Source organism: Pseudomonas sp. F220, from assembly GCF_057813935.1.
This window is the reverse complement of the sequence record NZ_JBVASJ010000003.1, coordinates 57,672-113,782: the sequence shown is the minus strand read 5'-3', so window position 1 is coordinate 113,782 and position 56,111 is coordinate 57,672. Positions and strand designations below refer to the sequence as shown.

53 protein-coding genes and 1 riboswitch (2 of these 54 cut by a window edge) are annotated in these 56,111 nt (G+C 59.6%); of the genes, 34 read left to right on the top strand and 19 right to left on the bottom strand.

The features are described from left to right. Both ACZYSM_RS04040 and gshB read right to left on the bottom strand, forming a co-directional pair. A protein-coding gene (locus ACZYSM_RS04040; RefSeq protein ID WP_489069101.1) for an energy transducer TonB crosses the window boundary here: on the bottom strand, positions 1–157 show its 5' portion. It extends 743 nt beyond the left edge of the window; the window shows 157 of its 900 coding nt (coding positions 1–157); the start codon lies at positions 155–157; its stop codon lies off the left edge, out of view. A 101-nt stretch (positions 158–258) separates the two neighbouring features. Continuing rightward, entirely contained in the window at positions 259–1,212 is a 954-nt protein-coding gene (gene gshB / locus ACZYSM_RS04035) for a glutathione synthase (RefSeq protein WP_489069099.1), read from the bottom strand. Between the two features lie 236 nt (positions 1,213–1,448). Here gshB and pilG point away from each other — a divergent pair, with 236 nt between their 5' ends. From pilG to madM, 15 genes are all read left to right on the top strand, one after another. Next, entirely contained in the window at positions 1,449–1,856 is a 408-nt protein-coding gene (gene pilG / locus ACZYSM_RS04030; protein ID WP_419117578.1) for a twitching motility response regulator PilG, read from the top strand. A gap of 43 nt (positions 1,857–1,899) precedes the next feature. Further along, positions 1,900–2,277 (top strand): twitching motility response regulator PilH, encoded by a 378-nt coding sequence (gene pilH, locus ACZYSM_RS04025; RefSeq protein WP_489069097.1) that lies wholly within the window; start codon positions 1,900–1,902, stop codon positions 2,275–2,277. A gap of 10 nt (positions 2,278–2,287) precedes the next feature. After that, positions 2,288–2,827 (top strand): chemotaxis protein CheW, encoded by a 540-nt coding sequence (locus tag ACZYSM_RS04020; RefSeq protein WP_489069095.1) that lies wholly within the window; start codon positions 2,288–2,290, stop codon positions 2,825–2,827. Between the two features lie 147 nt (positions 2,828–2,974). Then, on the top strand, positions 2,975–5,035 hold the full coding sequence (locus ACZYSM_RS04015; protein WP_489069093.1) for a methyl-accepting chemotaxis protein: 2,061 nt from the start codon (positions 2,975–2,977) through the stop codon (positions 5,033–5,035). A gap of 38 nt (positions 5,036–5,073) precedes the next feature. After that, the gene (locus ACZYSM_RS04010) at positions 5,074–11,031 is read left to right on the top strand and encodes a hybrid sensor histidine kinase/response regulator (protein ID WP_489069090.1); all 5,958 of its coding nucleotides are present in this window, start codon (positions 5,074–5,076) and stop codon (positions 11,029–11,031) included. Further along, positions 11,024–11,485, top strand: coding sequence for a chemotaxis protein CheW (locus ACZYSM_RS04005; RefSeq protein WP_489069088.1), 462 nt, complete (start codon positions 11,024–11,026; stop codon positions 11,483–11,485). Before ACZYSM_RS04010 ends, ACZYSM_RS04005 begins: the two co-directional genes overlap by 8 nt. Positions 11,486–11,722: 237 nt before the next feature. Further along, a complete protein-coding gene (gene mdcA, locus ACZYSM_RS04000) occupies positions 11,723–13,393 on the top strand; it encodes a malonate decarboxylase subunit alpha (protein WP_489069086.1) in 1,671 nt (556 codons plus the stop codon). Next, a complete protein-coding gene (locus ACZYSM_RS03995) occupies positions 13,393–14,268 on the top strand; it encodes a triphosphoribosyl-dephospho-CoA synthase (RefSeq protein WP_489069084.1) in 876 nt (291 codons plus the stop codon). Before mdcA ends, ACZYSM_RS03995 begins: the two co-directional genes overlap by 1 nt. After that, positions 14,268–14,567 (top strand): malonate decarboxylase subunit delta, encoded by a 300-nt coding sequence (locus ACZYSM_RS03990; protein WP_489069082.1) that lies wholly within the window; start codon positions 14,268–14,270, stop codon positions 14,565–14,567. The genes ACZYSM_RS03995 and ACZYSM_RS03990 overlap by 1 nt, the downstream gene beginning before the upstream one ends. Then, entirely contained in the window at positions 14,560–15,423 is an 864-nt protein-coding gene (locus tag ACZYSM_RS03985) for a biotin-independent malonate decarboxylase subunit beta (protein WP_489069080.1), read from the top strand. Before ACZYSM_RS03990 ends, ACZYSM_RS03985 begins: the two co-directional genes overlap by 8 nt. Then, positions 15,420–16,223 (top strand): biotin-independent malonate decarboxylase subunit gamma, encoded by an 804-nt coding sequence (mdcE, locus tag ACZYSM_RS03980; protein WP_489069078.1) that lies wholly within the window; start codon positions 15,420–15,422, stop codon positions 16,221–16,223. The genes ACZYSM_RS03985 and mdcE overlap by 4 nt, the downstream gene beginning before the upstream one ends. Further along, a complete protein-coding gene (locus tag ACZYSM_RS03975; RefSeq protein WP_489069076.1) occupies positions 16,220–16,837 on the top strand; it encodes a malonate decarboxylase holo-ACP synthase in 618 nt (205 codons plus the stop codon). Before mdcE ends, ACZYSM_RS03975 begins: the two co-directional genes overlap by 4 nt. Further along, positions 16,834–17,769 carry a malonate decarboxylase subunit epsilon gene (mdcH, locus tag ACZYSM_RS03970; protein WP_489069074.1) on the top strand — a complete coding sequence of 312 codons (936 nt, stop codon included), beginning with the start codon at positions 16,834–16,836 and terminating at the stop codon, positions 17,767–17,769. Before ACZYSM_RS03975 ends, mdcH begins: the two co-directional genes overlap by 4 nt. 58 nt (positions 17,770–17,827) lie before the next feature. Further along, positions 17,828–18,244: a malonate transporter subunit MadL gene (gene madL / locus ACZYSM_RS03965; RefSeq protein WP_489069072.1), complete on the top strand. Its 417-nt coding sequence runs from the start codon at positions 17,828–17,830 to the stop codon at positions 18,242–18,244. A 1-nt stretch (position 18,245) separates the two neighbouring features. Continuing rightward, positions 18,246–19,010 carry a malonate transporter subunit MadM gene (gene madM, locus ACZYSM_RS03960; RefSeq protein WP_489069070.1) on the top strand — a complete coding sequence of 255 codons (765 nt, stop codon included), beginning with the start codon at positions 18,246–18,248 and terminating at the stop codon, positions 19,008–19,010. Positions 19,011–19,121: 111 nt separating this feature from the next. On the opposite strand, the gene ACZYSM_RS03955 is transcribed toward madM, so the two are convergent. After that, positions 19,122–20,036 (bottom strand): LysR family transcriptional regulator, encoded by a 915-nt coding sequence (locus tag ACZYSM_RS03955; protein ID WP_489069068.1) that lies wholly within the window; start codon positions 20,034–20,036, stop codon positions 19,122–19,124. Positions 20,037–20,287: 251 nt separating this feature from the next. On the opposite strand from ACZYSM_RS03955, the gene trhA reads away from it, so the two are divergent. Beyond that, complete coding sequence (gene trhA, locus ACZYSM_RS03950; protein ID WP_489069066.1) at positions 20,288–20,905, top strand: PAQR family membrane homeostasis protein TrhA; 618 nt, start codon at positions 20,288–20,290, stop codon at positions 20,903–20,905. Positions 20,906–20,913: 8 nt separating this feature from the next. Here trhA and ACZYSM_RS03945 read toward each other — a convergent pair whose 3' ends face one another. Then, positions 20,914–21,828 (bottom strand): LysR family transcriptional regulator, encoded by a 915-nt coding sequence (locus ACZYSM_RS03945; protein WP_489069064.1) that lies wholly within the window; start codon positions 21,826–21,828, stop codon positions 20,914–20,916. 107 nt (positions 21,829–21,935) lie between these two features. Here ACZYSM_RS03945 and ACZYSM_RS03940 point away from each other — a divergent pair, with 107 nt between their 5' ends. Next, complete coding sequence (locus tag ACZYSM_RS03940) at positions 21,936–23,192, top strand: D-amino acid dehydrogenase (protein WP_489069062.1); 1,257 nt, start codon at positions 21,936–21,938, stop codon at positions 23,190–23,192. A 22-nt stretch (positions 23,193–23,214) separates the two neighbouring features. Next, positions 23,215–23,565: a RidA family protein gene (locus ACZYSM_RS03935; protein WP_489069060.1), complete on the top strand. Its 351-nt coding sequence runs from the start codon at positions 23,215–23,217 to the stop codon at positions 23,563–23,565. Positions 23,566–23,731: 166 nt separating this feature from the next. Here the strand turns inward: ACZYSM_RS03935 and ACZYSM_RS03930 are convergent, their stop codons facing one another. Both ACZYSM_RS03930 and ACZYSM_RS03925 read right to left on the bottom strand, forming a co-directional pair. Next, positions 23,732–24,451 (bottom strand): 16S rRNA (uracil(1498)-N(3))-methyltransferase, encoded by a 720-nt coding sequence (locus tag ACZYSM_RS03930; protein ID WP_489069058.1) that lies wholly within the window; start codon positions 24,449–24,451, stop codon positions 23,732–23,734. Positions 24,452–24,522: 71 nt separating this feature from the next. After that, the gene (locus ACZYSM_RS03925) at positions 24,523–25,929 is read right to left on the bottom strand and encodes an adenosylmethionine--8-amino-7-oxononanoate transaminase (RefSeq protein WP_489069056.1); all 1,407 of its coding nucleotides are present in this window, start codon (positions 25,927–25,929) and stop codon (positions 24,523–24,525) included. A 321-nt stretch (positions 25,930–26,250) separates the two neighbouring features. On the opposite strand from ACZYSM_RS03925, the gene ACZYSM_RS03920 reads away from it, so the two are divergent. Together ACZYSM_RS03920 and ACZYSM_RS03915 are read left to right on the top strand one after the other, a co-directional pair. Beyond that, positions 26,251–26,799: a cytochrome b gene (locus tag ACZYSM_RS03920; RefSeq protein ID WP_489069054.1), complete on the top strand. Its 549-nt coding sequence runs from the start codon at positions 26,251–26,253 to the stop codon at positions 26,797–26,799. A gap of 31 nt (positions 26,800–26,830) precedes the next feature. Beyond that, complete coding sequence (locus ACZYSM_RS03915; protein WP_489069052.1) at positions 26,831–27,409, top strand: YceI family protein; 579 nt, start codon at positions 26,831–26,833, stop codon at positions 27,407–27,409. 209 nt (positions 27,410–27,618) lie between these two features. Here the strand turns inward: ACZYSM_RS03915 and rhlE2 are convergent, their stop codons facing one another. The 4 genes from rhlE2 to ahcY form a co-directional block, all read right to left on the bottom strand. Next, positions 27,619–29,499, bottom strand: coding sequence for an RNA helicase RhlE2 (gene rhlE2, locus ACZYSM_RS03910; RefSeq protein ID WP_489069050.1), 1,881 nt, complete (start codon positions 29,497–29,499; stop codon positions 27,619–27,621). 225 nt (positions 29,500–29,724) lie between these two features. Continuing rightward, positions 29,725–30,540, bottom strand: a complete 816-nt coding sequence (locus tag ACZYSM_RS03905; protein WP_489069048.1) for a substrate-binding periplasmic protein — start codon at positions 30,538–30,540, stop codon at positions 29,725–29,727. Between the two features lie 138 nt (positions 30,541–30,678). Beyond that, positions 30,679–31,524, bottom strand: coding sequence for a methylenetetrahydrofolate reductase [NAD(P)H] (gene metF, locus ACZYSM_RS03900; protein WP_489069046.1), 846 nt, complete (start codon positions 31,522–31,524; stop codon positions 30,679–30,681). Positions 31,525–31,713: 189 nt separating this feature from the next. Then, positions 31,714–33,123, bottom strand: a complete 1,410-nt coding sequence (gene ahcY, locus ACZYSM_RS03895) for an adenosylhomocysteinase (protein WP_489069044.1) — start codon at positions 33,121–33,123, stop codon at positions 31,714–31,716. Between the two features lie 22 nt (positions 33,124–33,145). Next, a riboswitch (S-adenosyl-L-homocysteine riboswitch) is annotated at positions 33,146–33,253 on the bottom strand. 198 nt (positions 33,254–33,451) lie between these two features. On the opposite strand from ahcY, the gene ACZYSM_RS03890 reads away from it, so the two are divergent. Next, positions 33,452–33,856 (top strand): acyl-CoA thioesterase, encoded by a 405-nt coding sequence (locus ACZYSM_RS03890; protein ID WP_489069042.1) that lies wholly within the window; start codon positions 33,452–33,454, stop codon positions 33,854–33,856. Positions 33,857–33,977: 121 nt separating this feature from the next. Here ACZYSM_RS03890 and ACZYSM_RS03885 read toward each other — a convergent pair whose 3' ends face one another. Beyond that, a complete protein-coding gene (locus tag ACZYSM_RS03885; protein ID WP_489069041.1) occupies positions 33,978–35,147 on the bottom strand; it encodes an MFS transporter in 1,170 nt (389 codons plus the stop codon). A 196-nt stretch (positions 35,148–35,343) separates the two neighbouring features. On the opposite strand from ACZYSM_RS03885, the gene ACZYSM_RS03880 reads away from it, so the two are divergent. Next, positions 35,344–36,177 (top strand): EamA family transporter, encoded by an 834-nt coding sequence (locus tag ACZYSM_RS03880; RefSeq protein WP_489069040.1) that lies wholly within the window; start codon positions 35,344–35,346, stop codon positions 36,175–36,177. A gap of 37 nt (positions 36,178–36,214) precedes the next feature. Beyond that, complete coding sequence (locus ACZYSM_RS03875) at positions 36,215–36,598, top strand: MAPEG family protein (RefSeq protein ID WP_489069038.1); 384 nt, start codon at positions 36,215–36,217, stop codon at positions 36,596–36,598. Between the two features lie 104 nt (positions 36,599–36,702). Here ACZYSM_RS03875 and mltA read toward each other — a convergent pair whose 3' ends face one another. Beyond that, positions 36,703–37,875, bottom strand: coding sequence for a murein transglycosylase A (gene mltA, locus ACZYSM_RS03870; RefSeq protein WP_489069036.1), 1,173 nt, complete (start codon positions 37,873–37,875; stop codon positions 36,703–36,705). Positions 37,876–38,003: 128 nt separating this feature from the next. Between mltA and ACZYSM_RS03865 the strand changes: the two genes are divergently transcribed. After that, positions 38,004–38,453, top strand: a complete 450-nt coding sequence (locus ACZYSM_RS03865; protein ID WP_489069034.1) for a c-type cytochrome — start codon at positions 38,004–38,006, stop codon at positions 38,451–38,453. A gap of 111 nt (positions 38,454–38,564) precedes the next feature. Here ACZYSM_RS03865 and ACZYSM_RS03860 read toward each other — a convergent pair whose 3' ends face one another. From ACZYSM_RS03860 to ACZYSM_RS03845, 4 genes are all read right to left on the bottom strand, one after another. Continuing rightward, on the bottom strand, positions 38,565–38,960 hold the full coding sequence (locus ACZYSM_RS03860; protein ID WP_489069032.1) for a DUF1090 domain-containing protein: 396 nt from the start codon (positions 38,958–38,960) through the stop codon (positions 38,565–38,567). A 91-nt stretch (positions 38,961–39,051) separates the two neighbouring features. Further along, positions 39,052–40,737 carry an NAD-dependent DNA ligase LigB gene (gene ligB, locus ACZYSM_RS03855; protein WP_489069030.1) on the bottom strand — a complete coding sequence of 562 codons (1,686 nt, stop codon included), beginning with the start codon at positions 40,735–40,737 and terminating at the stop codon, positions 39,052–39,054. 203 nt (positions 40,738–40,940) lie between these two features. Continuing rightward, entirely contained in the window at positions 40,941–42,131 is a 1,191-nt protein-coding gene (gene metK / locus ACZYSM_RS03850; protein ID WP_489069028.1) for a methionine adenosyltransferase, read from the bottom strand. Between the two features lie 17 nt (positions 42,132–42,148). Further along, positions 42,149–43,144: an ArsR/SmtB family transcription factor gene (locus ACZYSM_RS03845; RefSeq protein WP_489069026.1), complete on the bottom strand. Its 996-nt coding sequence runs from the start codon at positions 43,142–43,144 to the stop codon at positions 42,149–42,151. A 261-nt stretch (positions 43,145–43,405) separates the two neighbouring features. On the opposite strand from ACZYSM_RS03845, the gene tkt reads away from it, so the two are divergent. From tkt to fba, 6 genes are all read left to right on the top strand, one after another. Beyond that, positions 43,406–45,403, top strand: coding sequence for a transketolase (gene tkt, locus ACZYSM_RS03840; protein ID WP_489069024.1), 1,998 nt, complete (start codon positions 43,406–43,408; stop codon positions 45,401–45,403). A gap of 152 nt (positions 45,404–45,555) precedes the next feature. After that, complete coding sequence (epd, locus tag ACZYSM_RS03835; RefSeq protein ID WP_489069022.1) at positions 45,556–46,605, top strand: erythrose-4-phosphate dehydrogenase; 1,050 nt, start codon at positions 45,556–45,558, stop codon at positions 46,603–46,605. A gap of 17 nt (positions 46,606–46,622) precedes the next feature. Further along, the gene (locus tag ACZYSM_RS03830; protein ID WP_489069020.1) at positions 46,623–47,786 is read left to right on the top strand and encodes a phosphoglycerate kinase; all 1,164 of its coding nucleotides are present in this window, start codon (positions 46,623–46,625) and stop codon (positions 47,784–47,786) included. A 32-nt stretch (positions 47,787–47,818) separates the two neighbouring features. Next, positions 47,819–48,040, top strand: coding sequence for a hypothetical protein (locus tag ACZYSM_RS03825; RefSeq protein WP_489069018.1), 222 nt, complete (start codon positions 47,819–47,821; stop codon positions 48,038–48,040). A 59-nt stretch (positions 48,041–48,099) separates the two neighbouring features. Next, positions 48,100–48,429, top strand: coding sequence for an MliC family protein (locus tag ACZYSM_RS03820; protein ID WP_489069016.1), 330 nt, complete (start codon positions 48,100–48,102; stop codon positions 48,427–48,429). A gap of 254 nt (positions 48,430–48,683) precedes the next feature. Beyond that, positions 48,684–49,748, top strand: coding sequence for a class II fructose-bisphosphate aldolase (fba, locus tag ACZYSM_RS03815; RefSeq protein WP_150644440.1), 1,065 nt, complete (start codon positions 48,684–48,686; stop codon positions 49,746–49,748). Between the two features lie 107 nt (positions 49,749–49,855). On the opposite strand, the gene ACZYSM_RS03810 is transcribed toward fba, so the two are convergent. After that, complete coding sequence (locus ACZYSM_RS03810) at positions 49,856–50,527, bottom strand: polysaccharide lyase family 7 protein (RefSeq protein ID WP_489069013.1); 672 nt, start codon at positions 50,525–50,527, stop codon at positions 49,856–49,858. 322 nt (positions 50,528–50,849) lie between these two features. On the opposite strand from ACZYSM_RS03810, the gene ACZYSM_RS03805 reads away from it, so the two are divergent. The 3 genes from ACZYSM_RS03805 to ACZYSM_RS03795 are packed head-to-tail and all read left to right on the top strand — an operon-like array spanning position 50,850 to position 53,849. Then, entirely contained in the window at positions 50,850–52,973 is a 2,124-nt protein-coding gene (locus ACZYSM_RS03805; protein WP_489069011.1) for a putative bifunctional diguanylate cyclase/phosphodiesterase, read from the top strand. A gap of 42 nt (positions 52,974–53,015) precedes the next feature. Further along, a complete protein-coding gene (locus tag ACZYSM_RS03800) occupies positions 53,016–53,528 on the top strand; it encodes a M48 metallopeptidase family protein (protein WP_489069009.1) in 513 nt (170 codons plus the stop codon). 24 nt (positions 53,529–53,552) lie between these two features. After that, positions 53,553–53,849, top strand: a complete 297-nt coding sequence (locus ACZYSM_RS03795; protein WP_489069007.1) for a winged helix-turn-helix domain-containing protein — start codon at positions 53,553–53,555, stop codon at positions 53,847–53,849. A 248-nt stretch (positions 53,850–54,097) separates the two neighbouring features. On the opposite strand, the gene ACZYSM_RS03790 is transcribed toward ACZYSM_RS03795, so the two are convergent. Further along, a complete protein-coding gene (locus ACZYSM_RS03790) occupies positions 54,098–54,550 on the bottom strand; it encodes a GNAT family N-acetyltransferase (RefSeq protein WP_489069005.1) in 453 nt (150 codons plus the stop codon). A gap of 271 nt (positions 54,551–54,821) precedes the next feature. Between ACZYSM_RS03790 and ACZYSM_RS03785 the strand changes: the two genes are divergently transcribed. After that, positions 54,822–55,559, top strand: coding sequence for a substrate-binding periplasmic protein (locus ACZYSM_RS03785; protein WP_489069003.1), 738 nt, complete (start codon positions 54,822–54,824; stop codon positions 55,557–55,559). Between the two features lie 165 nt (positions 55,560–55,724). On the opposite strand, the gene yccS is transcribed toward ACZYSM_RS03785, so the two are convergent. Then, a protein-coding gene (gene yccS, locus ACZYSM_RS03780) for a YccS family putative transporter (RefSeq protein ID WP_489069001.1) crosses the window boundary here: on the bottom strand, positions 55,725–56,111 show its end. 1,797 nt of this gene lie beyond the right edge of the window; only the last 387 of its 2,184 coding nucleotides appear in the window; the start codon falls outside the window, past its right edge; the stop codon is at positions 55,725–55,727.

Sequence of the window (56,111 nt, the reverse complement as noted above, 5' to 3'; positions counted from 1 at the left end):
TTTTGCTGATCTGCTTGGGTTCGACGAAGGTAAAACCCACACCCAGGATCAGCGCCAGGTGAATCAGCGCCGCGAGAAACAGGGTAAATCCGAGACGATCGGCCGGGCGCACGCCACTGTGGGAGAGTTCGGGGGGCAGATCGGACAGAAGCGTCATCAGCGATTCAACATCACAAAAGGCATCACAAAAACCAACATCGCGTATTTCACAGGCGGCGCATGATAACGCAATGTTGGTTCTTGCTTGTTTGTTCTACATCACTTGGCTTTGAGCTTCAGATCGATGGCGTCCATCAGCATTTCGCCGATTTTCGTGCCATAGGCGTTGTCGATCTCGCGGATACAGGTCGGGCTGGTGACGTTGATTTCCGTCAGGTGCTCGCCAATCACGTCGAGGCCGACGAACAGCAGACCTTTTTCACGCAGGGTCGGGCCGACTTGAGCGGCGATCCAGCGATCCCTCTCCGTCAACGGTCGTGCTTCACCACGACCACCGGCCGCGAGGTTGCCACGGGTTTCGCCAGCTGCGGGGATTCGCGCCAGGCAATACGGCACCGGCTCGCCATCGATCATCAGGATGCGTTTGTCGCCGTCCTTGATCGCTGGCAGGTAGCCCTGAGCCATGATTTGCTGCTTGCCGTGCTGGGTCAGGGTTTCCAGAATGACCGAGAGATTCGGGTGGCCGGCGGTGTGACGGAAGATCGATGCGCCGCCCATGCCGTCCAGCGGCTTGAGAATCACGTCACCGTGGTGGTCAGCAAACTCACGCAAGATATCCGGGCGACGGCTGACCACGGTCGGCGGTGTGCACTGAGGGAACAGCGTGGCGAACAGCTTTTCATTGCAGTCGCGCAGGCTCTGCGGCTTGTTTACCACCAGCACGCCGGCGCGCTCGGCTTGCTCCAGCAGGTAGGTGGAATAGACGAACTCCATGTCGAACGGAGGATCCTTGCGCATCAGGATCACGTTCAGATCGCTCAGGGCGCTGTCGGTTTCCGCTTCCAGTTCGAACCATTTTTCCGGGTTGGCGAAGACTTTCAGAGGGCGCATCCGCGCCCGCGCTTCACCGGCATCCTGATACAGGTCGCGCTGCTCCATATAGAACAGCGTCCAGCCGCGCTCCTGGGCGGCAAGCAGCATGGCCAGCGAGCTATCCTTTTTATAGGAGATGCTGGCAATGGGGTCCATGACAATCCCGACGCGAACGCTCATGGGCAATATCCTCGATTCGGCAAGGCCGATATGACTTGAAAAAGTGGCGTCAGAGTGGCGCCCGGCTTGTTCCCGGTCAAGGAAAAACCACCTCCCCGGTCGGCCGATAGATTGAAGCTTGCGACTGTGCTAAAAAGGCTCCCATGCCGTGTAGAGCCCATGAACATCAAGGGTTTCAAGCGCTGGTAACCCGTACACGGACAAAATCGATTCGCTGTGGCGATGGTAGAGCAGATATGGAACAGCATTCCAGCGCCTTGAAGGTCATGGTGATCGACGATTCGAAGACGATTCGCCGTACCGCCGAAACACTGTTGAGAAACGTGGGTTGTGAAGTGATCACGGCGGTCGATGGTTTCGATGCACTGGCCAAGATTGCCGATAATCATCCCGGGATCATCTTCGTCGACATCATGATGCCGCGTCTGGATGGTTATCAGACCTGCGCCCTGATCAAGAACAACAGCGCGTTCAAGTCCACGCCAGTGATTATGCTGTCCTCCAAGGATGGTCTGTTCGACAAAGCCAAGGGTCGGATCGTCGGCTCTGACCAGTTTTTGACCAAGCCCTTTAGCAAGGAAGAACTGCTGAGCGCGATCAAGGCCCATGTGCCGGGTTTCGCCGCAGTAGAACAAGCACATTGACGTCCGGCCAGCGGGCCGCACGCCTCTACCAATGGGGAAGACCATGGCACGTATTCTGATCGTCGATGACTCGCCGACCGAAATGTACAAACTGACTGGCATGCTGGAAAAGCACGGCCATGAAGTGTTGAAGGCTGAAAACGGCGCCGACGGTGTGGCCCTGGCCCGCCAGGAAAAGCCCGATGCGGTTTTGATGGACATCGTCATGCCCGGTCTCAACGGCTTTCAGGCGACTCGCCAGCTGACCAAAGACCCGGAAACCGGGCACATTCCGGTGATCATCATCACCACCAAGGATCAGGAAACCGACAAGGTCTGGGGCACCCGTCAGGGCGCCAAGGACTACCTGACAAAACCAGTGGATGAAGAAACCCTGATCAAGACCTTGAACGCGGTTCTTGATAACACGTCGGCCGGCTGACGGCGGTCGTATGACCGACTCGCAAACTGCTTTTGAGCTACTGCTGGAGATCGACCAGCGCTGTCGCCTGCTGGCGGCGGATTTACCGTCCCAGGAAACCCGCCAGCAGAGCTGGAGCGGCATCGGCTTTCGTATCGGCGAATGCTGGTACGTCGCACCCATGGGCGAAGTCAGCGAGGTCCTGCATGAGCCGCGTTATACCGTGTTACCCGGGGTGAAACCCTGGGTCAAAGGTGTGGCCAATCTGCGTGGGCGGTTGCTGCCGATCATGGACCTGTGCGGTTTTTTCGGACACGAGTTGTCGGCGTTGCGTAAACAGCGGCGAGTGTTGGTAGTGGAGCACAATGACGTGTTTGCCGGTTTGATGGTCGATGAAGTATTTGGCATGCAGCACTTTGCGCAGGACAGTCTGGAGTCGGTTGCGGCGCACGCGCTGGAAGGCGCGATTGCACCCTTCGTGAAGGGGCAGTTCCAGCGCGAGCAAGTCTGGCAGGTCTTCAGTCCGTTCGCCTTGGCGCAGTCGCCGAGGTTTATGGATGTAGCCCTGTAGGTGTAGGAGCGAGCTTGCTCGCGATGAACTCAAGGGCGACGCGTTTATTCAGAAAACACGCGTTATCGTTAACCTCCATCGCGAGCAATCGAGCGTCGACCGGCTTCTCCTACAGGGATTTTGGTAGTACAGGCGGGGGCCTGATCGATGATGAAAGCAAAAGCAGGCAAACCAATGGAAGGGTCGCGCAGCCGTTCGCAGATCATCGTGCTGTTCATCGCCCTGATCGTGTTCATCATGCTGCTGTTCGCCAACTTCGCTTATCTCAACACCCAAGCCACTTACGACAAGCAGTACATTGGTCACGCCGGTGAACTGCGGGTGCTGTCCCAGCGTATCGCCAAGAATGCCACTGAAGCTGCGGCCGGCAAGGCTGCCGCGTTCAAGCTTCTGAGTGAGGCGCGCAATGATTTCGAACGACGCTGGGGTTACCTCAAGAAAGGTGATCCGGCCACCGGTCTGCCGGGCGCGCCACCCGACGTGCGCCCGGAAATGCGTGCGGTGCAGCTGGATTGGGAGCGCTTGCTGAAAAATACCGACGCGATTCTTTCCAGCGAGCAAACCGTATTGTCCCTGCACCAAGTCGCGGCGACGTTGGCCGAGACCGTGCCGCAATTGCAGGTCGAGTACGAAAAAGTCGTGGAGATTCTGCTGCAGCGCGGTGCTCCCGCCAGCCAGGTGGCCATGGCCCAGCGTCAGTCGCTGTTGGCCGAACGCATTCTCGGTGCGGTGAACACCGTGCTTGCCGGTGATGACACCGCGGTACAGGCCGCCGATGCCTTTGGTCGTGATGCGGCACGTTTTGGACAGGTGCTTAACGGCATGCTCCAGGGCAATCCGGCGCTGAAAATCAGCCAGGTCGAGGACCTCGATGCCCGCGCACGTCTGACCGAGATCGCCGAGCTGTTCCAGTTCGTCTCAGGCTCGGTGGATGAAATTCTCGAAACTTCACCCGAGCTGTTCAAGGTTCGTGAGTCGGCCAGCAACATTTTCAGCCTGTCGCAAACCCTGCTCGATGAGGCCTCGCTGCTGGCCACCGGCTTTGAAAACCTGGCTGGCGGGCGCTCTATTCATTCTATTGGCGGTTACGTGCTGGGCTTGCTGGCGCTGACCTCAATCATCCTGATCGGTCTGGTGATGGTCCGAGAAACCAATCGCCAGTTACGCGAGACCGCCGAAAAGAACGAACGCAACCAGGGCGCGATCATGCGACTGCTGGACGAAATCGAAGATCTGGCCGATGGCGACCTGACGGTGACCGCCTCGGTGACCGAAGATTTTACCGGCACCATCGCCGACTCGATCAACTACTCGGTCGACCAGCTGCGCGATCTGGTGGCAACCATTAACCTCACCGCCGGCCAGGTCGCCGCCGCCGTGCAGGAAACCCAGGCCACGGCGATGCACCTGGCGCAAGCGTCCGAGCATCAGGCGCAGCAAATCTCTGAGGCATCGACGGCTATTAATGAAATGGCCCAGTCCATTGACCAAGTGTCGGCCAACGCAGCGGAGTCCTCAGCGGTGGCCGAGCGTTCGGTGGAGATCGCCAACAAAGGCAACGAGGTGGTGCATAACACCATCCATGGCATGGACAACATCCGCGAGCAGATTCAGGACACCGCAAAGCGCATCAAGCGCCTGGGCGAGTCTTCTCAGGAAATTGGCGACATTGTCAGCCTGATCGACGACATCGCCGATCAAACCAATATTCTCGCGCTCAACGCGGCAATCCAGGCTTCCATGGCCGGTGACGCCGGGCGTGGCTTTGCCGTGGTGGCCGACGAAGTGCAGCGTCTGGCCGAGCGCTCGTCGGCAGCGACCCGGCAGATCGAAACCCTGGTACGGGCGATCCAGACCGACACCAACGAAGCCGTGATTTCCATGGAGCAGACCACCACCGAAGTGGTGCGCGGCGCCCGACTGGCTCAAGATGCCGGAGTTGCTCTGGAAGAAATCGAAGGCGTGTCGAAAACCCTCGCGGCCTTGATCCAGAGTATCTCCAACGCGGCGCAGCAGCAGACGTCCTCGGCGGGTCAGATTTCCTTGACGATGAACGTGATCCAGCAGATCACCACTCAAACGTCGTCCGGTTCGACCGCCACCGCCGAGAGCATCGGCAACCTGGCAAAAATGGCCAGCCAGCTGCGGCGCTCGGTGTCCGGGTTCACCTTGCCGGCAGCACCGGAGCGCGACGTGGATAAAGCTTGAGCAGTGCACGCTGCGTATGAATTTTGACTGGAGTGGTTATGGTTGATCGGCACGACTATGTGGCCCTCGAATGGGTCAAAGGCGAGATTGCCGAAACGCTGAAGCAGGCTTTTCTTGCCCTTGACGGCATGGCACTCGACGCCCTGGTCGACGACCCGCAGGCGGCGGACGCGATCAGCCAGTGTCTGGCGTGTATCCATCAGGTTCATGGCAGTCTGCAGATGGTCGAGTTCTACGGCGCGGCCTTGCTTGCCGAAGAAATGGAAAAGCTGGCGTTGGCTCTGCAGCAGAACCGCGTCAATCATCGCGATGAAGCCATCCGGCTGTTGCAGCAGGCGCTTGGTCAACTGCCCATCTACCTCGACCGTGTTCACAGCGCCCGCCGCGATTTGCCTCTGGTGGTGTTGCCATTGCTCAATGATCTACGCAGCGCCCGAGGCGAAAGCCTGTTATCGGAAACCAGCCTGTTCAGCCCGCAATTATTGGACTTTCCGGCGCTGGACAAAGAAACCCTGGCGTTACTCGAACCGGCGGATTTGCCGAGTGTACTGCGCAAGATGCGGCACATGCTGCAAACAGCGTTGGTCGGGTTGCTGCGCGAACAAGATGATCAAACCAACCTGGGTTCTCTGGCCACGGTCTTCGCCCGCCTTGAAGGGCTCTGCCCAAACGCACCCCTGAGCCCGTTGTGGCAGGTCGCTTCGGCGCTGGTGGAAGGCATGCTCGTTGGCAGCATCGCCAACAGCCCGGCGCTGCGCAGTTTACTCAAAGACACCGACAAGGAACTCAAGCGCCTGCTCGAGCAAGGGATGGCCGGGATCAATCAGCCGGCCCCGCAAGAGCTGCTCAAAAGTCTATTGTTCTATATAGCCAAAGCCGAACACCCCACCGGGCAGATGCAGACCATGAAAGAAAGTTACGGACTCGATGACGCGCTGCCCGACAGTGCCGTGGTCGATGAAGAACGCGCACGCCTGGCAGGCCCTGACCGGGATGCCATGCGTTCGGTACTGGCCGCGTTGTGCGAAGAGCTGGTGCGGGTCAAGGAGCGCCTGGACCTGTTCGTGCGCAGTGACCGCCAGCATGCCTCCGACCTCGACAGCCTGCTCGCACCACTGCGGCAAATCGCTGACACCCTGGCTGTGCTCGGTTTTGGCCAGCCGCGCAAGGTGATCATCGATCAACTGGCGATGGTCCTGAGCCTGGCCCAAGGGCAGCGTGAACCCAATGACGCGATCCTCATGGATGTGGCCGGGGCCTTGTTGTATGTCGAGGCGACTCTGGCCGGGATGGTCGGTACCGTTGAGCCGGAGAGTCGTGAGGACAGCCGGCTGCCAACCACTGACCTGACCCAGATTCACCAGTTAGTGATCAAGGAAGCGCGGATCTGTTTGCAGCAAGCCAAGGACATGATCGTCGACTACATCGACGCCGGTTGGGATCGTCAGCAGCTGCACGCGTTGCCAGCGTTGTTGACCCAGGTTCGCGGTGCGTTGGCGATGATTCCGCTGAGCCGTGCGGCGAGCCTTCTGGAAGCTTGCAATGGCTTCATCCGCGAGCATTTATTGGTCGATCAGGTTCAGCCCGACTGGCAGCAACTCGACAATCTGGCCGACGTCATCACCAGCATCGAGTACTACCTGGAACGCTTGAGTGAAGACCCTCAGGCTCCCGGCGAACAGTTGCTCGATGTTGCCGAGGAAAACCTGGCCGCCTTGGGCTACTTCCCGACCCAGTTGCAAGTGCCGTTACTCGACGATGTGCTCACCCCACGTGAAGCCTTGGTGATGCAAGACCTGCAAGCGCTGGGCAGCCCTGAAGTCGTGCAGTCCCTGGCCGAGGTGCTGGCCAGCCCGGTTTCCGTCCTCAATCCGCCAGCCCTGCATACGCCGGGCAGCTTGTTGCCACCGCCAGTCGGTGAAGCGCCGGTGGACGACGAGCTGCGGGACGTCTTTCTTGAAGAAACCGACGAAGTCCTTGAGGTGCTGCGCGAATATCTGCCGCGATGGTCGGCCAATCCCGACAACAAAGCCGCACTGAGCGAATTGCGCCGCGCCTTCCATACGTTGAAAGGCAGCGGGCGTATGGTTCGTGCACTGGTGCTGGGCGAGCTGGCCTGGTCGGTGGAGAACCTGCTCAACCGCGTCCTGGAGCGCAGCGTCGAGCCAGGGTCTCAGGTGCAGCAACTGCTGAGCGAGGTGCTGGATCTGTTGCCCGAGTTGATCCGCGAGTTCGCCGCCAACGGCCAACGCCAGCGTGATGATGTTGACCGGTTGGCCGCCCGTGCCCATGCGCTGACCAAGGGCGATGAGCAGACCCCGGCCACCGTTGCGCAAGAACTGGAAGCGCTCGATCCGCAGTTGCTGGAGATTTTCCGCAACGAAGCTGAAACCCACCTCGACAGCCTCAACCGCTTTCTCGATCAAGCCGCCGAGCACATGCCGTTGCAGGCCAGCGATGAGCTGCAGCGCGCGCTGCACACCCTCAAAGGCAGTGCCTACATGGCCGGTGTGTTGCCGATCGCCGAACTGGCGAAACCGCTGGATCACTTGACCCGTGAATACAAGGCGCACCAGATTGCGTTGGACCTGGATGAGGTCGAGCTGCTGCTCGAAGCTGAAGGTTTATTGCGCCGCAGTTTGAAGCAGCTCAAGACCGATCCATTGGCCGAGATCAGCGGCGCGCAGTCGTTGATCGAGCGTACCCAATCGCTACTCGCCGAACGCCTGGAAGCTATCCTCAACTCTCCGAACACGGGCCTTAGGATCAAGCGTGATCCGCAACTGATCAGCAACTTCCTCGCCCAAGGCATGGACATTCTGCTGGATGCTGAAAACCTGTTGCGTCGCTGGCAGCAACATCCCGGAGAGCGTCAGGAACTCAGTGCGCTGCTGGATGAACTGACCACCTTGGGTGAGGGCGCGCATCTGGCCGACCTGCGTCCGGTCGATGAACTGTGCGAAGCGTTGCTCGACCTGTATGGCGCGGTGGAAGAGAGCAGCCTGGCGGTCAGCGAGCGGTTTTTCCATGAGGCCGACAGCGCCCACGAAGCCTTGATCAGCATGCTCGATCAACTGGCCGCCGGCCAGGAAGTCAGCCCGCAGCCTGCGCGAGTGAAAGCCCTGCGCGACTTGCTCGATCAAAGCCTCGACCCCTCAGCCATGGGCCTGATCAGGAGCGATGGCAGTCGCACGCTGAGCATCACCGAGCTGAGCGCCGCTACCACTGAGTTGGAGAAGGCACCGGTTGCTCTGGATCTGGATGATGAAATCGTCTCGATCTTTCTCGAAGAGGCGATGGATATCCTCGAAAACGCCGGGCAAGCCTTGCAGCGTTGGCTGGATGAGCCCGACAACGCCGCGCCGCTGTTGTCGTTGCAACGCGACCTGCACACCCTCAAGGGCGGCGCGCGGATGGCCGAAGTCGGGCCGGTCGGTGACCTTGCCCATGAGCTGGAAAGCCTCTACGAAGGTTTGGTCGATCGCCGCTACAGCCATTCCAGCGAGTTGGCGCAGCTGCTGCTACAGAGCCATGACCGTTTGGCCGTGTTACTTGATCAACTGCACCATCAACAACCGCTGAGCGATCCGAGTGCGCTGATCGAGGCGATTCGCGCGTTTCGTCAGGGCAGCGGCCCGAGCGCTGAAGTGCTCGAAGCAGCGTCCCCCTCAGACTCGGCGAGTCATGATCCCGAGCTGCTGGAAATCTTCCTCGAAGAAGGTTTCGACATCATCGACAGTTCCGGTGCGGCGTTGTCGCGCTGGCAAGCCGAGCCGCAAAACCGTCTCGAAGTGGAAACCCTACTGCGCGACCTGCACACCCTCAAGGGCGGCGCGCGGATGGTCGAGATCGCGCCGATTGGCGATCTGGCCCATGAGCTGGAGTTCCTTTACGAAGGTCTGTCGGCCGGCTTGCTGCAACCGACGGCACAATTGTTCACGCTGTTACAAGGCAGCCTAGACCTGCTTGCACACATGCTGGATGCCGCGCGGGCGGGCAAGCAGGTGCTGCCGGCCGAGACGTTGATCGAGGCGATCAGAGACTTCACTCATCCTGCTGCGGGCGATCCACAGTCGCAGACTCTAACTGCCGAGGCCTCGCTACAAGCACAGGCTAAAGCAGAGTTGCCAGCGATTCAGTCCGAAGCCGGCGCGGTTGGCGATATGGTCAAGGTTTCAGCCGAGCTGCTGGATGATCTGGTCAATCTGGCCGGGGAAACCTCGATTTTCCGTGGTCGTATCGAACAGCAGGTCAACGATGCCCGGGTGACCCTGAGCGAGATGGAAACCACCATCGAGCGCATGCGCGACCAGTTGCGTCGTCTGGACACCGAAACTCAGGGGCGGATTCTCAGCCGTCAGCAAGTCGAGGCCGAACGCCTGGGATACGAAGAGTTTGACCCGCTGGAAATGGACCGCCACTCGCAGTTGCAGCAGCTGTCGCGGGCGCTGTTCGAGTCGGCATCGGACCTGCTCGACCTCAAGGAAACCCTCGACCGCCGCAACCATGACGCGGAAAACCTGCTGCAGCAGCAAGGGCGGATCAACACCGAATTGCAGGAAGGCCTGATGCGTACGCGCATGGTGCCGTTCGAACGCATGGTGCCGCGCCTGAAGCGGATCGTCCGGCAGGTCGCCAGTGAGTTGGGCAAAGACGTCGAATTCATTGTCGGCAACGCCCAAGGCGAGATGGACCGTAACGTGCTCGAACGCATGGTCGCGCCGCTGGAACACATGCTGCGCAATGCCGTCGACCATGGCCTGGAATCCGCCGAGGCGCGCCGTGCCGCTGGCAAGCCTGCGCAGGGAAGAATCACTTTGGACCTGGCTCACGAAGGCGGCGACATCATCTTCGACATGCGCGATGACGGTGCCGGAGTGCCTCTGGACGCGGTGCGGCGCAAGGCGATCAAACGCGGGCTGCTCGATCCGAATCTTGAAATCAGCGACCGTGAAGTGCTCCAGTTCATCATGCAGCCGGGGTTTTCCACCGCCGAAAAAATCACCCAGATTTCCGGTCGTGGTGTCGGTATGGACGTGCTCCACGAAGAAGTCCGGCAACTGGGCGGCAGCATGAGCATCGACTCGACCCCGGGGCAGGGCGTGCACTTTCGCATTCGTCTGCCGTTCACCGTGTCGGTCAATCGCGCGTTGATGGTGCAGTGTATTGAGGACCAATATGCGATCCCGCTGAACACCATCGAAGGCATCGTTCGCGTGCTGCCCAACGAGCTGGACGGCTATTACCAACTCGACCCACCGGTCTACGAATATGCGGGGCAACGCTACGAACTCTGCTACCTCGGCGAGCTGCTACAGACCGCGATCAAACCGAAACTGCTTGGCCAAAGCCTGCCATTGCCGGTGCTGCTGGTGCAGTGCAATGAACGACGGATTGCGGTGCAAGTCGATGCCATGGCCGGTACCCGGGAAATCGTGGTGAAAAGCCTCGGCCCGCAGTTTGCCTCGGTGCAGGGTTTGTCCGGCGCGACCATCCTCGGCGATGGCCGGGTGGTGCTGATTCTTGACCTGCTGGCGCATATCCGTGCCACGCAGGCGCGCTTGCCGAAACTGCATCCTGGCAACGGCGACGAACCTCATGCGGTCGAGGTCGAACCGCAACGGCCGCTGCTGGTGCTGGTGGTCGATGACTCGGTCACCGTACGCAAGGTCACCAGCCGTCTGCTCGAACGCCACGGCATGAACGTGCTGACCGCCAAGGACGGCGTCGACGCCATGGCGCTGTTGGAGGAACACACGCCGGACCTGATGCTGCTGGACATCGAAATGCCGCGCATGGACGGTTTCGAAGTGGCGATACAGGTACGCAGCGATCCGCGCTTGCGGCACCTGCCGATCATCATGATCACCTCGCGCACCGGCCAGAAACACCGGGACCGAGCCATGGCAATCGGCGTCAACGACTACCTCGGCAAGCCGTATCAGGAATCGGTCCTGCTGGAGAGCATCGCCCTCTGGAGTAAAACCCATGCTTGATCACCGCACCAGCAACCTCACTGGGCTGCTGCTGCCCCTGGCGGACCGCAATCTGATCCTGCCCAACGTCGCCATCGCCGAACTGATCGACTACCAACCCGGCGCCTTCGACCTCGACTCGCCGCCCTGGTACCTGGGTCTGGTGACCTGGCGCGACCGGCAAATTCCACTGCTCAGCTTCGAATCCGCCTGCGGCAGCAAGGCCGTGATCGGCGACCGCGCACGCATCGTCGTGCTCAACGCCTTGGGCGGCCGCCCGCAACTCAAGTTCATCGCCTTGCTAGTACAAGGGATTCCGCGCTCCTACAAGCTCGACAGCCAACTGAGTTATGTCGACGTGCCGCTGTGCCCACTGGAAAAAGCCGCCGTGCAAATCGCCGAGCAAGTGGCCAAGGTGCCGGATTTGTTGGGGCTGGAAGAGTTGTTGGTGAAGGCAGGGTTGGTTCGGGGGTGATCTCAAGACTGCCATCGCGGGCAAGCCCGCTCCCACATGGGCTGTGGAGTACCCGAATCCTGAGGCAGACAACAAACCCTGTGGGAGCCGGGCTTGCCCGCGAAGAGGCCCGAGAAGTCGACATCACTCTTCACACAACCATTACCCTGACCGTAACGATCCGTCTCTGTGCTTGATTGATGCTCCCCATCATTCGCTCCTAAGGTAGCTCCACGACAGCGAACCCGTGGAGTGAGCATGACAACAATAATATCCCCCGACTCGCGCTGGACGCGGCGGCGCAGCGAGAAGCAGCGTCGCCTCGAGCTGGTGCGGGGTCTCGCCGATGGTGTGGTGTTGCCGACCGACAAGATTGTCGCGGCGCTGGAGGCGTTGATTATGCCCGGCGACCGGGTGGTGCTTGAAGGCAACAACCAGAAGCAGGCGGACTTCCTTTCCCGCTCCCTGGTCAAGGCCGATCCCGCAAAGCTGCATGACTTGCACATGATCATGCCCAGCGTAGGTCGTTCGGAGCATCTGGATCTGTTCGAACGCGGCATCGCCCGCAAGCTGGATTTCTCCTTTGCCGGCACCCAAAGCCTGCGTATCAGCCAGTTGCTCGAAGACGGTTTGCTGGAAATCGGCGCAATTCACACTTACATCGAGCTCTATGCGCGGCTGGTAGTGGACCTGATCCCCAACGTGGTGCTCTCGGCTGGTTTTATGGCCGACCGCGCAGGCAACATTTACACCGGGCCGAGCACTGAAGACACCCCTGCATTGATCGAACCGGCAGCCTTCAGCGACGGTATTGTGATCGTCCAGGTCAACCAGCTGGTGGATGATGTCAGTGAGTTGCCGCGCGTGGATATTCCTGCCTCGTGGGTAGATTTCGTGGTGGTCGCCGACAAGCCGTTCTACATCGAACCGCTGTTCACCCGTGACCCGCGGCACATCAAACCGGTGCACGTGTTGATGGCAATGATGGCGATCCGCGGCATCTACGAGAAACACAACGTTCAATCGCTCAACCATGGCATCGGCTTCAACACGGCGGCCATCGAGCTGATCCTGCCGACCTACGGCGAGTCCCTCGGGCTCAAGGGCAAGATCTGCCGCAACTGGACCCTCAATCCCCATCCAACATTGATCCCGGCCATCGAAAGTGGCTGGGTCGAGAGCGTGCATTGTTTTGGCACTGAGCTGGGGATGGAAAACTACATCGCCGCGCGGCCAGACGTGTTCTTCACCGGACGCGACGGCTCGTTGCGGTCGAACCGGATGTTCTGCCAACTGGCCGGGCAGTATGCGGTAGACCTGTTTATCGGCGCGACCTTGCAGGTCGATGGTGATGGACACTCTTCGACAGTGACTCGCGGACGACTGGCCGGTTTCGGTGGCGCGCCGAACATGGGTCATGACCCTCGCGGTCGTCGCCACGGCACACCTGCCTGGCTGGACATGCGCCATGGCGACGCGCCGGAAGCCTTGCTCGAACGCGGCAAAAAACTCGTGGTGCAGATGGTCGAGACTTTTCAGGAGGGCGGTAAACCGACGTTCGTTGAGACCCTGGACGCGGTCGAGGTGGCGAAGAACAGCGGCATGCCGCTGGCGCCGATCATGATCTACGGCGATGACGTCACTCACCTGCTCACCGAAGAAGGCATCGCCTATCTGTACAAGGCCCGCTCCCTGGAAGAGCGTCAGGCGATGATCGCCGCAGTGGCTGGGGTAACGGTCATCGGTATGCGGCATAACCCGAAAGACACTGCCCGCATGCGCCGCGAAGGTTTGATTGCGTTGCCGGAAGACCTCGGCATCCGTCGCACCGACGCCACCCGTGAATTGCTCGCGGCGAAAAGCGTCGCCGATCTGGTTGAGTGGTCGGGTGGCTTGTACAACCCGCCCGCCAAGTTCAGGAGCTGGTAATGCACGCATTCAACCTGCAACCCAAAACCCTCTCGCTGGCCGAACGGCTGGCGGATCTGGCGGTAGACGCCTTGATCGACGAAGCCGACTTGTCGCCGAAACCGGCGCTGGTGGACCGTCGTGGCAATGGCGCCCACAGCGATTTGCACCTGGGGCTGATGCACGCTTCGGCGTTGTCGTTGTGGCCAGCGTTCAAGGAAATGGCCGAAGCGGCGCTTGAGTTTGGCGAGGTCGGCCTGCCGCTACGTGAAGCCCTCGGGCGGATTGGCCGTGAAGGTGAGCAGGTCATGCTTGCCACCACTAACGGCGTGAATACCCATCGTGGGGCGATCTGGGCTTTGGGTCTGTTGGTCGCCGCTGCCGCGTTGGAACCTGAGTCCACTGCCGAAAGCGCCGTGACCTTGCGCGCAGCAAGGCTGGCATTGCTCGACGACCGTTATGCCCCGCGCGCACTCAGCCACGGGGCGCAAGTCGCCCAACGTTACGGCGCACGCGGAGCCCGAGAAGAAGCGCAACAGGGCTTCCCCGCCGTGGTGCAACGCGCTCTGCCGCAACTCAAACGCAGCCGCGCCGATGGTCATGGTGAGCAGAACGCCCGGCTCGATGCCTTGCTGGCGATCATGACCATGTTGGCCGACACCTGCGTGCTCTATCGCGCTGGCCCGACCGGCCTGCAAGTGATGCAAAACGGCGCGCAAGCGGTGCTCGACGCCGGTGGTAGTGCAAGTCTTGGCGGGCGTCGTCGCTTGCATGAGCTGGACCAACAATTATTGGCATTGAATGCCTCGCCCGGCGGCGCTGCGGATTTGCTCGCAGCGTGCCTGTTTATCGATCGTATCTCCTCCTGTAACGGCTTCATTCAGGGAGCATTTTGATGGAAACCTTATCCTTTGAATTCCCAGCCGGGCAGCCGGCCAAGGGCCGGGCACTGGTGGGCTGTGTCGGTTCCGGTGATCTGGAAGTGCTGCTGGAACCGGGTCAGGCCGGCAAGCTGACGATCCAGGTACAGACCTCGGTCAACGGCAGCGCGCAACGTTGGCAGCACCTGTTCGAGCGGATGTTCGACGAATCGATGCCACCGGCGCTGTTGATCGATATTCATGATTTCGGTGCTACGCCGGGTGTGGTGCGTTTGCGTCTGGAGCAAGGTTTCGAGGAGATCGGCCATGACTGACAGCGCAGCCTTGCTGAAACCATACCTTGAAAGACGCAGCTTCGTCGAACTCGGTGCTCGCCAGCGGGCGAAAGCCTTGCTCGACGCCGGTAGCTTTCGCGAACTAATCGACCCGTTTCAGCGCGTCATGTCGCCCTGGCTGGCGCGCCAAGGCGTGGTCCCGCAAGCCGATGATGGCGTGGTGATCGCCAAGGGCAGCATCGGTGGTTTGCCAGTGGTGATCGCGGCCATCGAAGGAGCCTTTCAGGGCGGCAGCCTGGGCGAAGTCGGCGGAGCCAAGATCGCCGGGGCGCTGGAGCTGGCGGCCGAAGACAACCGCAAAGGCATCGCCACTCGCGCCGTATTGCTGCTGGAAACCGGCGGCGTGCGCTTGCAGGAAGCCAACCTTGGGTTGGCGGCGATTGCCGACATCCACGCAGCAATTGTCGATTTACGTCAGTACCAGCCGGTGATCGGCGTGGTGGCAGGCAGCGTCGGCTGTTTCGGCGGCATGTCGATTGCCGCCGGGTTGTGCAGTTATTTGCTGGTGACCCAGGAAGCACGCCTCGGCCTCAACGGTCCGCAGGTGATCGAGCAGGAAGCCGGGCTCGAAGAATACGACTCCCGCGACCGGCCCTTCATCTGGAGCCTGACCGGCGGCGAACAGCGTTTCGCCAGTGGTCTGGCGGACCGTTATGTGGCTGACGACGTGGCGCAGATTCAGCAGCAGGTCAGTGAACTGCTGCAACAGGGTTTACCGAGCGAACAGCGCAGCGGTCAGGCCGATCTGTTCCTGCAACGCTTGGCCCGTCTGGATGCCGAGCCGCAAATCGATCCGGCGACGGTTCGCGATCTGTATCAAGGAGAGCGCTCATGAGTACGTATTCCCTGAGAGGCTTGCAGTGGTTCCAGGCCTTGAGCGTCGGCGCTTCGCCCGTGAGTGGCTTACCCGCCTCGTTGAAAGTCGCCGATGGCCTGCTGGGCGAGCAACCGGTGCGCTTTCTCGCCGTGGTGGCGGACCCGGATAACCGCTTCGTGCGTGCCCGCAACGGTGAGGTCGGTTTGCTGGAAGGCTGGGGGTTGGCCAAAGCGGTGGATGAAGTCATTGAGGCGGATCGCAACAAGTCGCACAAACGCGCCTTGATCGCCATCGTCGATGTACCGAGTCAGGCGTATGGTCGCCGCGAGGAAGCGCTGGGCATTCATCAGGCATTGGCTGGCGCGGTGGACAGTTATGCCCGGGCGCGACTGGCCGGGCATGCGGTGATTGGTCTGTTGGTGGGCAAGGCAATGTCCGGGGCGTTTCTGGCGCATGGTTATCAGGCCAATCGGCTGATCGCCCTGCGTGACCCCGGGGTAATGGTGCATGCGATGGGCAAGGCCTCGGCAGCGCGGGTGACGTTGCGCAGCGTCGAAGAGCTCGAAGCCTTGGCTGCCAGCGTACCGCCGATGGCCTACGACATCGACAGCTTCGCCAGCCTTGGCTTGCTCTGGGAGACCCTTGAGGTCAGCCAGATCGAGCAGCCGACGACGAATGATCTGACGCGCGTGAACGGTTGTCTGGTTCAGGCGATTCGTGATGTCGAGGCCCATGGGCATGATCTGAGCAGCCGCCTGGGCGCGACCAACCGGGCCGCGTCGAGCAAGGTTCGCCACCTGTTGCGTGAGCAGTGGTGAGCGAGTTCTTGGCTCATGACCTGCTCTGGGGACTGACCCCAGAGTGCTTGCCTGCCGATGCACCTGCCTGGGTGATTGAGGTGATGAGAGAAGGTCATCCAGTGGTGGTGCGGCGCGCGCTGACCGCTGCCGACCGGATCTCGGTCGGTGTACGCGGGCGTTTGCGTGAGCAGCGTTACGCCACGTTGATGGCAGTCACTGCTGTCCAGCGGCGAGTGCGACCGGAAGAGCTTTGTCATGTGCAGACGAATCGGGATTTGCCGGCGCTGCAGGCGTTGGCTCGACTGCGTCCATTGCTCGACGCTGGAGGTTTGAGCTGGGGCGTCAGCGGCAGTGCCGGGTTCGAGTTGGCCAGCGGCGTTGAGGCGTTGCATCAACACAGCGATCTCGATCTGATTCTGCGAACCCCGCAACCGCTGGGCCGTGTTCAGGCGCTGGAATTATTAACGCTCCTGGACGCGGCCGTTTGCCCCGTGGACATGCAATTGCAGACGCCCAACGGTGCTGTCGCCTTGCGCGAATGGGCCGGTTCAGCGCAGCGCGTGTTGCTCAAAAGCGCCAGCGGTGCGCGGTTGGTGATGGACCCCTGGCAGGCATTGGAGCAGGCAGCGTGAGTAGCCTGTTGGTGTTCCCGGGCCAGGGCGCGCAGCAACCGGGCATGCTTCATCGTCTGCCGCAAGATGCGGTGATCGACGCTTGTCTGAGAGAAGCGAGTGAGGCGCTGGGCGAGGACGTTCTGCAGTTGGATTCAGCCCAGTCGTTGACGTCGACCCGTGCGGTCCAGCTCTGTCTGCTGATCGCCGGGGTCGCGGGTGCGCGTGTGCTGTTGCAGCAAGCGCCGGCGCCGGATTACGTGGCCGGACTGTCCATTGGCGCCTATCCGGCGGCGGTAATTGCCGGTGCGCTGGCTTTCAGTGATGCACTGAAACTGGTGAGTCTGCGCGGTGAGTTGATGCAGCAGGCGTATCCACAGGGCTATGGCATGACCGCGATTATCGGTCTGGATCTGGCGACGGTGGAAAGTTTGCTGGCGCAGGTTCACAGCGCGCAAACGCCAGTCTATCTGGCCAATATCAATGCCGATAACCAGGTGGTGATCGCCGGTTGCGACGCAGCGATGAGTGCCGTTGCCGGGTTGGCTCGAGGTCGTGGTGCGGGGCTGGCAAAGCGGCTGGCGGTCAGCGTGCCGTCTCATTGTCCGCTGCTGGAGCAACCGGCCGAGGTCTTGGCGCAAGCCTTTGCCCAGGTACCGGTGCAGGTTCCCGCGCTGGGCTATCTGAGCGGCAGTCGCGCCCGGCCGATTCGCACGGTCGAGCAGCTGCGCGATGACCTGGCCTTCAACATGTGCCGGGTAGTGGACTGGCGCGGCACGGTGCAAAGCGCTTACGAGCGCGGCGTGCGTCTGCACATTGAAATGCCGCCGGGTGCGGTGCTCACCGGGCTGGCGCGCCGGGTGTTCGAACAAGGCACGGCCATCGCTTTTGACGGCGCGCGTCTGGACACCTTGCAAGCGCTGTTGCGTGAGGAGGGAAGCCGCCAACCCTAGTCAGGCTTTCGAAGGACAAAAACAACAACTTCGACGATGCACTTTGAGGACAACAATAATGATTATTTACGGTGTGGCGCTGTTGGCGATCTGTACGCTGGCAGGGGTGATTCTGGGTGACATGCTCGGTGTGCTGCTGGGCGTGAAGTCGAACGTTGGCGGTGTCGGCATCGCCATGATCCTGCTGATTTGTGCGCGCTTGTGGATGCAAAAGCGCGGCGGCATGACCAAGGATTGCGAGATGGGCGTCGGCTTTTGGGGCGCCATGTACATTCCGGTGGTGGTGGCCATGGCCGCACAACAGAACGTGGTGACCGCGCTGCACGGCGGCCCGGTGGCGGTGCTGGCGGCGATGGGTTCCGTAGTGGTCTGCGGCTGCACCATTGCCTTGATCAGCCGGACTCACAAAGGCGAGCCACTGCCGGACGAACCGGTCGATATCGCGCCGCCTGCTGCTACTGTTGGGGGACGCTGATATGTGGAATCTCATTGAACAGGGCCTGGAACATAACGGTCTGGTCACGGCGTTCGCTTTCGTCGGTGTGATCATGTGGGTCTCCGTGGTGCTGTCCAAGCGATTGACCTTCGGCCGGATTCACGGCTCGGCGATTGCCATTGTGATCGGGCTGGTATTGGCCTGGGTCGGCGGCACTATTACCGGCGGGCAAAAAGGTCTGGCGGATCTGGCGCTGTTTTCCGGCATTGGTCTGATGGGCGGCGCGATGCTGCGAGACTTCGCGATTGTCGCTACGGCGTTCGAAGTGCAGGCCACCGAAGCGCGCAAGGCCGGACTGGTCGGAGCGATTGCGCTGCTGCTGGGCACGGTGCTGCCGTTTATCGTCGGGGCGAGTATTGCCTGGGTGTTCGGTTATCGCGATGCGGTCAGCATGACCACCATCGGTGCCGGTGCGGTGACTTACATCGTTGGCCCGGTCACCGGGGCGGCGATTGGTGCGAGTTCCGATGTGGTGGCATTGTCCATCGCAACCGGGCTGATCAAGGCGATCATGGTGATGGTTGGCACGCCATTGGCCGCCCGCTGGATGGGCCTCGATAACCCGCGCTCGGCAATGGTCTTCGGTGGTTTGGCCGGTACCGTCAGCGGTGTGACGGCGGGGCTGGCGGCGACAGATCGGCGACTGGTGCCCTATGGCGCGCTGACGGCGACTTTCCATACCGGGCTGGGCTGTTTGCTTGGGCCTTCGTTGTTGTATTTCATTGTTCGCGGGATTGTCGGTTAAGCCTCCGGATCGTCTCTGACTGTACCGGCGCCATCGCGAGCAGGCTCGCTCCCACATTGGAATGCAATCCCCTGTGGGAGCGAGCCTGCTCGCGATGAAGGCGACGCGGTTTCAGGCCTGGCGATTCGCATACATTCGACACTCCGCCAGCAGCGCCAACAAATTTGGATCGCGCTCCTTGGCCTTGAGAAACACCACGCCAATATGCTGTTGCAGGCGATAGCGTGCCTGCAATGGAATCAGTTTCACCCGGTTTTCATACACCGCCGCAATCCTCCCCGGCAGCAAGGCATAACCGACCCCGGAACTGACCATGCTCAGCAGGGTGAAGATGTCGTTGACCTGCATCGCCACCTTCGGCTCAAAGCCTGCCTGCTTGAACACCCGATTACCGTCCTGATGGGTGGCGAAGCCCTGGGTCAGGGTGATAAACGTTGCGTCGCGCACATCACTCAGGTCGACTTCCGCTTGCTGCGCGAACGGCGAGTCGGCCGGTGTGGCAAGAAAGATATCGTCGGAGAACAGGTGGATCTGCTCGCAGTCCGGGTCGTTGACGCTGTCGTCGAGAGACACCAGGATAGCGTCGACTTCCATGTTCTTCAGCTTGTACAGCAGGTCGATATTGGAACCGAGGATCAGGTCGATGTTGAGTTCGCTGCGGCGGATTTTCAGACCCATAATCAGCTGCGGCACGGTCTTTACTGTCAGCGAATACAACGAGCCCAATTTGAAACGCTCAGCGGAGAACCCGGCGGCTTCGCGGGTCAGTCGGACGGTTTCGACCACGTCCTGGATCAGCTTCTGCGCCCGCTCCTCCAGCACATAAGCGCTTTCCAGCGGTGTCAGGTTGCGTCCTTCATGCTTGAACAGCGGGCAACGCAGCGCGCTTTCCAGCGAATGGATGGCCCTATGTACGCTAACGTTGCTGGTCTGCAACTCAGCCGCCGCCCGCGCCAGATTGCCGGTGCGCATGAAGGCCAGGAACACCTCGAGCTTTTTCAGGGTCAACTCTTCATCAATCAGCATGGGGCGGACTCTTATTCGAATGCTCCGATTGTGCCCAACTGATCGGAGACTGGCTCGTGCTTTTGTAGGAGCTGCCGCAGGTTCGGGTCGCGTTCGGACGATCTTTTAGCGAGCTCCTTGGCACCTGAAGATCAAAAGATCGCAGCCTGCGGCAGCTCCTACGCGGGATATGGTGTTTTGAAACATTGCGCTTTTAGGCTGAAGGCCTGAGCCTTGGACGATGTTGTGTCGGTAGACGAGGTAAGTAACGCATGTATCACGGGGAAAGATTCAACGCATGGACCCACCTTGTGGGGGCGGTCGCGGCGTGTGTCGGGGCAGTCTGGTTGCTGGTGATTGCCAGTCTGGACGGCAGTCCCTGGAAGATTGTCAGCGTGGCGATTTATGGCTTCACCTTGCTGGTGCTGTACAGCGCTTCGACGGTGTATCACAGCGTACGAGGGCGCAAGAAAGAGATCATGCAAAAGGTCGATCACTTTTCGATCTACCTGCTGATCGCCGGGAGTTACACGCCGTTCTGCCTGGTCACTTTGCGTGGGCCGTGGGGCTGGACCTTGTTCGGGATTGTCTGGGGCCTGGCGATCATCGGCATCCTGCAAGAGATCAAACCGCGCTCCGAGGCACGGATTCTCTCGATCGTGATCTACGCGGTGATGGGCTGGATCGTTCTGGTGGCGGTCAAACCGTTACTGGCGGCGCTGGGCACTATTGGTTTTGCCTGGCTAGCGTCGGGCGGGGTGATGTACACCGTGGGCATCATCTTCTTCGCCCTCGACAGCCGGCTGCGCCATGCCCATGGGATCTGGCATTTGTTCGTGATTGCCGGGAGCCTGCTGCACTTCGTGGCGATTCTGTTTTACGTCTTGTGACGCCGCGATCAACCCCGATCCATCAACCGGTCCAACTGCTCCTGAGCGCGGCTGCTGAAAATCTCCAGCAGGTTGCTCAGGGTATGCGCAGGCGCTTCATCGGCGCGGGTCATGGCGTACAGGGTGATCGGCAGCGCTGGCGCCAGCGGCCGAATGGCGGTGGTGGCCGGTGAGGCGCCGAGGGCGGTGAACGGGTCGATCACTGCAAGCCCCGCGCCCGACTCGACCATCGCCCGGGCCAATGAATAGGTCTGCACAGCAATGCTGACCCGGGGCGGCGGTTCGACGGCTTTCAGGTAGCTGTCGAGTTTTGCCGATAACGGATCGGCGCTGGACAGACCAATCAACGGCGCATCGGCCAACTCCATCAGTGGCAACGGTTTACCTTTGGCGTCGTCAGGCCAATAACCCAGTGGCGCCAGCACCACTAGCACACCGTGAGCCAGCGCCTGGGCAGTCAGCCCGGGATGGTCCGGCGGCTGGAGGGTGAGGGCGACATCTATCTCGCGCATCAGCAGGTTCTGTACCAGCTCGCGGCTGTGGGCGCTGGACAGTTCGCAGACAATGTCTGGGTAACGCCGGGTCCATTCGCTGATGGTCGGCGGCAACAACGACAGGGCCAGCGCCGGTGTGGCGCCGATGCGCAGGCTTTGACCCGGTTTGCGGCGCAGGCTCTGGGCCAGGCGGCGCACGCCTTGCAGGCTTTCGGTGACCTTGTCGACCTCGCGTTCCAGCTCCAGCGCCTCGGGTGTGGCGTGCAATTTGCCGCGCACTCGCAGGAACAGCGGGAAGCCCAACTGCAGTTCGGCATGCTGTAGAACCTTGGTCACCGCCGGTTGCGAAACGTGCAGCAGTTGCGCCGCGCCACTGACCGAGCCGGTCTGACGGATGGCCTGGAATATCTCTATGTGTCGCAGTCGCATGGCAAGTCCATAACCTTTGTTTATGGTCGCTGCATCTTTATTCATTGTTCCGCGCCTGTCACCTGGTCCTAATCTCAAGCTCGTTTCAATCACGGCTAAGGACTGACATGGCTCAGCGGGTTTGTATCATTGGTGGTGGCGTGATCGGGCTGGCAACCGCCTACGCGCTGGTTCGCGACGGTGTTGACGTCACCCTGGTCGAGGCTCGTGACTCGCTGGGCAGCGAAACCAGTTTCGCCAATGGCGGCCAACTCTCTTATCGCTACGTCGCACCGCTGGCGGATGCCGGCGTGCCGTTGCAGGCGATCGGCTGGATGCTGCGCAGTGATTCGCCGTTGAAGCTGCGCCCGCGTTTTGACCTGGCACAGTGGCGCTGGATGGCAGCGTTCCTGGGTGCATGCCGTACTTCAGTGAACCGCAAGAACGCCGGTCATCTGTTGCGTCTGGCGTTGTTGAGCCAGGCGACGCTGCAACGCTGGCGGGACGAGGATCGTCTCGACGGTTTCAACTGGCGGCGCAATGGCAAACTGGTGGCCTTTCGCGAGTCGGGCAGTTTTGCCCACGCACGGCAACATCTCGCTGATGCCGGTCACCAACACGTACTGTCCCTGGCCGACTGCGCACAACTTGAGCCGGCGATGAGCGGAGCACCCTTTGTCGGCGCGATTTATACCCCCGACGAAGAGGTCGGTGACTGCCATGCCTTTTGCCAGCAACTGGCCGCAAGGCTGAAAGCTTCGGGCCGCTGCGAGTTTCTGCTGGGCCGTTCGGTGACGGGCATTCGTCATGCGCACGGCGCGGTGCAGGCCATCGAGCTCGATCATGAAGTGCTGCCGGTCGAGCAACTGGTGATTGCCGCCGGTCATCGTAGCCCGGCGCTGGCGCTGCCCGGTGTGCATATGCCGCTTTATCCCCTGAAGGGTTACAGCCTCACCGTGCCGATTGGCGCGCGGCATCACGCGCCGGACGTCAGCATCACCGATTACGACCGCAAGATCGTTTACGCGCGCATCGGCCAGCAATTGCGGATAGCGGCGATGGTAGACATCGTCGGCTTCGATCCGGCCCTTGAGCCAAAACGGTTGGCGTTGATGAAACGCCAGGCCTACGGGACCTTCCCGAATGCCGGGGACTATGACGCTGCCATCGAATGGGCCGGTATGCGTCCGGCCACACCCAATGGTGTGCCGCTGATCGGTGGCAGCGGCTATCGTAATCTTTGGCTCAACCTCGGCCATGGCGCCCTGGGCTTCACACTGGCCTGTGGCAGCGGTCAGCTGCTCAGCGAGTTGATTGGCCAGCGCAGCACCTCGATCGATATGCAGGGCCTCGCGCCCCATACCGCCAGACACCTCATCCACTAGAAGCACTAGAAGGAAAAACTCCATGACCATCAGTCGAATCAACAGCAACAACCGACTCTCCGCTGTCGTGACCTTCGGGGACCTGGTATTTCTTTCCGGCCAGGTGCCGGGCGCCAGTACCGAAGTGAGCGGCCAGACCCGCGAGGTGCTGGACAAGATCGACGCCTTGCTGGCCGAGGCGGGCAGCGACAAGGACCATCTGCTCAACGCGACCATTTACCTGAAGAATATTCAGAACGATTTCACCGCTATGAATGAGGTTTGGTCGGCCTGGTTATCGCCAGGTCAGGCGCCGACTCGCACGACCCTGCAAGCCGAACTGGCGCGGCCTGAAATCCTGGTAGAAATCACCGTCATCGCAGCTCGCCGCTAATCCCCACACCTGGAGTTCCCAATGACCAGTGTGAAGTAACCTAAAAGATCGCAGCCCGCGGCAGCGCCTACGCCGACCGGATCAACCCGATGGCAAGTGGACCCAAATCCGGAGCTGCCGCAGGCTGCGATCTTTTTCCAGTCGCTGAAAATCAACAACAGTGCGGTTAAAAATCACCCCACAACTGCTGTGCAACCGCTAACGCCACCACCGGCGCGGTCTCGGTCCGCAACACTCGCGGGCCGAGGCGGGCGGAGTGGAAGCCAGCACCTTGAGCCTGATCGACCTCAGCGTCGGACAACCCACCCTCCGGGCCAATCAAGAATGCCAGCGTCGCCGGTTTGGTATGGCTGACCAGCGGTTCGGCCACCGGGTGCAGCACCAGCTTCAACTCGGCTTCAGTCTGTTTCAGCCAATCAGCCAATAGCAGCGGCGGATGAATCAACGGCACCTGCGAACGCCCGCATTGCTCGCACGCGCTGATGGCGACCTGCCGCCAGTGCATCAGGCGCTTGTCGGCGCGTTCGTCCTTGAGGCGAACTTCGCAGCGGTCGCTGAAGATCGGGGTGATCTCGGTGACGCCCAGCTCGGTGGCTTTCTGAATCGCCCAATCCATCCGCTCGCCACGGGACAGGCCCTGGCCCAGATGAATCTGCAGCGGCGATTCGATCTGCCCGGCAAAGTGCTCATCCAATTGAACCAAGACGCGCTTCTTGCCGACTTCCAGCAGCGTGCCGCGAAACTCAAACCCTGAACCGTCGAACACCTGCAGCGCATCGCCCTCGGCCATGCGCAGCACGCGGCTGATGTAATGCGCCTGGGCCTCCGGCAGTTCGTGTTCGCCGAGGCTCAAAGGGGTGTCGATAAAGAAACGGGACAGTCTCATCTTGGATCTCTGTTGAAAATCGAATGTGTGGCGAATGACTTTGATTTGGCACTGACCTGTGGCGAGGGACCCTAGCCCGGATCACGAAAATCCGGATGGAAATTCGCCGGCACTGCCACGCTGATGTCACTGCGAGTAGCGATATCAATCCCTTCACTGGCCACTTCGGCAAGGAAGTCGATCTGCTCCGGGGTGATGACATACGGCGGCAGGAAATACACCACGCTGCCCAGCGGCCGGAGCAAGGCGCCGCGCTCCAGTGCATGCTGGAACACCTTGAGCCCGCGACGTTCCTGCCACGGATAGGCCGTCTTGCTGGCTTTGTCCTGAACCATCTCGATGGCCAGCACCATGCCGGTCTGACGTACTTCCGACACATGCGGGTGATCGACCAGGTGCGCGGTCGAGCTGGCCATGCGCTGGGCGAGGGCCTTGTTGTTCTCGATCACATTGTCCTGTTCGAAGATATCCAGGGTCGCCAGTGCCGCCGCACAGGCCAGCGGATTGCCGGTGTAGCTGTGGGAATGCAGGAACGCGCGCAGGGTTGGATAGTCGTCGTAGAAGGCGCTGTAGACATCATCGGTGGTTATGCACGCGGCCAACGGCAGATAGCCGCCGGTCAGGGCTTTGGACAGGCAGAGGAAGTCTGGGCGGATGCCAGCCTGTTCACAGGCAAACATCGTCCCGGTACGGCCGAAGCCAACAGCGATTTCGTCATGGATCAGGTGCACGCCGTAGCGGTCGCAAGCTGCGCGAAGCAGTTGCAGGTACACCGGGTGATACATGCGCATGCCGCCGGCGCCCTGGATCAGTGGCTCGACGATCACCGCCGCAACGCTGTCATGGTTCTCGGCGAGGGTCTGTTCCATGGCGGCGAACATGTTGCGCGAGTGTTCTTCCCAGCTCATGCCTTCCGGGCGCAGGTAGCAGTCCGGGCTCGGCACTTTGATGGTATCGAGCAGTAACGCCTTGTAGGTCTCGGTGAACAACGGCACATCGCCGACCGACATCGCGGCCATGGTTTCGCCGTGGTAGCTATTGGTCAGAGTGACAAAGCGCTTCTTGTTCGGCTGGCCGCGGTTGAGCCAGTAGTGAAAACTCATTTTCAGCGCGACTTCGATGCAGGACGAACCGTTATCGGCGTAGAAGCACCGGGTCAGGCCTTCCGGGGTCATCTTTATCAGGCGTTCGGACAGCTCGATCACAGGCTGATGGCTGAACCCGGCCAGAATCACGTGCTCAAGCTGATCGACCTGATCCTTGATGCGCTGATTGATCCGTGGGTTGGCGTGACCGAACACGTTGACCCACCAGGAACTGACCGCATCGAGGTAGCGTTTGCCTTCGAAGTCTTCCAGCCAGACGCCTTCACCACACTTGATCGGGATCAGCGGCAGTTGTTCGTGGTCTTTCATCTGGGTGCAGGGATGCCACAAAACCGCGAGATCGCGTTGCATCCACTGATTATTCAGGCCCATTTTCACTCTCCTCGAGGCGGTCTGCGACATGCGCTGACATACAATCGCGCAAGCCTATGCAATGCATCGCTCGGGGACAACCCATTGTGTTGTTTCAACTACCATGAGCGGAGCGATAGACGTTGCTGACGGGTCCCTAACACCCCCGTCACCACAGAATCGCGCCCGATGCGCCCCATCCCATATTTGTCGTTAATCTTTCCTTAACCAACTCGTTTCAGACTCTTGATCGTATTTCTCGATATTTCAAAGCGAATTTTTGCGCTTTAATTCGATAGGTAAGTCGTTAGTCTTGGGCGCAGTTCTTACAGGATTTAGGCAATGCAGCTACGTAACTCTTCCTCCCGCTACGGCTGGGTCAGCATTTTTCTGCACTGGGGCGTGGCGCTGGCAGTCTTCGGCCTGTTTGCCTTGGGCTTGTGGATGGTCGGTCTCGACTACTACAGCGCCTGGCGTAAAGAAGCGCCGGACCTGCACAAAAGCATTGGCCTGACGCTGTTTGCGATCATGTTGCTGCGGGTGTTGTGGCGCTTTATCAGCCCGCCGCCAGCCTTGACCAGCTACAGTCGCATGACTCGCCTGGGCGCCACGCTGGGCCATGGGTTTCTGTATCTCAGCCTGTTCGCTGTAATGATTGCCGGTTACCTGATTTCCACCGCAGACGGTGTCGGGATTCCGGTGTTTGGTCTGTTTGAAATCCCTGCGCTGATTTCCGGTCTACCGGACCAGGCAGACATAGCCGGTGCGATTCATCTGTATCTGGCCTGGGCACTGGTAATTTTTTCCGGTCTCCATGCGTTGGCAGCACTGAAGCACCACTTTATCGACCGTGATGCGACCCTGACACGAATGCTGGGACGCAAAGCCTGATGTTCAACCTCGACTCCAAGGAATAGAAAGCATGTTGAAAAAGACTCTCGCCGCTCTGGCAATCGGTACTGCTCTGTTGTCGGCAGGGCAAGCGATGGCCGCGGAATACACAATCGACAAGGAAGGCAATCACGCCTTCGTTGACTTCAAGATCAGCCACCTGGGTTACAGCTTCATCCACGGTACTTTCAAGGACTGGGATGGCAAGTTCAACTTCGACGCCAAGGCTCCAGAAGCCAGCAAAATCGACGTTGTCCTGAAAACTGCCAGCGTTGATACCAACCACGCTGAACGTGACAAGCACATCCGTACGCCTGACTTCCTTGATGCTGCAAAATTCCCGGAAGCGAAATTCGTCTCCACGAGTGTTAAATCCACTGGCGAGAAAACTGCTGACGTGGCCGGCGACCTGACCCTGCACGGTGTGACCAAGCCAGTAGTGTTCAAGGCTACCTTCAATGGCGAAGGCAAGGATCCATGGGGCGGCTACCGTGCCGGCTTCAACGGTACGACTACTTTGCAGCTGAGCGAGTTCGGAATCAAAGGCCCAGGTCCTACCTCCCAGACCCTGGACCTGGACATCTCGTTTGAAGGTGTTCAAGCGAAATAACTTTCGCTGCTGACACAAAAACGCCCCCGATCTCGCGATCGGGGGCGTTTTTTTTGTGCCGGACAAAACCTTCCCTTGCGACGAAAATCGGGTGTGGGAGCGGGCTTGCTCGCGAATGCGGTTAATCATTCAACATTGATGTTGGCTGACACACCGCTTTCGCGAGCAAGCCCGCTCCCACAAAGGGGCGTTTTTGTTAGCGGGAGAAATCAGCGATTGCGGGTGAGCAAGGCTGGTTTCTCGCCACGTGGGCGGCTTGTTGGCAGTTGATCGAGTTGCTCAGGTGTCGGGAAGCGATCGCTTTTCGACTCCTTGTGCATGATCTTCGGCTGGTTTTCGCGTGGGCCTTGAACGGCTGGTTCCTGGCGTGGTTGCTGATCGTCGCGTGCCGGGCGACGGTTGCGCGGCTCTTCGCGACGGGCCTGACCGTCACGTGGAGCACCGTTACGCGGGCCGTTGCGCTTGGCTGGCGGAGTACCAGTGCTGGTACCGCTGCCATTGCGTGGGGCGCTTGGGCGACCCGGGCCACCGCTGCGTGGTGCAGATGTGCCGGCCGGAGTGCCGCTGCCCTGAGCCGGAGCGCCCGGACGGCGACCGCGGCCCTGAGGTGCTTTCTGCTGCGGGACGTAATCGGCGCGGTTACCGAAGTTATCGACGTCGTCGTCCAGAAACTCGTCCGGTGCACGATCAGCAGCGGCGCGCGGAGCAGGCTGACGCTGTTCACGGACCGGAGTGCCTTCGCGCGGTTTGTGCTCGCGAGCAGGGCGGTCGGAGCGGGCTGCGGCCGGCTTGTCTTTGCCGCCCTTGTCCTTGCCTTTGTCTTTGCGACCACCGCCACCACCGCTGCCGTCCGGGCCATCGCCACGTGGACCGCGCGGAGTATTGCGTGGGTTACGCACATCCGGACGCTCACGTACTTCTGGTTTCTCGGCTTCTACAGTGCTGGAGTCAAAACCCATCAGATTGCCATCGGCAATTTTCTGTTTGGTCATGCGCTCGATGCTTTTCAGCAGTTTTTCTTCGTCCGGAGCCACCAGCGAGATCGCCTCGCCCGAACGACCGGCACGGCCAGTACGGCCGATCCGGTGAACGTAGTCTTCGTCGACGTTTGGCAGTTCGAAGTTGACCACGTGTGGCAGTTGGTCGATATCCAGGCCGCGAGCGGCGATATCGGTGGCGACCAAAATCCGCACTTCACCGGCCTTGAAATCGGCCAGGGCTTTGGTGCGGGCGTTCTGGCTCTTGTTACCGTGGATGGCGACGGCGGTGAGACCGTGTTTGTCCAGGTACTCGGCCAGGCGGTTGGCGCCGTGCTTGGTACGGGTGAAGACCAGAACCTGTTCCCAGGCGCCGGCAGTAATCAGGTGGGCCAGCAGCGAACGCTTGTGGCTGGCAGCCAGACGGAATACCCGTTGCTCGATACGCTCGACCGTGGTGTTCGGTGGAGTGACTTCGATGCGCTCCGGGTTGTGCAACAACTTCCCGGCCAAGGCTGTGATGTCGTTGGAGAAGGTCGCGGAGAACAGCAGGTTCTGACGCTTGGCTGGCAGACGGGCCAGGACCTTTTTCACGTCATGGACGAAGCCCATGTCGAGCATCCGGTCGGCTTCGTCCAGCACGAGGATCTCCACGTGGGACAAATCGACGCTGCCTTGGCCGGCGAGGTCGAGCAAGCGGCCAGGGCAGGCCACCAGCACGTCAACACCACGGGCCATGGCCTGAACTTGCGGGTTCATGCCGACGCCGCCGAAGATGCAGGCGCTGACGAATTTCAACTCGCGGGCATAGACCTTGAAGCTCTCGTGCACTTGAGCTGCGAGTTCGCGGGTCGGGGTCAGGACCAGTACGCGCGGTTGGCGCGGGCCGTGACGCTGGGATTTGTCCGGGTGACCATTGGGGAACAACCGCTCCAGAATCGGAAGGGCGAAGCCGCCGGTTTTACCAGTACCTGTCTGTGCCGCGACCATCAAATCGCGACCTTGCAACACGGCGGGAATGGCCCGCTGTTGCACCGGAGTAGGCTCGGTATAGCCCGCTGCCTCGATGGCACGGACTAAAGCCTCGGAGAGACCGAGGGAAGCAAAGGACATGAGTAATCCTGTTTTAGTTAGGGCTTGGCCCAAAGGGATAGTCTTGCCAGGCGCGAATGGCGTTTAAGAGGACGCAATCCCGTCCGGTCCTGCTTGGGTCTTGAAGGCTCATCTGCAAGTGCTCGCGCGGGCCTGGGGCTGCGCTGTAGCGGTGTTGAGATGCCTTTTACAAGACCAAGCGTCCGGGCGTGAGCCTGGCGGGAAGGCCGGAGTATAACAGAGCAATCAGCGCGCGCTGCTTTCCTGCTGCTCAACGGTTTTTTCCGGGTTGTCTGACGGTGTCGCTTGGTGGGCTGTGGTGGTCCCGTTGCCGGCATACCGGGCGCTGAGCGCGGCGTACGTCGGTTCACGCTTGAAGCGCTTGAGTTCGGCACTGAAGCGCTGCACCAGCAAGTCCATACCAACGTTGCGCCTTAGTGCCAGATATTGGCTATTGCTGCTGATCACCGTAGGGTTTTCGCTGATCTGGTCGCGTAAATGCAATTCATCGAGCAAGTGCTGACCAACCCGGCGATCAGTGATCAACAGGTCGATGCGACCGCGCACCAGTTTGCCGAAGTTGGCTTCGTGGCTAGGCGCCGGTTCGTGCTTGAACAGCGTCGACTCGCTGAACTCCTGGCTGTACAGGTAGCCCGGCGATGTCCCGATGGTCAGGCCGCGCAGGTCGTCGAGGGTGAGAAAGGGGTGAGGGCGGTCATTGGCATAGAACAGCACGAACTCCACTTGCGACAGCGGTTCACTGGGATAAAGCAGTGTGCTGTCACGTGCGTCGCTGTGAAAAATATCCAGTGCGCCATCGGCCTGACCTTGTTCCAGCATGGCCAGACAACGCTTCCAGGGCAGGAACTGCCACTCCACTTCGATTCCCAGACGCTGGAAGACGATGGCCGTGGCTTCGTAGTCCAGACCACGATACTGACCGTTTTCCTCGTACACATAGGGAGCCCATGGCTCGGTGACAATGCGCAGCTTCTCGCCCCGGGCGGCAAAGCTCAGGCAAGTAAAAAGGAGGACTGTCAGCAATTGGGCAATGACGGGCATTGCTTGAGATTACGACGAGATTTGAGCAATAGCCAGAAACGGGTGTTGGAAGTGGGAGCTCTAGCACAAGGGATTTGGGCGTGATCCAAGAATCAAAAGATCGCAGCCTGCGATCCCTTGATCTTGCTTGCAGCTGTTTTAACGTGGCAGTTTCAGGTTGTTCCACACGGCCAGGCTAGGTTCGGCCTGATTCAGGGTATAGAAGTGCAGCCCTGGTGCGCCGCCTTGGAGTAAACGTTCGCACATTTGGGTGATGACCTGCTCACCGAATGCCTGAATGCTTTGGGTGTCATCACCGTAGGCTTCCAGTTGCTTGCGGATCCAGCGCGGGATTTCCGCACCGCAGGCGTCGGAGAACCGAGCCAGCTTGCTGTAGTTGGTGATCGGCATGATGCCCGGCACAATCGGGATGTTCACGCCCATCTGCCGCACGCGCTCGACGAAGTAGAAGTAGCTGTCGGCGTTGAAGAAGTACTGGGTGATCGCACTGTCGGCGCCAGCGTTGGCCTTGCGCACGAAGTTGGTCAGATCGTCTTCGAAATTGCGCGCTTGCGGGTGCATTTCCGGGTAAGCAGCGACTTCGATGTGGAAGTGGTTGCCGGTTTCTTCACGAATGAAGCTCACCAGGTCATTGGCGTGGCGCAGTTCACCGCTGGCCATGCCCATACCCGAAGGCAGGTCGCCGCGCAGGGCGACGATACGGGTGATGCCCGCATTCTTGTACTGGCTCAGCAGGCTGCGCAGGTCGTCCTTGCTGTCGCCGACGCACGACAAGTGCGGTGCAGCAGCGACTTTGACTTCGCTTTCGAGCTGCAGCACGGTGTTGAGCGTGCGATCACGGGTGGAGCCACCGGCACCGTAGGTGCAGGAGAAGAAGTCGGGGTTGTAACTGGCCAGCTGACGAGCAGTGGCGAGGAGCTTTTCATGCCCAGCATCGGTCTTGGTCGGGAAAAACTCGAAGCTGTAGCGACGGTCTTGGGACATGGTCGTATCCTTGGAAGCGCATAGGCCTTGCAGGTGCCGCGCTTACTGTAGGAGCTGAGCTTGCTCGCGATGCCGGCAGCGCGGTATTTCAGAAACACCGCGGTGATGCTATCGCGAGCAAGCTCGGCTCCTACAAAAGCCAGCGCCTGCATAAGTCCGCCCCCTGGAAGGGGCGGACAGCAGGTCCGATCAGTAGCGGTAAGCGTGCGGCTTGAACGGGCCTTCGACGGTAACGCCGATGTAGTCAGCCTGTTGCTTGGTCAGTTGAGTGACCACGCCGCCGAAACCGCGGACCATTTCCAGGGCCACTTCTTCGTCGAGTTTTTTCGGCAGTACTTCAACCGTCAGACGCTCGGCTTTTTGGGCTGGCGACAGGTCGGCGTACTTCTGGCCGAACAGGAAGATCTGCGCCAATACCTGGTTGGCGAACGAACCGTCCATGATCCGGCTTGGGTGGCCAGTGGCGTTGCCCAGGTTAACCAGACGGCCTTCGGCCAGCAGGATCAGATAGTCGTCGTTCTGTGGGTCGAAATCACCCGCGCCAGTACGGTGAACTTTGTGAACCTGTGGCTTCACTTCTTCCCATGCCCAGTTTTTGCGCATGAAAGCGGTGTCGATTTCGTTGTCGAAGTGGCCGATGTTGCAGACAACAGCGCGCTTCTTCAGGGCTTTGAGCATGTTCGAGTCGCAAACATTGACGTTGCCGGTTGTAGTCACGATCAGGTCGATCTTGCCCAGCAGTGCGGTGTCGATGCTGGCGGCAGTGCCGTCATTGATCCCGTCGATGAACGGCGAAACCAGTTCGAAACCGTCCATGCAGGCTTGCATGGCGCAGATCGGGTCGACTTCGGAAACCTTGACGATCATGCCTTCCTGACGCAGGGACTGCGAAGAGCCCTTGCCCACGTCACCGTAGCCGATGACCAGCGCTTGCTTGCCGGACAGCAGGTGGTCGGTGCCGCGCTTGATCGCATCGTTCAGGCTGTGACGGCAGCCGTACTTGTTGTCGTTCTTGCTCTTGGTTACCGAGTCGTTGACGTTGATGGCCGGGATTTTCAGTTCGCCCTTGGCCAGCATGTCCAGCAGGCGGTGAACGCCTGTGGTGGTTTCTTCGGTAACGCCGTGGACGCGGTCCAGGATCGCCGGGTACTTCTTGTGCAGCAGCTCGGTCAGGTCGCCGCCGTCGTCGAGGATCATGTTGGCATCCCACGGCTGGCCATCCTTGAGGATGGTCTGCTCCAGGCACCACTCGTACTCTTCTTCAGTCTCGCCTTTCCAGGCGAAAACCGGGATACCGGCAGCAGCGATTGCGGCAGCGGCCTGGTCTTGAGTCGAGAAAATGTTGCAGGACGACCAGCGTACTTCGGCACCCAGGGCAACCAGGGTTTCGATCAGCACGGCAGTCTGAATGGTCATGTGGATGCAGCCGAGGATTTTTGCGCCTTTGAGCGGCTGCTCACCAGCGTACTTGCGACGCAGACCCATCAGAGCCGGCATTTCTGATTCGGCGATGATGGTTTCGCGACGGCCCCAGGCAGCCAGGGACATGTCGGCGACTTTGTAGTCGTTAAAATCTGCAGGCGTGATTACAGCGCTCATGAAGAGCCTCCATTCGTAAATATGCGAATGGGCGCCGTTGTGCGTTAAGTGTTCGTGCAGGGAGCCCCGTACAAACAACGCCCCATCCGAGCCTGACAGGTTAAAACCTGCTGCAGCGCCCCTCGGACAGGTGGCGGGAAAACGGTATCAAGTGGATATGACCGTTTTGAAACGGTGGCGATTATAGCCGTGTGCGCGGGACTTCCCAAGGCTTTCTGTCGGCCGATGTTCGAACGGTAATCGAGACCATAGTCGTTGCTTAATAGAGGTCGGCGCTTCGGTCTGCCATGATGGTCAGCATCAATCGGCAGGACGGTCAGGAGTGAGCATGAATTTCCACACCCGCAAATGGGTAAAACCCGAAGACCTTAACCCCAACGGCACGCTGTTCGGTGGCAGCCTGTTGCGCTGGATCGACGAGGAAGCGGCGATCTACGCCATCGTCCAGCTGGGCAACCAGCGCGTGGTCACCAAGTACATTTCCGAAATCAACTTTGTCAGCGCCTCGCGTCAGGGCGACATCATCGAACTGGGTATCACCGCGACCGAGTTCGGTCGCACCTCGATCACCCTGACTTGCGAAGTGCGCAACAAAATCACCCGCAAAAGCATCCTTACGGTCGAGAAAATGGTTTTCGTGAATCTCGGTGAAGATGGTTTGCCGGCACCCCATGGCCAGACCGAGATCAAGTACGTGAAGGATCAGTTCAAGGAAGACGCGCCTGTCGAGTAACGTGAGGCTTCTGTAGGAGCAGCCGGTCGACGCTCGATTGCTCGCGATAGCGCGATTCGTCGCGCCAGAGATACCGTGTCGTATTCATCGCGGGCAAGTCGGATCGCCGCACCGCTCGCTCCTACGCGGAAACATTGACCGCAGCCGCGCTGCGACGTTGCAGATAGATGAAGAAAAGCGCTGTGAGCACGGTAAGACCGCTGACCAGTGCTCCGGTCCAGGGTAGGTCGGCGAGGTCGGTGCCGCTGGCTACCACCAAACCACCAATCCAGGCGCCGGCGGCATTGCCGAGGTTGAAGGCGCTTTGGTTCAGGGTTGAGCCGAGGTTCGGCGCTTCATGGGCCTGGTCGATGATCAGTAGTTGCAGGATCGGGCACAGGGCGAAGGCGAACACCCCCCATAGCACCAGCGTGATGGCCGCCGGGATCACTGAGTGGCTGGTCTGGCTGAACGCGGCCAGTACAACCATCACTGCTAAAGCCATACCTACCAATGACGGCAGCAAGCGGCTGTCTGCCAGGCGACCACCGAGCATACTGCCTGCGGTCAGGCCAACGCCAAATAACAGCAACATGATGGTGACGCCGTGGGGGCTGACACCCGTGATGTCCTGCAGGATCGGTGCGATGTAGGTGAAGACGCTGAACAAACTGGTGGATGCCAGCACGCTCATGCCCAGCGCCAACAGCACATTGGCCTTGCCGAGTACTTTGAACTCGCTGGCCAGATTGGCTTTGTCCATGGCGATTTCCTTTGGCAGCCAGACCCATTGGGCAATGGCCGCAATGACTCCGATCACCGAGACTGCCCAGAAGGTCGAACGCCAACCGGCGTATTGTCCGAGAGCCGTCCCCAGTGGCACGCCGAGCACATTGGCCAGGGTCAGGCCAGTGAACATCATGGCAATCGCCTGAGCCCGCTTGTTCGGCGCCACCAGTCCGGCGGCGACCACCGAGCCGATGCCGAAGAACGCGCCATGGCACAGGGCGGTGATCACCCGTGCGGCCATCAAGGTCGTGTAGTTCGGCGACAAAGCGCAGAGGATATTGCCGAGGATGAACATCAAGGTCATGCCCAGCAGTGTGGCCTTGCGCGGCATGTTGGCGGTGCCGATCGCCAGGATCGGTGCGCCGAACACCACGCCTAAGGCGTAGCCGGTGATCAGCAGGCCCGCGTCGGGAATGCTGACGCCAAGGTCTCTGGCGACATCGGGCAGCAAGCCCATGATGACGAATTCAGTGGTGCCGATGCCGAAAGCGGCAACAGCCAGTGCAAGCAAGGCGAGTGGCATGCGCAGGGTCTCTGTCTGTAGTCTTGACGCTCTGATCAGGCATACGCATGCCGACTACCGTCTCTGTTGGATTGGATAGCAGCAAAAATTATTGGAATAGGTATGTGCGCAACTGAGTGCGGCGTGGTCGGTTGCAGTATAAACAGCTGCTGACATATGGCGAATCAAATCTCTTAAACCGGACAAGGAGGGTGCCGTGCTTGCGACGGCTCTGGTGTTGGTGGCGGCGCTGTTGCACGCGGCTTGGAATACGCTGATCAAGTTCAGTGGCGAGCGGCTGTTGGTGGTGGCTTGCATGGACAGCGTGGCGATGCTCTTCGTTGCGCTGATGCTGAGTTTCGTGTCTCTTCCCCCGGTCGAAATCTGGCCGTGGATCCTCGCTTCTGCGGCGTTCGAGTTGCTCTATCGCTACCTGCTGATTCAGGCCTACCGGGTCGGCGATCTGGGGCTGGTCTACCCGTTGATGCGCGGATTGTCGCCACTGGTGGTGCTGGCCTTGACCCTGATCTTTGCCGGTGAAGTGCTGAGTAATCAGCAGATCTTCGGCATCCTGTTGATCCCGTGCGGCATGCTTTGTCTGCTTTGGCACGGTGGAGGCGGCGAACGTTTGCCGTGGTCGATGTTGCCGGTGGTCGCGTTGATCGGTTTGTGTATCGGCTGCTACACCTTCATCGATGGGCAGGCCTTGCGGCGCTGGTCGCACCCGTTGGATTACCTGGTGTGGGTGACATTGCTCAGTGCCTGGCCGTTTCCTTTGCTGGCACTGGTGCGTAAGCGTCCTGCTTTCATGTTGTTCTGGCGCAAACAATGGCGGCTGGGGTTGAGCGTCGGGTTCTGCGTATTGTTCAGCTACGCTTTGGTGCTCTGGGCCATGCAATTGGGCTCGATTGCCGAAGCGGCGGCACTGCGCGAGATCAGTGTGATTCTGGTGGTGCTGTTTGGTATGCGCTACTTGAAAGAACCTTTCGGCCGGCCGCGGCTCTTAGCCTGTGGGCTGGTGTTGGTCGGCATGCTCGTGATGAAGTTTTAAGCTGGATCTCAATAGAACGCTAATAAAGGAATCTGCAATGACTGTTGCCCTGTGGTGTGTATTGATCGCGATTTTTTTGCCATACCTGTGCACCGCCATCGCCAAAATCGGGGGTAAGTTCGGGCTTCGGGATAATCATGATCCGCGAGACTTTCTTGAATCCCTCGACGGGTTTGCCAGGCGTGCCCACTGGGCCCAGCTGAACAGTTTTGAAGTGACCCCGGCGTTTGCTGCCGCGGTGGTCATCGCGCATCTGGCCGGCAACGCTGAACTGGTCACCATCAACGTGCTGGCAGTGCTGTTCATTACCAGCCGCTTGCTCTACATCATCTGCTATCTGGCCGACTGGGCGATCTTGCGTTCGCTGGTGTGGTTTGTGGGTATGGGGCTGATTGCCAGTTTCTTTTTTGTGTCGATTTGAGGATCAAGATCAAAGGATCGTCCGAACGCGGCCCGAACCTGCGGCAGCTCCTACAGGTGTACGCAATACCGTGTAGGAGCTGCCGCAGGCTGCGATCTTTTGCTTTAAGGTTTGTCGGCCACCTGCGGGAGTTGCGGCAACGCCGTGCCTTTCGGCCACAGCATCCAGATCTGCCCCTGCTGTTTCATATCCCCAGCCAATTGCCCTGCCGCATCACCTGTGCCCCAGAACAGATCCGCACGGACTTCGCCGGTAATTGCGCCGCCGGTGTCCTGAGCCGCCACTGGACGAACCAGTCCGGTACCGTCAGGTCGTGTGGTTGATAGCCACAGCAAACTGCCCAGCGGGATCACCTTGCGGTCTACCGCAACGCTGTAGCCTGCGGTCAGCGGCACGTTGAGCGAGCCGCGCGGGCCTTCATTGCTGTCCGGGTTACGATTGAAAAACACATAGCTGGGGTTGCTGCCAAGCAGTTCAGGAATCCGCGTTGGATGCGCCTTGGCCCAGGCGCTGATGGCGCCCATGGTCACGTCTTCTTTTTTGAGTTCGCCCTGGTCTACCAGCCAGCGACCGATCGGCCGATACGGGTGACCATTCTGATCGGCATAGCCGATACGCAACTGACGACCGTCTTCCAGTTGAATGCGACCTGAGCCCTGAATCTGCAAAAATTGCAGGTTCATCGGGTCGGTCAGCCAGGCAATGACCGGCGCCTTGACGCCCTTGGCATCAATGGCTGCGGCATCGTCATAGGGCTTGAGTACGCGACCTTCGAGCCGGCCTCGCAAGCGCTTGCCTTTGAGCTCCGGGTAAATACTGTCGAGCGCTACGATGATCATGTCGTCGGGCACACCATAGACGGGCACCATTGCTTGCGTCGTCTGGGCCAGGCTGCCCGGATAGACCGGTTCGTAATAGCCGGTGATCAAGCCGTTACCACTGCCATTGGCAGAGCGCAGACCATAGACATCCAGATGTTCTTTGAGAAAACCATGGATATCGCCAGGCGTCTGCGGCACGTTTGCAGCTGCCGCGCAGGTGGTGGCCCAGATCGGGTCGGCCTTGAGTCGGGTGCAGGCACTGCGCCAGGAACCGAAACCGGCCAGCAAATCATTGTCGGAAACGGTGGGCAGTGCATCCCAGGTTGCACTGGCGTAGGTGGCGAGAGCATGTGTTTTCGGCTTTGTGTTGTCGCCACCGGAGCAACCTGCAAGCAGGGCGACCATCGGTAGAGTCCAGGTCAGGCTTCGACGCCATGCCTTGAAATTGCTGTTCATTCGGTACTTCCTTTGCCGGTTGCCCAAGCGCTTGAAGCGTTCAAACAACCCGTATTGTTAATAGGGCTATTGGTCTTTGCGGATGACGCGAGGATACTGGCCGCCGTTTCCCGTGACCTGAAGCCACCATGACTCTTAAAAGACTCTCTGTTGTATTGCTGGCCTGCATGACGCTGTCCGCCTGCGGTGGTGTCGATCCGAACTCGCCGCTGGGTCAGCGCAAGGCGATCTTCAAGCAAATGCTCAAGACCGGCGAAGACCTGGGCGGCATGTTGCGTGGGCGCATTCCCTTCGACGGACCGCGCTTTGCCGAGGGAGCTGTGAAACTGGACAGCTTGTCCCATGAGCCATGGAAGCATTTTCCGCAGGTCAAGGAAGAAGATCACACCAGCGCCAAGGACAATGTCTGGCAGCAACAGGCACGCTTTCAGGAGCTGGCCCGCACGCTGGAAGCTGCCACCGGTGAGCTGGTGATTACCAGCAAAGTTCAGCCTTACAAGGTCAGTAACCTGGGCCCTGCGGTGCAGAAAGTCGAAGACGCTTGTAGCGCGTGCCATAAACAGTTTCGTGATCATTGAGTGACTAAAAAGATCGTCCGAACGCGGCCCGAGCCATCGGCAGCTCCTACAGGTGTACGCAATACATTGTAGGAGCTGCCGCAGGCTGCAATCTTGGCGATCCAGAGTGCGCTACTTATCCAGCTCGTTCAGTGCGTCCTGCAGTTCTTTGCGGGACGTGGCGAGTTTGTCTTTGAGTTTGTTGATCTTCTCGGAGTCGCCCTTGTTCATGGCTTTCTCGAGGTCGGTCTGACGGCGGCTGACTTCGTGCTTGGCATCGAGCACTTTGTTTTCCCGTTCTTTTTTCAAAGAAGCGTCGGTGCAATGGGCAGTAACTTCACTCAGGGCTTTTTCAAGACCCGCCTGCTGATCACTGTTGCCCTGGACTTTAGCCTGTTCGATTTGGGTGCTGATGGCCTGACGTTTAGCCGCACAACCAGTGAGTTCCGGGATTTCTTCAGCGGCCAGCAGAGGGGCGGCCAGCAGACTGCAAACAGTGAACAGGGCGAGCGGTGACAAAAAACTCATAAAGGCTCCGTGAAAAAAAGATCGCTATCAGGTTGGCATGCAGATGCGCTGTTGGCGCCTATCTGCACCTTCGGGTTCAAAACTGCCGGGACTAGAAACCATCAATCCCGGCAGCGCGTAATTCTTCACTCAAGGCCAGTACCTGCGGGTCGCGGAAAAACGCGCTCAATTGCGCGGCGCGTCCCGGACCGATCCCAGCCTCGGTTTGCCATTGTTCGGTGCTTCTTGCTGCCAGCGTCTGCCATGGGCCGGCGAGGTTGGCAACAGCTGTCGGCGGCAGGCCCAAGGCTTTCAGCCAGCGTTCAAAAGGGCGTTGCCTGGCGTTGTGCAAGCTACTGAGTAGGCGGGCGCTGCTGCGCTCGCCGAAGCCGTCAATGTTAGCAAGCTCTTGCGCATCGAGGGTCAACCAATCGAGCAGGTTGTTGATGCGCCCGGCGCTGATCAGTTTTTCCCATGTGCCGGGGCCAATATGTTGCAACGCCAGCCCCTGTTTGCCACTTAGCCAGGTCAAGCGTGCCAGGAACTGGCTCTCACATCCCGCCACAGGCTGCCAGCAACTCAGGTGATGAAAGTCCTCCGCTTGCGGTGCGACTATCTCCGCGCGATTCGCGCTGCGCAAAACGACGCTGTCGAGGCGGGGAATGGTCAAGCCTGCCAGGCTGATTGCGACTTGATCGCCGGGACGGATGTCCAGCGCCTGCCAGCGTTGCAGTGAGCTGACACTCACGCGTTTGATCTGTCTGTCATCCAGCGTCAGTGGCTTGAGCTCCAGCACCGGAGTGATTCGTCCGGTGCGGCCGATCTTGAAGTTGAGCTTGCGCACCTCCGCCAACGCTTGGGCAAACGGGTATTTCCAGGCGGCACTCCAATAAGGTGTTTTGGCCTGCCAGCGTTGTGCGGGTGGGCGCTGACTCTGGCGCAGCACCACACCGTCGCTGGCAAACGGCAGGGGCGTGCGATACCAGTGCTCGCGCCATTGTTCTGCCTCGGCGAAGCTCGTAACCGGCTGGCTGTAATGTGCGACTTGCGTAAAACCCAGCGCCGTCAAACCGGCCAGCCGTTCGGGTAGAGTGGCCGGGCCTTGCGGCCAATCCCAGACAAACAGCCCGATGCCATCAGCCTCGGCAGCACTGAGTTCTTTGCGTGCCATCAACCCGGCAACGGTGCTACGGGCGTTGAGGCTGCCGGCCTTGGCTTGCACATGGTCGGTGAGGCGCCAATAGAGTTCGCCTTGAAGCAGCAGATCGACAGCGTGCGGCAGGTGCTCAGGGATGGCGTCGATCTTGCGGGCCGAGGCTGTCCAGTCTTGCCCCTGGACACCGTCTCCGCGACTGATCGCCTGATGCAGCCGGCCCAGGCGGTACACCAGCGTCACTGCCACGCCATCGACTTTCGGCTGAACCCATACATCGTTGCGGCTCTTGAGCCAGGCTTCGACGGCGCGGCTGTCGGCGAGTTTGTCCAGGCCGGTATGCGGGACGGGATGGACAATGGGACCACTTGCTGTGCGCAAAGGATTGTTCGATGGCTCGTGTGTCAGAGGGAGGCACGCACGCCATTGGGTGAGTCGGGCGCGGGACTGATCGTAAATCTCGTCGGCGACCAGAGAGCGACCTTGCCGGTGGTAGCTGTCGTCCCAGCGATCGATTTGCTGTTGCAGGGTGGTGATTTCGTCTAGATAGCGGGTGGAGGGCCGGTCTGGGCAGGTATTCGCGTTGGCGCTCAGGTAATAGAGGGTCAGCCATAAACCGATTATCAGGCGCAGAGTGGGCAGCATCGTGAGCATCCTTGCTCGGGTGGGGGGTGCTTAAGGCTAGGTCGGGATTGACGATGGCGCGGGACGGGTATTTTGCTGGGTGTGTCGACTGGCAAATCGCGGACGCGCCTCGCCACATTGATCGCTAGGCCAAAGAATCTACCGGACACAAAAAAGCCCCGCAGGGCGAACCGTGCGGGGCTTTTGGTGCAGCTGAGGAGCGATTACAAGCCGGCAGCAGCGCGCAGTGCGTCGACGCGGTCGGTTTTTTCCCAGGTGAACGTGGTGAAGGTGTCGTCGCCGACGGTCTTGACTTCTGGCGTACGACCGAAGTGGCCGTAGGCTGCGGTTTCCTGGTACATCGGGTGCAGCAGGTCGAGCATGGTGGTGATTGCGTATGGACGCAGATCGAAGCACTCACGGACCAGGTTGATGATTTTCTCGTCGCTGATCTTGCCGGTGCCGAAGGTGTTCAACGAGATCGAAGTCGGCTGAGCGACGCCGATGGCGTAGGAAACCTGAATCTCGCAACGCTCGGCCAGGCCGGCGGCGACGATGTTCTTGGCCACGTAACGACCGGCGTAGGCGGCAGAACGGTCAACCTTCGATGGATCTTTACCGGAGAACGCACCACCGCCGTGACGGGCCATGCCGCCGTAGGTGTCGACGATGATCTTGCGACCGGTCAGGCCGCAGTCGCCCACCGGGCCACCGATGATGAAGTTGCCGGTTGGGTTGATGTGGAACTGGGTGTCTTTGTGCAGCAGCTCGGCTGGCAGCACGTGCTTGACGATCAGCTCCATCACGCCTTCGCGCAGGTCTTTGTAAGACACTTCCGGGTTGTGCTGAGTCGACAGCACGATCGCGTCGATGCCCACGACCTTGCCGTTTTCGTAACGGCAAGTGACCTGGGATTTGGCGTCTGGACGCAGCCACGGCAGCAGACCTGATTTGCGGGCTTCGGCCTGGCGCTGCACCAACTGGTGAGAGAAGGTAATCGGCGCTGGCATCAGTACGTCGGTTTCGTTGCTGGCGTATCCGAACATCAGGCCCTGGTCACCGGCGCCTTGATCTTCTGGCTTGCTGCGGTCAACGCCCTGGGCGATGTCTACCGACTGCTTGCCGATGATGTTCATCACCGCGCAGGTCGCGCCGTCGAAGCCGACGTCGGAGCTGTCGTAACCGATGTCGATGATGACTTTACGGACGATGTCTTCGAGGTCAACCCAGGCCGAAGTGGTGACTTCGCCAGCGATGATCGCTACGCCGGTTTTCACCAGAGTCTCGCACGCCACACGGGCGAACTTGTCTTCAGCAATGATGGCGTCCAGCACCGCATCAGAAATCTGGTCGGCGATTTTGTCCGGATGCCCTTCAGACACGGACTCGGAGGTGAAAAGGGAGTATTCGCTCATCTCGATGTTTCCTGAGTTTACCGATGGTGAGTGTCGCCAGCCGGTCGCTGAAAGTGGCGGACCTGGATCTGGAAACCATTACGTAAGCCTACATAGAGGCTTTCCCCGGGAACGAGTCCCGCAGCGGTGGCCCAACGGGCCAAATCGTCCTGTTCAAAACCCAACCAAAGATCACCGCAGGCCTCCTTGGCCCAACTTTGGTTGTGGCTACACAACTCTGTCACTAACAGGCTACCGCCTGGTTGCAGCAATTTGGCCATGTGCTTGAGCGCCTCGGCCGGTGCCGCGAAATGGTGCAGCACCATGTTCAGCACCACGCAATCGGCTTGAAGGCTCACGCCATTCAATGCATCGGCCAATTGCAGGCTGACGTTAGTCAGTGATTCACGCTCACAGACCTGGCGCGCCAGTTCAAGCATCGCCGGGCTGTTGTCCAGCGCAGTGACCTGGCTGAAACGTTGTGCCAGCTCCGGCAGAAAACCGCCGTCGCCGGGGCCAACTTCAATGGCGGTGGCGGCGCTGTCGAAACTCAACTTGTCCAGCAGCGCCAGCACGCTTTCGCGGTACTGCGCCAAGCCGGCGATCAAGTCTTGCTGGGCGCGAAACTTTTCCGCGACCCGTGAGAAGAAGTCCTGGCTGGCCGCGGCCCGTTGTCCATGGACCTGACCGATCCGCGACTGCACGTCGGCAGGCAGGGTCAGGTTATCCACTTCATCGAGCAGGGCTGAGTGCAGTTTGCCGCCCAGCAACTCAGTATGGGGCAGGGCGCGGCGGTAGAAAATCGCGTTGCCTTCGCGACGGGTCGCCACCAGGTCAGCCTGGGCCAGCACTTTCAAGTGATGGCTCATGCCGGATTGGCCGATGGCGAAGATCTGCGCCAACTCCAGTACGCCGAACGAATCGTTGGCCAGCGCACGCAATACATTCAGTCGTAACGGATCGCCGCCGGCTTTGCACAGGGCAGCCAGCTCGTCAGATTCGTCATGGCGAATGGAAGGCACGCGTAGGTTCATAGGGGTGGCAGTCTAGTGAGGGTGCGAAATCCTCGCAAGAGCAATATCAAAAAGTTTTGATATTGCTCGATAAATGGCACTTTCCGAGGCTGGGTTCACTCTGCAAACGAATAGCAGAATGGTTTCACCAAGAGATTGGGCCTTTATCCACAGGAAAAAGTCGCCTGAGTGACTATCTGTCATTGCCCCAAGGCTGTCCGCTGGGGGAAAATGCTCGCCTTTTTTCCGTTTCGTTTTATTTAGCCCCCCAGGAGATCAGCGATGCCCAGCCGTCGTGAGCGTGCCAACGCCATTCGTGCCCTCAGCATGGATGCCGTGCAAAAAGCCAACAGCGGCCATCCCGGTGCCCCTATGGGTATGGCGGATATCGCCGAAGTACTTTGGCGTGACTTCCTCAAGCACAACCCGAGCAATCCATCGTTTGCCGACCGTGACCGGTTCATCATGTCCAACGGTCACGGCTCGATGTTGATCTACTCGCTGCTGCACCTGACCGGCTACGACCTGTCGATCGATGACCTGAAAAACTTCCGTCAACTGCACAGCCGCACCCCGGGCCACCCGGAATACGGCTACACCCCGGGCGTTGAAACCACCACTGGCCCGCTGGGTCAGGGGCTGGCTAACGCCGTCGGTTTCGCCTTGGCGGAAAAAGTTCTGGCGGCGCAGTTCAACCGCCCTGGCCACAACGTTGTCGACCACCACACCTACGTGTTCCTGGGTGATGGCTGCATGATGGAAGGCATTTCCCACGAAGTCAGCTCCCTGGCCGGTACGTTGGGCCTGGGCAAACTGATTGCCTTCTATGATGACAACGGCATCTCCATCGACGGCGAAGTCGAGGGCTGGTTCACCGACGACACCCCTAAGCGTTTCGAAGCTTATAACTGGCAAGTGATCCGCAATGTCGATGGTCACGACCCGGAAGAAATCAAAACCGCGATCGAAACTGCACGCAAAAGCGAGCAACCGACGCTGATCTGCTGCAAAACCACCATCGGCTTCGGTTCGCCGAACAAGCAGGGCAAGGAAGACTGCCACGGCGCCCCACTGGGCGACGCGGAAATCGCTCTGACCCGCACTGCGCTGAAGTGGAACTACGGCCCATTCGAAATCCCGGCTGACATCTATGCCGAGTGGGATGCCAAAGAAACTGGCGCTGCTGCCGAAGCCGAGTGGGATCAGCGTTTCGCGGCTTACTCTGCTGAATTCCCTGAGCTGGCCAACGAACTGATCCGTCGTCTGAGCGGTGAATTGCCGGCTGACTTCTCCGAGAAGGCTGCGGCCTACATCGCTGAAGTGGCGGCCAAAGGCGAAACCATCGCCAGCCGTAAAGCCAGCCAGAATGCGTTGAATGCATTTGGGCCGCTGCTGCCAGAACTGCTGGGCGGCTCCGCTGACCTCGCCGGTTCCAACCTGACCCTGTGGAAAGGCTGCAAAGGCGTCAGCGCTGAAGACGCCAGCGGCAACTACATGTACTACGGCGTTCGCGAGTTCGGCATGAGCGCGATCATGAACGGCGTGACTCTGCACGGCGGTCTGGTGCCTTACGGCGCGACCTTCCTGATGTTCATGGAATACGCCCGCAACGCAGTGCGCATGTCCGCTTTGATGAAGAAGCGCGTGATCTACGTCTACACCCACGACTCGATCGGTCTGGGCGAAGACGGCCCGACTCACCAGCCGATCGAGCAACTGTCCAGCCTGCGCTGCACGCCGAACCTCGACACCTGGCGTCCAGCTGATGCCGTTGAATCGGCTGTGGCCTGGAAATGCGCGCTGGAGCGTGACGACGGTCCGTCGGCACTGATCTTCTCCCGTCAGAACCTGCAGCACCAAACCCGTGACGCGGTGCAGATCGAGCTGATCAACCGTGGTGGCTACGTGCTCAAGGACTGCGCAGGCGAGCCTGAACTGATCCTGATCGCGACCGGTTCTGAAGTGGGTCTGGCGGTTCAAGCCTTCGACAAGCTGACTGAACAAGGCCGCAAGGTGCGCGTGGTTTCCATGCCATGCACCAGCGTCTTCGATGCTCAGGATGCCGGCTACAAGCAAGCAGTTCTGCCGTTGCAGGTCAGCGCCCGTATCGCCATCGAAGCCGCTCACGTGGACTACTGGTACAAGTACGTGGGCCTGGAAGGTCGCGTCATCGGCATGACCACCTACGGCGAGTCGGCGCCTGCGCCAGCCTTGTTCGAAGAATTCGGTTTCACCCTGGAAAACATCCTGGGTCAGGCTGAAGAGTTGCTGGAAGACTAAGTCCAACAGTTGCGTTGTCCGGGCTGACGTCTTCGCGAGCAGGCTCGCTCCCACCAGGATTTTCACCGACCCTGTGGGAGCGAGCCTGCTCGCGAAAGCGTCGGTCCGGCCAACATTGCAATGACGGTTTCACCACGGTAATCGAGAACTCCATGCCTCAACCGCGTCCCTACAAAGTTGCACTCAACGGCTACGGCCGGATTGGTCGTTGCGTCTTGCGTGCTTTGTTCGAGCGAGGGGCGGCTGCCGGGTTTGAAATTGTTGCAATTAACGATCTGGCTGACATGGCCAGCATCGAATACCTGACACGCTTCGACTCCACCCACGGGCGTTTTCCCGGTGAGGTAAAGGTCGACGGCGATTGTCTGCATATTAATGGCAACTGCGTGAAGGTCCTGCGCAGTGCCACCCCCGAAGGCATCGACTGGGCCGCGCTCGGTGTCGATCTAGTGCTCGAATGCTCTGGCGCCTACCACACCCGGGTCGACGGCCAGCGCTTCCTGGATGCCGGCGCGCCACGGGTGCTGTTCTCCCAGCCGATGGCCAGCGAGTCGGATGTTGACGCCACCATCGTCTACGGCGTCAATCAGGATTGCCTGACTGGCGACGAGCTGCTGGTGTCCAACGCCTCCTGCACCACCAACTGCGGTGTGCCGCTGTTGCGTTTGCTGGATCAGGCCATCGGTCTGGAATACGTGTCGATCACCACCATTCACTCGGCGATGAACGATCAGCCGGTGATCGACGCCTATCACCACGAAGACCTGCGCCGCACCCGTTCGGCGTTTCAGTCGGTGATTCCGGTGTCAACCGGTCTGGCTCGTGGCATCGAACGACTGCTGCCGGAACTTGCCGGGCGAATTCAGGCCAAAGCAGTGCGGGTGCCGACGGTTAACGTGTCTTGCCTGGATATCACCATGCAAACCGTCAGCGATACCGACGCCACCGAGGTCAACCGGATTCTGCGCGAGGCCGCCACCCGCGGCCCGCTCAAAGGCCTTCTGGCTTATACCGAGTTGCCTCACGCCAGTTGTGACTTCAATCATGACCCTCATTCGGCGATTGTCGATGCCAGTCAGACCCGCGTTTCCGGCCCTCGGCTGGTGAACGTATTGGCCTGGTTCGACAATGAATGGGGTTTTGCCAACCGCATGCTCGACGTTGCAGGACATTACCTGCAAGTCGTCCACCAAAAACTGTAAACCAGGAATTGCGACCCATGACCGTGTTGAAGATGACCGACCTCGATCTGCAAGGTAAGCGCGTACTGATCCGCGAAGACCTCAACGTCCCAGTCAAGGACGGTGTTGTCACCAGCGATGCGCGAATCCTGGCTTCGCTGCCGACCATCAAGCTGGCCCTGGAAAAAGGCGCGGCCGTGATGGTCTGCTCGCACCTTGGGCGTCCGACCGAAGGCGAGTTCTCGGCCGAGAACAGTCTCAAGCCAGTTGCTGATTACCTGAGCAAGGCCCTGGGCCGTGAGGTGCCGTTGGTGTCCGACTACTTGGGCGGCGTTGACGTCAAAGCCGGCGACATCGTGTTGTTCGAGAATGTTCGCTTCAACAAAGGCGAGAAAAAGAACACTGACGAACTGGCCCGGCAATACGCTGCTCTGTGCGACGTGTTCGTGATGGACGCCTTCGGTACCGCTCACCGCGCTGAAGGCTCGACCCACGGCGTGGCCAAGTTTGCCAAAGTCGCCGCCGCAGGCCCGTTGTTGTCTGCCGAGCTGGACGCACTGGGCAAAGCCCTCGGCGCACCGGCCCAGCCAATGGCCGCCATCGTCGCTGGCTCCAAGGTCTCGACCAAACTCGACGTGCTCAATAGTCTGAGCCAGATCTGCAACCAGCTGATCGTGGGTGGCGGCATCGCCAACACCTTCCTCGCTGCCGCCGGTCACCCGGTTGGCAAGTCGCTGTACGAGCCGGACCTGCTGGACACCGCCCGCGCCATCGCCGCTAAAGTCAGCGTGCCGTTGCCGGTCGACGTAGTGGTTGCCAAGGAATTCGCTGAAAGCGCTGTAGCCACTGTCAAGCTGATCGCTGACGTGGCCGCTGACGACATGATTCTGGACATCGGTCCGCAAACCGCTGCGCACTTCGCTGAGCTGCTGAAGTCGTCCAAGACCATTCTGTGGAACGGTCCGGTGGGTGTATTCGAATTCGACCAGTTTGGTAACGGCACTAGAACCCTGGCCAAGGCTATCGCCGAAAGCTCTGCGTTCTCCATTGCTGGCGGCGGCGACACCCTGGCGGCTATCGATAAATATGGCGTTGCCGATCAAATCTCCTACATTTCTACCGGCGGTGGCGCGTTCCTCGAGTTCGTCGAAGGCAAAGTGCTGCCCGCTGTTGAAGTGCTGGAAAGTCGCGCGAAAGCGTAAAGGTTGATTTGGCCAGAAAAAGGAACATTCACATGGTCAAAACGTTACCGCTATTGATTGTCGCGGGTCTGCTGGCCGGTTGTGCCAGTGCGCCCCAGGCCAAGCAGGAACCCGCTGCGGGTGAGTCGGGAAACGGTTGCTATCAGGCTGATTGGCAGGCCGAAACCGCCCCGGTGATCAACAAGCGCTCGGGGCCCGAGGGGTTGGATAAGTACGAGACTCCTGGCAAAGCCAAGGAACATGGTTGCCCTTGACGGGTCAGATTCAATAACGTGCAGTGCTTGCAGCTGTAACCGCAAGTCGAGGAGCACCGATGAAAGGCCTTATTGCCGTGGCGACACTGGCACTGCTTGCAGGTTGCGCCGACCTGCACTTGTTTGAGTCGCCGCAGCAGGATAACTGGACGACCTGGAGCTGCGACAGCCAGGCGCAGGTGGTTTGGCGTTACACCGACAGCAGTCGCAAGGAAGTCGATTTGCGTTTGGGCGGTGCCGATCAGGTCTATCGCCTGAAACTTGAGCCAAGCGGCTCGGGCTCGCTGTACAGCAATGACATGCTGGCGTTTCACATAAAAGGTGAGGAAGGCCTGGTTTACTGGGTCGCCACCAACGATTTGATCGGCCGCGGCTGTAAAGCTGAATGATACGTGGGGCCGACGCTAAACCTGTAGGAGCCGAGCTTGCTCGCGATGAGGCCAGCAAATTCAACACATGTGTTGGCAATTAAACCGCTATCGCGAGCAAGCTCGGCTCCTACAGGAGATCGAAGGCTCTAAGGATTTCTGCAATACCGAATTGGCAGTCAGGGCTTACCCCCGATCTGCAATAACTTGAATAGCAGCCGCCGCTACGGCAGGCTTGCACGATTAACGACCCTCAACCGGGAGATACACACTCAATGGCACTCATCAGTATGCGCCAGATGCTGGACCACGCAGCCGAATACGGCTACGGCGTTCCAGCCTTCAACGTCAACAACCTTGAACAGATGCGCGCCATCATGGAAGCCGCTGACAAGACTGACTCCCCGGTGATCGTCCAGGCTAGCGCCGGTGCGCGCAAATACGCCGGTGCGCCATTCTTGCGCCACCTGATCCTGGCCGCGATCGAAGAGTTTCCGCACATCCCGGTGTGCATGCACCAGGACCACGGCACCAGCCCTGACGTCTGCCAACGTTCCATTCAACTGGGCTTCAGCTCGGTGATGATGGACGGCTCTCTGGGCGAAGACGGCAAGACTCCGACCGACTACGACTACAACGTCCGTGTGACCCAACAAACCGTAGCCATGGCTCACGCCTGCGGCGTTTCGGTAGAAGGCGAGCTGGGCTGCCTGGGTTCGCTGGAAACCGGCATGGCCGGTGAAGAAGACGGCATTGGCGCAGAGGGCGTGCTGGATCACAGCCAAATGCTCACCGACCCGGAAGAAGCTGCTGACTTCGTCAAGCGCACTCAGGTCGACGCTCTGGCCATCGCCATCGGCACCAGCCACGGCGCTTACAAATTCACCAAGCCACCTACCGGCGACGTGTTGGCCATCGACCGCATCAAAGAAATCCACAAGCGCATCCCTAACACCCACCTGGTGATGCACGGTTCTTCTTCGGTTCCGCAAGAGTGGCTGGCGATCATCAACCAGTACGGCGGCGACATCAAAGAAACCTACGGCGTCCCGGTTGAAGAAATCGTCGAAGGCATCAAGCACGGCGTGCGCAAGATCAACATCGACACGGACCTGCGCCTGGCATCGACTGGCGCCATGCGCCGCCTGATGGCCACCAACCCGAGCGAATTTGACCCACGTAAATTCTTCGGCGCTACCGTGACTGCGATGCGTGACGTGTGTATCGCACGTTACGAAGCCTTCGGTACTGCGGGCAATGGTTCGAAGATCAAACCGATCTCTCTGGAAGCGATGTTCCAGCGTTACGCCAAAGGTGAGTTGAACGCCAAGGTTAACTAAGCCTGCGCGTTTAATAGCGTTAATAAAAAACCCGCAGAGATGCGGGTTTTTTGTGAGCGGAACACAAGGCTGATCGTTCCACGCTCCCGCATGGGAACGATCAATCTTCACTTCATGTTGTGATCGATATCCAGCTTGGAGAACGTCACTTTCCCACCTTCGCTGGTGTACCCAGTGTTGTCCTGCACATAGACCCCTGCCTTGAAGTACAGCGGTTTGTCGCGCCAGGTAGCGCTGATCTGAGTGTCCCATTGATAGCCGGCGGCGCTGATACCCAGAGCGCCGCCGGGGCTGAGGTGGATCAGGTAGGAGAACTCCTGATCGAGCTTCACCCCTTCGGCGATGATGATCACGCGGCCCTCCTTGTCATCGGGGTGCATGCGGACTTTGGCGACGATGTTGCCGGTCTTGGTACTGGTTTTGTATTGGTACTCAACCTTCACCATCGGTTTTTGGCTGTTGTAGGCGTGGATCTGGCCGATGACGATTTTGCCCGAGGACGGCACCTGATTCACCATCAGGGTGGCGTGCAACAGGTTGTCGGCGTCGGGGTAGAGCCAGTTGTGTAAGGTGCCGTTGGAGTAGGTTTCGCGCAATTCGGTACGCGGAAATTTGGCATTTTCGGTGCGTGAGCCGGTCACGGGTGACCAGAAGAACAGGGTGCCGGAATCGGAATGAAAGTACTGATCCTTGAAACCATCCACCAGTTTTGGCGTGTCGATGGTCGCCGGAGGGTTGCCGACGGGAACGCTCAGGTTCCAGGTTGCCAGATCGATCATATTCAAACCTTCTACGGATTCATGCTACGCGCGAGTAAGGAAAGGCTTTAGCCCGCGCTTTTGAGGGCGGTCTTTATAAGCGTAGAACGACCCTTTGTTAATGCCCGTCTGGCAGACGGTTGACGTCAACCTTCTGGCTAAATGCCATTTTTCCCGGTTTACGGGGGCTGTAGCCTTGACCGTTAGTCGGGTGCCAGAGGGTTTGGTTCAATGATGGCGTGATGACACCTTCTGCTTTGCCGGATCCGGTCTAGAGTGAAGGCTTAGTATTTGTCCGGTTTTCCCTCGGTTACCGACACGACGCCCCGACAAGAGAAGCAGCATGGAATGCGCGCAACCCAAGCCAGGTGAAGTCCGCTCAGTCCTTTTGATAGTTGATGACTATCCCGAAAACCTGATCAGCATGCGTGCGTTGTTACAGCGACAGGACTGGCACGTAATGACCGCCGCCTCCGGGGTCGAAGCGCTGGGCTTATTACTTGAGCATGATGTCGACCTGGTACTGCTGGATGTGCAGATGCCCGGGATGGATGGTTTTGAAGTGGCGCGCTTGATGCGCGGTAGCCAGCGGACTTGCCTTACCCCAATCATTTTTCTTACCGCCAACGAACAGTCCCAAGCCTCGGTGATCAAGGGATACGCCAGTGGTGCGGTCGATTACCTGCTCAAGCCGTTCGACCCGCAGATCCTCAAACCCAAAGTTCAAGCACTGCTGGAGCATCAGCGCAATCGCCGGGCCTTGCAGCGTCTGAGCCATGAGCTGGAGGCGGCGCGGGCATTCAACGCCTCGGTGCTGGAAAACGCGGCGGAAGGGATTCTGGTGGTGGATGAGGGCGGGTGTATCCGCTTTGCCAACCCGGCGATTTCGCGCTTGCTCAATACCCCGGTGGCAGAGTTGCAGGGGGCGGAGTTTGTGCGTTTTCTGCAAAAGCCTCATGTGCCCAGCTGGCTCGATTCAGAGCTTTATACCGGTTACTGCCGCGGCGAAACCTGGCGCTTGCACGATGCCATGTTGCGCACGGTTCCCGGTCAGCAAGTGCCCGTGGCACTGTCCTGTGCACCGCTGCCGTCCGAGCAGAAAGCCATGGTGGTGACGGTGCTGGATATGTCGGTGGTACGCCACCTGCACCAGCAGCTTGAATTCCAGGCGGTCACTGACCCATTGACCGGGTTGCTCAACCGTCGTGGCTTTTACCAGACAGTGGAGAACCTTCTGCTGCGCAGCGAGCGTTCGGACACCACACCGGTGCTGCTGTATCTGGATCTCGACGGCTTCAAACGGGTCAATGATTCCTTGGGGCACGATGCCGGGGATCGAGTGCTGCGCTGGGTGTCCGAGCAGTTGAAGGCGTGCTTGTGCTCCTTCGACATTCTGGCGCGCATGGGCGGTGATGAGTTCACCGCGCTGCTCGATCTGGAGTTTCCCGAACAGGCGGCGAAAATTGCGGAAAAGCTCATTGAGCGAGTGTCGATTTGTCAGCAAATCGAAGGTATGGACATGGCGCTCGGGGCGAGTATCGGCATCGCCACTTACCCGGATTGCGGCTCCAACCTCGACGGCTTGCTGCGGGCGGCCGATATCGCCATGTACGAGGCCAAGCGTGCGGGGCGTCAGCAGTATCGGTTCTACGATCACGGGATGAATGGCCGCGCACGTTCGCGTTTGATGCTCGAAGAGAGCGTGCGCTCAGCGATTGAGAACAAGGATTTCAAGCTGGTATATCAGCCCCAGGTGGCGGTAGCTGACGGGCGTCTGCGCGGCTTCGAAGCCTTGTTGCGTTGGCAGCACCCGAGCGTCGGTGATGTGCCGCCGGGGTTGTTCTTGCCGTTGCTGGAAGAGGCTCGGTTAATCAGCCGCCTGGGCAGCTGGATCTACCACCAGAGCGCCGCTCAGCGGCGTGCCTGGGAGAGCATATTCGCTGACTATCTGGTGCTCTGCGTGAGCCTGAGCAGTACCCAATTCGGCATGCCTAATCTGGTCACAGAATTGCGTCAGGTGCTTGAGCGTCATGGTTTGCGAGCTCAACAGCTGGAAGTCGAAGTGACCGAGGACGCCTTGATGCAAAGCCTCGAGGAGTCCCGCAAACAGCTGCGGCTGTTGCGCAATCTTGGGGTGCGGATCGCGCTCGATGATTTTGGCGTGGGCAACTGTTCTCTGGTCCATCTGCGCGACCTGGAACTCGATACCCTCAAGCTCGATCGGCAGTTGATCGCTCGCTTGCACGACTCGCCGCGCGATGCAGCGATGGCCAGCAGCATTATCAATCTGGGCAAGCAGTTCGGTTTGCTGGTGATCGCTGAAGGAGTGGAAACCCTCGAGCAATATCAGTGGTTGCAGGCCCATGGTTGTGAATACGTACAAGGCTATCTGGTGACGCATCCGCTGACGGCCAGTGACGCCGGCCGCTTTGCACAGCCGTTTGACTGGAGCGCGCTGGAGGGCTGAATTCGCTACACTGGTGACCTTTCGTGACTGTGTTGCCGCCCCATGACCACGCTGAAATACCTCCAGGCCTATCCCGCCGCATTGCAAGAACAGGTGCACCAACTGATCGCACAAGATCGGCTGGGCGACTACCTGAGTCAGCGTTATCCACATAAACACGCGGTGCAGAGCGATAAGGCGCTGTACAGCTATGCCCTTGCCTTGAAGCAGGAGCATCTGCGTAACGCGCCGTCCATCGACAAAGTGCTGTTCGATAACCGTCTGGACCTGAACCATCGCGCCCTCGGTTTGCACACGGCTATTTCCCGGGTGCAGGGCGGCAAGCTCAAAGCCAAGAAGGAGATCCGCATTGCGTCCTTGTTCAAGGACGCGGCGCCGGAGTTTCTGCGCATGATCGTGGTGCACGAACTGGCACACTTCAAAGAGTCTGACCACAACAAAGCGTTCTATCAGCTCTGCGAACATATGCTGCCGGGTTATCACCAATTGGAATTCGATCTGCGCATTTACCTGACTTATCGGGACATGCAGGGCAAGGCCGTTGTGGCCCCGTAGCGGTTATCGACAAGGAGTTTGTGAATGGACGTGAGTAAAACCAAGAGCAGCTTTTACCGCCGTTTGTATGTGGCTTATCTGATCGACAGCCAGCTGGCCAGCAGCGTTCCGGCGCTCACCGAAGTCACCGGGATGCCCCGACGCACGGCCCAGGACACGATCGCGGCGCTGGCGGACCTGGACATCGTTTGTGAGTTCGAGCAGCAGGATGGCGCTCGCAACCATGCCGGGCGTTATCGGATTCACAGTTGGGGAGCGATAGATAAGGGCTGGATTACGCAGAATCTGGGGAAGATAAAGGCGGTTTTGGGGTATCCCTGAGCTCTCTCTCGCCTTGAGAACCACCCCTCACCCTAGCCCTCCCGGAACGCCGGACCGCCCCAGAGGGGCGAGGGAACTGATTGTGTGATTCTTTGGAGATACTGCGACCTGTATTTGCGAGTTGAACTCAGGTTTTGAAGAGGATGAAGATCGGCTCCCTTTCCCTCTCCCCTTTGGGGCGGTCCGGCGTTCCGGGAGGGCTGGGGTGAGGGGTGGATCTTGAGTCCTACGCAAGACTCAAGGACACCTCAAACCTTACGCATCCCGATATGCGGAATATCATCTTCAAGATATTCCTCACCCGCCACGACAAACCCATATCGCCCGTAGTAGCCCTGCAAATGCGCCTGTGCCGAGAGGTAGATCGGCACCTCTGGCCAGTACTTTTCAGCCTGCTTCAAGGCGTGAACCATCAGTTCATGGCCCAGCCCTTTTCCTCGTGCTTGGGGTGCAATCACCACCCGGCCGATGACCACGTCACCGCCTTGGGAAACCGGGTCGAGCAAACGCAAGTACGCCACCAGTTGGTCACCGTCCCACGCCATCAAATGGCAGGTGTCGCCTTCCAGGTCCTGGCCATCGACTTCTTGATAGGCGCATTTCTGCTCGACAACGAAGACTTCCGTGCGCAATTGCAGAATGGCGTACAACTGTTCTTTGCCCAGATCGTTGTGGTGTTTGCAGACCCAATCGATTGTCATCTCTTCATCCTGTAAGAACTCTGGCTCAGATACTAAGCGTCCTGCGAAGGGATGTCTGCCAGCGGCAGAGATCGTTTATGTGAGCGCAATCAAATTGCCATCATTCATTTTGCTCGGCACTGTCTTCTTTGTGTAATCTGCCTTGTAGCTCTTCGCAGTGGCTCACATGAGCTAATGTTAGGGCCGGAGTTGTCGCCGCTTATTGGCACACGGGCCTTCGAGTTTTGGCTAAAAACACGCTGGGCTGCCCGCCCGCTAAGGATGTTTTAGCATGCCGCGTTTGCATCGAGCCTTTGCTTTGATTGGATTGCTCTTGCTGGGTCAGAGCGCTTACGCGGAGAAATTGCGTCTGGTAGCTGATGCCTGGCCACCGTTTACCGACGCCACGCTGGTCAATGGCGGGTTAGCTACCGATATAGTCAGTACTGCCTTGGCGCGGGCTGGCTATGCCAGTGAATTCGAACAAGTGCCTTGGGCCAGAGCCTTGCAGGGTGTTGGTGAAGGGCGTTACGACGTGCTGGTGAATGCCTGGTTCAACGAGGCCCGGACCCATCTCGGGCAGTTTTCCAGCGAGTATCTGCTCAATCGGGTGTGCTTTATCAAGCGTAAGGATGAGCCGATCGAATACAAAAATTTGCAGCAATTGCATGAGTATCCGATCGCTGTTGTGCGCGGTTATGCCTATTCGTCGGCCTTCGACGCAGACCCGGATTTACAGAAAGTCCCTGTGCACAACTTTTCGATGGCGGTGCGCATGCTGGCCGCCGATCGCGTGAAGTTGACCCTGGAAGATGAATACGTCGCGCGCTACTACCTGGCCCGTGAATCGCCCAAGGTGCGCAATGCAGTGGAGTTTGTGCCTAATCCGCTGAGCGAAAACAGCCTGCACATTCTGGTCAGCCTGAAAAACCCCGAGCATCAACAAATCGTCGCCGGTTTCGACCGGGAGATTGCGGCGATGAAGGCTGATGGGAGTTATGACCGGTTGCTGAGGCAGCACGGGATGTAGCGAGGATCGTCTTGGGTGCTGATCCAGGAGATGTATCGATCATGGTGACGGTTTCGCGGGCAAGCCTCGCTCCTACAAGGTCCGCGCAAATCCTGTAGGAGCGAGGCTTGCCCGCGAGACGGCTGGGTGGGCAGCAGATATCCCAAGCCTTGTAGGATCGACTGCTTAATCCTTGCTCGTATCCTTGATCAAATGCGCTGCCAGGGTCCGCAACGGACCGAGCTGGCGGCAGATCAGTGCCAGCTGGGTTTGCACCAGCCGCTGGCCTTCGTCGATATCATCCGGCATCTGTTCCAGCTCATTGGCCAATGCTTCTTCGGCATCGCTCTGAATCGCAATCGGCAACTTGCTTGCCAGCCCCTGAGCGATTTCATCGATGCTCGCTGCCAGGCTGGCGCCAGCACCGTCGATCAACTGCTCGCGTACTTCAGTTGGTAACGGGGTTTCACGGTGGGCACCGAGGCCCGACAAGTAGCTGAGCAAAGTGTGCGAGAGCACCAGGAAGCGGAAACCGACATCGGCTTCCTTCCGGAAATGCCCCGGCTCCATCAG

Excerpts from the sequence above, each read along its gene's own strand:
- ACZYSM_RS03830 (WP_489069020.1), top strand. The coding sequence starts at position 46,623 with ATGACCGTGTTGAAGATGACCGACCTCGATCTGCAAGGTAAGCGCGTA.
- ACZYSM_RS04005 (WP_489069088.1), top strand. The coding sequence starts at position 11,024 with ATGCTTGATCACCGCACCAGCAACCTCACTGGGCTGCTGCTGCCCCTG.
- fba (WP_150644440.1), top strand. The coding sequence starts at position 48,684 with ATGGCACTCATCAGTATGCGCCAGATGCTGGACCACGCAGCCGAATAC.
- ACZYSM_RS03865 (WP_489069034.1), top strand. The coding sequence starts at position 38,004 with ATGACTCTTAAAAGACTCTCTGTTGTATTGCTGGCCTGCATGACGCTG.
- madL (WP_489069072.1), top strand. The coding sequence starts at position 17,828 with ATGATTATTTACGGTGTGGCGCTGTTGGCGATCTGTACGCTGGCAGGG.
- ACZYSM_RS03955 (WP_489069068.1), bottom strand. The coding sequence starts at position 20,036 with ATGCTGATTGATGAAGAGTTGACCCTGAAAAAGCTCGAGGTGTTCCTG.
- mltA (WP_489069036.1), bottom strand. The coding sequence starts at position 37,875 with ATGAACAGCAATTTCAAGGCATGGCGTCGAAGCCTGACCTGGACTCTA.
- ACZYSM_RS03825 (WP_489069018.1), top strand. The coding sequence starts at position 47,819 with ATGGTCAAAACGTTACCGCTATTGATTGTCGCGGGTCTGCTGGCCGGT.
- ligB (WP_489069030.1), bottom strand. The coding sequence starts at position 40,737 with ATGCTGCCCACTCTGCGCCTGATAATCGGTTTATGGCTGACCCTCTAT.
- ACZYSM_RS03875 (WP_489069038.1), top strand. The coding sequence starts at position 36,215 with ATGACTGTTGCCCTGTGGTGTGTATTGATCGCGATTTTTTTGCCATAC.
- ACZYSM_RS03845 (WP_489069026.1), bottom strand. The coding sequence starts at position 43,144 with ATGAACCTACGCGTGCCTTCCATTCGCCATGACGAATCTGACGAGCTG.
- madM (WP_489069070.1), top strand. The coding sequence starts at position 18,246 with ATGTGGAATCTCATTGAACAGGGCCTGGAACATAACGGTCTGGTCACG.
- ACZYSM_RS03785 (WP_489069003.1), top strand. The coding sequence starts at position 54,822 with ATGCCGCGTTTGCATCGAGCCTTTGCTTTGATTGGATTGCTCTTGCTG.
- ACZYSM_RS03925 (WP_489069056.1), bottom strand. The coding sequence starts at position 25,929 with ATGGGCCTGAATAATCAGTGGATGCAACGCGATCTCGCGGTTTTGTGG.
- ACZYSM_RS04015 (WP_489069093.1), top strand. The coding sequence starts at position 2,975 with ATGATGAAAGCAAAAGCAGGCAAACCAATGGAAGGGTCGCGCAGCCGT.
- ACZYSM_RS03810 (WP_489069013.1), bottom strand. The coding sequence starts at position 50,527 with ATGATCGATCTGGCAACCTGGAACCTGAGCGTTCCCGTCGGCAACCCT.
- mdcA (WP_489069086.1), top strand. The coding sequence starts at position 11,723 with ATGACAACAATAATATCCCCCGACTCGCGCTGGACGCGGCGGCGCAGC.
- ACZYSM_RS04020 (WP_489069095.1), top strand. The coding sequence starts at position 2,288 with ATGACCGACTCGCAAACTGCTTTTGAGCTACTGCTGGAGATCGACCAG.
- ACZYSM_RS03890 (WP_489069042.1), top strand. The coding sequence starts at position 33,452 with ATGAATTTCCACACCCGCAAATGGGTAAAACCCGAAGACCTTAACCCC.
- ACZYSM_RS04010 (WP_489069090.1), top strand. The coding sequence starts at position 5,074 with ATGGTTGATCGGCACGACTATGTGGCCCTCGAATGGGTCAAAGGCGAG.
- tkt (WP_489069024.1), top strand. The coding sequence starts at position 43,406 with ATGCCCAGCCGTCGTGAGCGTGCCAACGCCATTCGTGCCCTCAGCATG.
- gshB (WP_489069099.1), bottom strand. The coding sequence starts at position 1,212 with ATGAGCGTTCGCGTCGGGATTGTCATGGACCCCATTGCCAGCATCTCC.
- ACZYSM_RS03800 (WP_489069009.1), top strand. The coding sequence starts at position 53,016 with ATGACCACGCTGAAATACCTCCAGGCCTATCCCGCCGCATTGCAAGAA.
- ACZYSM_RS03805 (WP_489069011.1), top strand. The coding sequence starts at position 50,850 with ATGGAATGCGCGCAACCCAAGCCAGGTGAAGTCCGCTCAGTCCTTTTG.
- ACZYSM_RS03905 (WP_489069048.1), bottom strand. The coding sequence starts at position 30,540 with ATGCCCGTCATTGCCCAATTGCTGACAGTCCTCCTTTTTACTTGCCTG.
- metF (WP_489069046.1), bottom strand. The coding sequence starts at position 31,524 with ATGTCCCAAGACCGTCGCTACAGCTTCGAGTTTTTCCCGACCAAGACC.
- ACZYSM_RS03820 (WP_489069016.1), top strand. The coding sequence starts at position 48,100 with ATGAAAGGCCTTATTGCCGTGGCGACACTGGCACTGCTTGCAGGTTGC.
- ACZYSM_RS03985 (WP_489069080.1), top strand. The coding sequence starts at position 14,560 with ATGACTGACAGCGCAGCCTTGCTGAAACCATACCTTGAAAGACGCAGC.
- ACZYSM_RS03995 (WP_489069084.1), top strand. The coding sequence starts at position 13,393 with ATGCACGCATTCAACCTGCAACCCAAAACCCTCTCGCTGGCCGAACGG.
- ACZYSM_RS03860 (WP_489069032.1), bottom strand. The coding sequence starts at position 38,960 with ATGAGTTTTTTGTCACCGCTCGCCCTGTTCACTGTTTGCAGTCTGCTG.
- ACZYSM_RS03945 (WP_489069064.1), bottom strand. The coding sequence starts at position 21,828 with ATGCGACTGCGACACATAGAGATATTCCAGGCCATCCGTCAGACCGGC.
- ACZYSM_RS03885 (WP_489069041.1), bottom strand. The coding sequence starts at position 35,147 with ATGCCACTCGCCTTGCTTGCACTGGCTGTTGCCGCTTTCGGCATCGGC.
- ACZYSM_RS03990 (WP_489069082.1), top strand. The coding sequence starts at position 14,268 with ATGGAAACCTTATCCTTTGAATTCCCAGCCGGGCAGCCGGCCAAGGGC.
- pilG (WP_419117578.1), top strand. The coding sequence starts at position 1,449 with ATGGAACAGCATTCCAGCGCCTTGAAGGTCATGGTGATCGACGATTCG.
- ACZYSM_RS03795 (WP_489069007.1), top strand. The coding sequence starts at position 53,553 with ATGGACGTGAGTAAAACCAAGAGCAGCTTTTACCGCCGTTTGTATGTG.
- pilH (WP_489069097.1), top strand. The coding sequence starts at position 1,900 with ATGGCACGTATTCTGATCGTCGATGACTCGCCGACCGAAATGTACAAA.
- ACZYSM_RS03940 (WP_489069062.1), top strand. The coding sequence starts at position 21,936 with ATGGCTCAGCGGGTTTGTATCATTGGTGGTGGCGTGATCGGGCTGGCA.
- metK (WP_489069028.1), bottom strand. The coding sequence starts at position 42,131 with ATGAGCGAATACTCCCTTTTCACCTCCGAGTCCGTGTCTGAAGGGCAT.
- ACZYSM_RS03935 (WP_489069060.1), top strand. The coding sequence starts at position 23,215 with ATGACCATCAGTCGAATCAACAGCAACAACCGACTCTCCGCTGTCGTG.
- epd (WP_489069022.1), top strand. The coding sequence starts at position 45,556 with ATGCCTCAACCGCGTCCCTACAAAGTTGCACTCAACGGCTACGGCCGG.
- trhA (WP_489069066.1), top strand. The coding sequence starts at position 20,288 with ATGTATCACGGGGAAAGATTCAACGCATGGACCCACCTTGTGGGGGCG.
- ACZYSM_RS03915 (WP_489069052.1), top strand. The coding sequence starts at position 26,831 with ATGTTGAAAAAGACTCTCGCCGCTCTGGCAATCGGTACTGCTCTGTTG.
- mdcE (WP_489069078.1), top strand. The coding sequence starts at position 15,420 with ATGAGTACGTATTCCCTGAGAGGCTTGCAGTGGTTCCAGGCCTTGAGC.
- ACZYSM_RS03920 (WP_489069054.1), top strand. The coding sequence starts at position 26,251 with ATGCAGCTACGTAACTCTTCCTCCCGCTACGGCTGGGTCAGCATTTTT.
- ACZYSM_RS03790 (WP_489069005.1), bottom strand. The coding sequence starts at position 54,550 with ATGACAATCGATTGGGTCTGCAAACACCACAACGATCTGGGCAAAGAA.
- ACZYSM_RS03930 (WP_489069058.1), bottom strand. The coding sequence starts at position 24,451 with ATGAGACTGTCCCGTTTCTTTATCGACACCCCTTTGAGCCTCGGCGAA.
- rhlE2 (WP_489069050.1), bottom strand. The coding sequence starts at position 29,499 with ATGTCCTTTGCTTCCCTCGGTCTCTCCGAGGCTTTAGTCCGTGCCATC.
- ahcY (WP_489069044.1), bottom strand. The coding sequence starts at position 33,123 with ATGAGCGCTGTAATCACGCCTGCAGATTTTAACGACTACAAAGTCGCC.